The organism is Candidatus Eremiobacterota bacterium, from assembly GCA_031082125.1.
Classification (GTDB): Bacteria; Vulcanimicrobiota; CADAWZ01; order CADAWZ01; family Ess09-12; genus Ess09-12.
On record JAVHLM010000007.1, the window covers coordinates 228,086 to 274,234 of the forward strand.

Genomic DNA, 46,149 nt, shown 5'->3' on the forward strand with positions numbered 1-46,149 from the left:
CCCATGCGTCGAGGCAGACGCCTTCACAGGGGAGCAGCCTCTCGGTGGGGAGCCCCCTCAGCAGGGGAGACCTCGTGGAGACTGACAGTGACAGCACTATAAGAATACTCTATCCTGACGGCGGCGTAGTGACCGTGGGAAAGGGAAAGAGCCACAGGGTGGGCGCAGGTGAGGAGCGCTCGTATACCTTCGGGAAGAGCTTTGTCAACCTCTGCACCCTGCTGGTGGAAAAAATCCAGGGCAGGGGAAAGGCCTCCGACGTCAACGCCATGTCCAGGCCCATGGGTGCCACAAGGGGGGATCCCGCATCGGTGGTGCTCTGGTCCCCCAGGGATTCACGGATCCTTGAGACGGAGCCGTCATTCAGGTGGAGCGGGAGTGACAGCGAGAGCTACACGTTCAGGCTCTGGTCGGCCCAGAGCCAGGAGAAACGCGGCTCCCTTCTCAAGGAAGTGAAGAATGTGAAGGGAAACACCATAGACTATGACGTGGCTACATTTCCCCGTCTTCGCCGCGGCGCCTTCTATATGTGGTCAGTAACGGGAGAGCAGGGGAAAAAACAGCCCCCTCCCGTGTGGTTCTCGCCCGTGGCCTATGATGAAAGGGTCATGATAGACGAGGACATCGAGGGCCTTATGGAGGCTTTCCCCAAGGCAGACAATAAAAAAGCAGGCCAGCCGCCAGGTGACGACGGAGTGCGGCACCTTCTCCTGGGAGTCTATTACGAGAAGAGAGGGCTTTTCAACAATGCCCTGATCGAGTATAAATGGCTCATGGATCACGCGGTGAAAAATGATGCCTACGTGAAAATGTACGGCACTGTTCTCTACAAGATGGGCTTCCCGGAACAGAAGCCGACGGAGTGATTCCTTCAGGCATGGCAAAGAAAAAAGAGAGCAGAATGAGCCTCACCGCCATAGTTCAGATCTCGCCGGGCCATTTCGCGATGGTGCCGACGATGCGGTCTTCCAGGTCTTTGTAGAATCCCTGGGAAAGCTTGTGGTTGTTGGAGATGATTGAGAATACCACGACCTGGCCGTAGGCGGTCCACACGTACCCCGAGAGCGATGAGTTCTCATTGATGGTCCCCGTTTTTGCAAAGACCTTGGACCCGGAGAGCCTGTATTTCATCGTGCCGTCAACGCCGGCCTGGGGCAGGGTGGCGATAAACTTCTTTCCATGGGGATGGAAATACATGTAGTCAAGGACCCCCACGAGCTGCCTGGTAGTGACCCTGTTGAAATTTGAGAGGCCCGAGCCGTCGGCCATCTTGAGCCCTTCCTTGTCAACACCCGCCTTATCCATAAGATCCCTGATGACGTCTTCGGAGTTTTTGAGAGTGCCTTTCCCCTTCACCTCGGCGCCCAGGGTGCGGAAGACCTGCTGGGCCAGGAAATTGTCACTCTCCTTGTTGAGCTGCTTCACTATTTCGAAGAGCTTCGGCGACTCATGCGAGCAGAGGGGAAGGAACCCGCGGTAGGAGTACTTGACTGGCTTTGGCTCTATAAGCTTTACCTTCCCCGAGACATAAATGCCGTGGTCCTTCAGTATCTTCCCGAAGGCCGCCGTCGTGAAGAGGGGCGGGTTGTGCACCGTGATGGTGGCGCCTCCCGGCGCTCCGTACCCCACGGTGCCGGTGATGAGGACCCTGTTGGTGCCGGATTCGCGTTTTACCTCGACTTCAGTGTATCCCCCCGTTGAAGTCTTGTTCACAATCTCTATGGCGGGGCACTCAGGGAAGAGGGTCACCTTGCCGGGCTGCACCAGGACCTCCATGAGATTGGCATTGAGGGAGAGCCCCCCGCATTCGGCGGCGTAGTCATCGAGGATGTACCTTGTCTTCCAGCCCTTGCCGATGAACTCCCTGTCAAAGACAGAGTCATCGCCCACAAGGTCCCCCTCGACTCTTCTCAGGCCCAGGGCGAAGAGGCGCTGGGCAAAATCCTCAAGGACCGCCGTGGGGGTTTCCGTAAAAGGCATGCCGAAGGTGGGATCGCCGCTCCCCACCAGGTAGAGAGAAGTTTCAATTATTCCCCTTGAAGGATCGATGGGTCCGCCATAGAGGGTGGTTTTGTACCGGTAGTCGGGCCCCAGGCAGGCAAAAGCCGCTGCCGAGGTGAGGACCTTGAGGTTTGACGAGGGCACGAGGGGGATATCGGCATTTTTGGCATAGACTATCTCGCCGCTTTTCAGGACCTTGACAAAGACTCCCACCGAGGCTGACTGGCAGCACTGGCTCTCCTTCACGAGCCTTTCAATGGTACGGGAGAGATCCCAGAGGGATTTCTGGGCATGAGCAGGCGAGGGGAGGAGTATGAAGAGCGCAAGGAGAATAAGTATGGAGTTAGGGCGCTTCACGCTTCACCTCAGGTAGTGCGGCACTGTAAACCCTGGACGGGATGACAAGACAATGACATCTGGTAGAAAAATTCTTTTCCTTGCCGAGAAATCCTTTCTCCTTCTCAGGAAAAAAGAGATTCCCCTCCCTGATTTTGAAAGGCTCCTTCCCGGAGGGAGAGAGGTCGCAAGCCTGCTGGTGGACCTCCGCAGTCCCATGCTTATAGCAGATTCCAGGGAACTTGTGAAAGAGGCCCTTTTCACATGGAAAAAGCTTTTCCTTGTCAAGGAGAGCGACGGCCGCCATCAGCGCTGAATCCCATGGAGCCATGGAACACCCTCCACGTGACAACCATAGGCATCACGGCTTACTGCTTTCTCCGGTCCTGGTTCTCTTATCTTACTTCATCAGGCCACAAGGTATCCCTGGCCTGCACCGCCACCGAGTTCATCGCGGAGCTCGAGGCTACAGGCGCTCGTGTGATAAACGTGCCGATGGAGCGGTCAGCCCATCCCCTTAAGGATTTTGTGTCGCTTGGAAACCTATACCGCCTCATGCGGAAGGGCTCCTTTGATTCAGTCCACACGCACACCACCAAGGCAGGCTTCCTGGGGAGGCTTGCCGCCAGGCTTGCCGGCGTGCCCCTTGTGCTCCATACCATCCATGATCTTCCCAGCAACTCAGCAAAGAACCCGATCCTCAGGCACTTTTACAATGGGCTTGAAAGAATAGCCGCCTCCTGGTGCGATCATATAGTGACAGTCTCCTACGCTAACCTTGAAGACATCAGGAAATGGAAGATTGCGCCCCTCCACAAGGTCACCGTGATAAGGGAGGGAATAGAGCTTGAGAACTACCGTATGGCAGTGGACAGGGCGGCCAAGAGAAAAGAGCTGGGAATTCCAGAGGGAGCGGCCATCGTGGGGACCGTTGCGAGGCTCGAAGCAGCCAAGGGCCATCAGTATCTCCTCCAGGCAGTCCCGGAGATCCTGAAGCAGGCGCCTGAAACTTTTTTTGTCCTTGTCGGGCGGGGCCACCTGCGGGAAAAGCTTGAGCGCCAGGCCCAGGAGCTGGGCATTTCTTCAAGGGTCCTCTTTACCGGCTTCCGCGAGGATATGCTCGAGATAATGAGCACTTTTGATCTTTTTATGCTTCCCTCGCTCTGGGAAGGCCTGGGTATTGTCCTTCTCGAGGCAATGGCCTTTAAGATTCCCGTGGTGGCCAGCAGAGTGGGAGGCATCACCGATGTGGTCATCGACGGTGAGACAGGGTTTCTTGTGCCGCCACGTGACGAGCGATCCCTTGCAGAGTCTGCCCTGAGGCTTCTCATGGACCCGGAAAAGGGGAGATTGATGGGTGAAAAAGGATACCTGCGCGTGGCAGAGGAATTTCAGGAGAGAGTGGCCAATGAGAGGATGATGGAACTTTACGCCCGCCTCATGAAAGAGAAAAGAGGCTGATCCGGACGGTTTAAAGGTTACCCCAGGATTTTATATTATCATTATGAGTGGAGGATCTTTTATGGTAACGAACACCGACATGCTTGTGAAAAAAATGGGAGAGAAAAACTTCGCCAAGCTCAAGGCCCTGGAAAATGACCATGCCATTGAATTCGTGGCAAAATACGTTGAGCTCTGCGAGCCTGACGCAGTATTTTTCAACGATGACTCGCCTGAGGATGTGCAGAAACTGAGAGATGACGCCATTGCCCACGGCGAGGAGCGGAAAATAGGGCTTCCCGGCCAGACAGCCCATAATGACGGCTACTATGACCAGGCCCGCGACAAGAACAACACAAAGTATCTTCTTCCCAAAGGCGTTGACCTCGGCCCCCATATCCTTGCCACAGAGCGTGAGGAAGGGCACAGGGAGATCCATGAGATCCTCAGGGGTATCATGAAGGGCGCCACCATGTATGTGCGCTGCCACTCCCTGGGCCCCGTGAACTCGGAGTTCTCCATCAGCGCCCTGCAGATTACCGACTCGGCCTATGTGGCCCACAGCGAGGACATCCTTTACCGTGGCGGCTACGAGCAGTTCAAGAAGCTCCGGGGCTCCAACGAATTCTTCAGGTTTATTCACAGCCAGGGTGAGCTTGCAGGCGCCGTGTGCAAGAACCTGGACAAGCGGAGAATCTACATGGATCTCACCAACAACACGGTTTACAGCACCAACACCCAGTATGGCGGCAACTCAATAGGCCTCAAGAAGCTCGCGATGCGCCTTGCCATCCAGAAGGCCAACAAGAGCGACTGGCTCACCGAGCACATGCTTATTATGGGAGTCCATGGACCTGGAGGCAGGGTGACCTATTTCACCGGCGCTTTCCCCAGCGCCTGCGGGAAGACCTCTACCGCCATGCTTCCCGGCGAGACCATCATCGGCGACGATATCGCCTACATCAGGGCAGCTGATGGCGTGATGAAGACCGTGAACGTCGAGAAGGGCATATTCGGCATCATCCAGGACGTGAACGCCAAGGACGATCCCCTCATATGGAAGGTGCTCACGACGCCAGGTGAGGCTATCTTTGTGAACGTGCTGATAGACGACGAGGGCACGCCCCACTGGCTTGGCAAGGGCACGCCTCCCCCGCAGCACGGCGTGAACCATCACGGTGAATGGACGCCCGGGACCAAGGACAAGGACGGCAAGACCGTGGACATCTCGAACAAGAACGCCCGCTATACCATCCCTCTTGCCAGGCTCGGGAATATCGACAGGATGGCCGACAGCCCCGAGGGAGTCCCCGTGGGGGGAATCATCTACGGCGGCAGGGACTCTGATACGACAGTCCCCGTAGAGCAGACCTTCGACTGGAACCACGGCATCATCACCAAGGGCGCCTCTCTGGAATCAGAGACGACGGCGGCAACGCTGGGCAAGGAGGGCGTCCGCCTCTTCAACCCCATGTCGAACCTGGAGTTCCTCGCCGTGGATCTTGGGACGTACCTGAAAAACAACCTGGACTTCGGCAAGAAGCTCAAAAATCCACCTTTGATTTTCGGGGTGAACTACTTCCTGAAGAACAAGGAAGGCAAGTACCACAATACCATGGATGACAAGAGGATCTGGGTGAAATGGATGGAGCTCCGCGTCCACGGCGATGTCGAGGTCATAAAGACCCCAACGGGCCATATCCCGAAATATGCCGACCTCCAGCGCCTCTTCAAGGAAGTCCTCAAGAGGGAGTACACAGAGGCCGAGTACGAGGAGCAGTTTACTGTTCGGATTCCCGAGCTCCTTGCGAAAATAGACCGCATAGAGAAGGAATACAACAAGGAAAAGAATATCCCGCCGGTGCTCTTCGACGTGCTTGAGGCCCAGAAAAAGCGCCTCCACGAGGCCAGGGAAAAGAAAGGCGACTACATAAAGCCTTCACAGCTATAACCTGAAGCGATATTTGTGAAGTCCAGGGGGGATTCTCCTCTGGACTTCTATTTTTTCCTCCAGCTCTCGATGCCTCCCTCCAGCAGGGATGTCATGAAGAGGGCGTCGTCATACCTGAGCATATAATGATCAGGCGTGAAGTTCCCGATCTCTGCCACAACTTCCTCTCCCCTGGCCATCCTTATCAGCATTCCGGGCGTATCGGCCCCTGCGGCTATGCTGGCGGGAAGTCCCCCTCCCACGCGGGGATTCACCTCGAAGAACCAGGGCACGCCCTCATGCATCAGGCACTGCATGGTGGCAGGCCCCGTGGTGCCGAGATGCGCCGCCAGGCGCATCGCCTCTTCGATGATAACAGGGCTCTTCTCGGTGCGGGAGCGGGTGACCTCGCCGGCGCGGACTTCAAGCCTCTCCCTTGGCACAATGCTTACGACGCGGCCTTTGAAATCGGAGAGCACGTCGATGGTAAACTCCCTCCCCCCGAGGTGCTCCTGCACGATAAGATCAGGATATTTTTGCGTGATGAAGCGGAGTTCCTCGCGGTCCTCAATGGTGAAGGTGTTGACGGAGGCGAAGCCGTAGCGGGGCTTCACGAACACAGGGAATGCAAGCTCCTCCCTCTCGGCGTCGCGCCCCAGGACAGTGCGGGGAGTGGGGATTTTTTTCGAGCTGAGGGACTGGTAGAAACGGTACTTGTCGATGCATGTGTTCACGGCCTCCGGCGGCGAAATGGCGACACGGGCCCCGAGGGAGAGCTCTATCTCCATTCTGAGCTTCGCATAGACAGGAAGCTCAGGATCAATGGTCGGCACGATGAGGCCGATCTGCTCGCTCTCGATGATCCTGAAGAGGGCAGCAGCGAAGCCGCTGTCGTTGACGCGGGGAACGATGTAGCCCCTGTGGGCCGCATACAGCGCCGGGGAAGTGCTTGAGATATCGATTGCGATTACAGAGCCTTCCTCGCGGAGCCTCTCGAGGGACTCGATGAAAGCCCTCACAAGGGCCACCCTCCGCCCTGCCGATGAAATGAGCACGTTCATGGCGCACCTCCCTTGTTTCAATGTTCTGAAAGCCCGGTGCCATATCCTCCCGCCACGGCGCCAGAGAGGAACATTGGAAGAAAAAGAGAAAAAGCTCTTATTACCACCGCAAGGAAAGGGTGCTGCCATGCTCAAAGTCATGAAGTTCGGAGGGTCAAGCCTCGACGACGCAAAAAGCCTGAACGACATAAAGAACATAATCTCAGCCGAGGAAGGGAGCAAGGCAATTGTGCTCTCGGCTCTCAAGGGCATCACAAGAGAGCTCACGGAGGCCCTGGACCGTGTCCTCAAGGATGAGAAAGAGATAGACCCCGTGATAAACAGCATCTCCTCCCGGCATTACACAGTGATACGGGGAGCGGTCACGTCACCAAGGATTCTCTCTGAGACCATGGAAAAAACGTCGTATCTGCTCAGGCACCTGGAGAGGCTCTTCTATGGCATCGCCTACACAAGCGAGCTCACGCCCCGGACACGGGACATGGTCCTGAGCTATGGAGAGCGCTTTTCCGTGAGGATCATGGAGGGCGTGTTCCTCTCAGGCGGCATCCAGGCAAAAGCCCTCGATGCCGACGATCTCGGCATAATCACCGACGGCGAGTATGGGAACGCCACGGCTGATCTCAAAGAAACGGGGAGGCATATCAGAAAAAAGCTTCTCAAGATAATTGACGAGGGAGCCATTCCGCTGGTGACGGGATTCTTCGGCAGAACGCCCCAGGGCCACACGACTCTTTTCGGCTTCGGGGGCAGTGATTACTCGGCGGCCATAGTGGCCCATGCCCTCGATGCCGATGTGATAGAGGTGTGGAAGGACGTGGACGGCTTCATGAGCGCCCAGCCTTCACTTGTGCCGGAAGCCCACCTCATTGACAGGCTCTCCTACGAGGAGGCGGCAGAGCTCGCCTATTTCGGCGCCAAGATTCTTCATCCCAGGATAGTGGGGCCTGCCGAGCTGAAGAACATCCCCATAAGGATCAAGAACACGCTCAAGGCTTCGGAGAAGGAGACGGTCATCTGGAAAGAGGGCTATGAGAGCGGCGACATCATCAAGAGCGTCACCTACAGCCGTGAAATCGGGGTTCTGAGGGTGTGGGGCGGGGGAGTGGGCTACAAGCCCGGCGTGATGAAGGACCTTGTGACGGCCATTGCGTCCATCGGGGTGAACATCAAGTCGGTCATCACGGCACAGACCTGCATCAACATACTGCTGGAGCAGCATGACCTTGATGCCTGCTATCAGGCTCTCAGGGAAGTAAAGAGCACCTCCGTCGAGGATATAGAAAAGGCAAATGATCTCGCCCTTGTGGGCGTCGTAGGCGAGGGACTTGCCACCACCGAGGGGCTTGCCGCAAGGGTCTTCACCTCCGTCGCGAGAAAGGGCATCAATGTGGAGATGATCTCTTTCGGCGCCCGCGTGGCCTTTTATCTCCTCGTGAAGGAGAACCTGCTGGAGGAGACGATCAGGGCCATTCATAACGAGTTTTTCAACAAGCTTATCGCATGAACGTTCTTTTCTATGTCACAGGCCACGGGTACGGTCATGCCTCGAGGGCTTCGGAGCTGATAAGGCGCCTCATCCAAGAGCTCCCCGGCTCCCGGATCTACGTGAGGACCTCCGTGCCTTCATGGTTCTTTGAGCAGACCCTGGGCCATGCGGCACCTGTCACGATAATTCCGGGAGTCATCGATGTGGGCGTCGTGCAGAAAGATGCTCTGAGGCTCTCGAAAAAGAAGACCCTCGAGGCCTTTCACCTTTTCTGGCGGGGCAGAGGGGAGCTGGCCTCGTCCGATGCCCTGAGTTTTGAGAACCGCAGGATAGGCCTTGTCATCTCCGATATCGCTCCTCTTGCCTTCCTGGTGGCCAGGCGCCTCGGCGTACCCTCTGCTGCCGTCACCAACTTTACATGGGACTGGATTTACGGGAGCTATGTGAGAAGTCATCCCGCCTATGGCTTTCTTATCGATGAGCTCCGCGATGCTTATGCAGGAGCTTCGATTGCCCTGAGGCTCCCTTTCGCCGGCGACTTCTCGGCCTTCAGCCATGTCGTTGACATCCCCCTCATCGCCAGAATTCCCAGGCTTCCTCCCTCCCGGGTGAGGGACATGCTCAGGCTTCCCGCGGGGAGGCCCCTGGTCCTGGTGTCTTTCGGAGGCTTCCCCATTGACGCCAGGCTCCTCTCCCGCCCCCGCCTGCGCCGCAGATACCGGTTTATAACCACCTATCCGTCAATGGTAAGGGTGCCGGGCGTGATCCATATCGAGGAAGAGCAGCTTCTTTCCCGGAATATTGCCTATCCGGACCTGGTGAATGCCGTTGATGCCGTCGTAGGAAAGCCAGGATATGGAATCGTCTCGGAGTGCATCGCGTGCCGCACTCCCTTTCTCTTCACTTCACGGGGCGATTTCCGCGAATATCCAGTGATGGTGAGGGCTATGAAGAAAATGATCCCGGCAGAGTATATTTCACAAAGGGATCTCTTTTCCGGCAGCCTTCAAGGCCCCCTTGAAAAGCTTCTCTCCATGGCACTGCCGCCTCCCGTGCCCTGCGATGGCGCCCTCCACGCCGCAAAGCTCCTCGCCTCTCTGCTTGAGAGTGGTGGAGAGACGGCGCCCGGGAGGCTTGGGGGATGACTCAGGCCCGGGGAAACTCAAAGGGGAGGGAAGAAACGATAGCCCCGAACTAAAGGGGATTGCGACATTAACGCAATCTTCACGAGGCACGAGTGTCATTGCATAGAAACGCATGCAAAGACCAGACGCTCTTCAAAGCCTTTCCAGTAAGAGTCCAGGGAACATTCTCCTCTTTCAGCAAACATTTTGGGGATTGTCCCTATGGGTGTATCTATGCACAGACAATCCCTTGTTTGCCGGGAGAATGTCCCTGGACTCTCTATTCTGGTTCTGCGAAGAAATATTCAAATCTTTACATCTGTCTGTCCCCATTTTTCCCTTAAAGAGGAAATTTTTTTCTTTTGTCTAATACATGCAAAAATTTATGTATGGCACTTAAAAGGGGGCATATACCAGTGAAAAACATAATGAGAAACAGGTTCGTGCAGCTTCTGTTACTGCTTGCGCTTGTCACGCCGCTCATGGGTTTTACCGCCTGGACGTCCTACGGCCACAGCGGAGTAATGAATTATAAGTACGGCCAGACATGGGGCGGTGAATTATGGGCCTATCCCCCGGTCAACGGCTACCTCTGCGCCGACTTTCCCTGGCATAACCCGCCGGTCTACGATGTTGCCGACTATTTTGGCCATCCCCGCCATGAATTCGGCTTCGGCGTCCGCATCACCCCTTATTTCTGCCTCGCGCCGATGGACACTTCGCAGGTCTATCTGGCAGTGATACAGTTTGTGCCACCGCTCTCGAAATACAACATCAAGTGGACCGTAAAAGGCGGCGACGTGATAAGGGAATGGGGCGAGCACAACGAATACATCAGGGTGAAGCTCAACGATCCCAAGATGGAAATCTATGCCGAGATTCCTCCCACCAACATGCGCGATATCTACTACCTGAAATATCATCGCCCCTGAGATAGGATATTTCACCGGACATGAAAAATATTAGGGAAGGGCAGCACCTTCCCTTTGTTTTTTATAAAGAATGTCATTTTTCTCACGGAGCCTGAAATGGATGGATTAAGGTCAGGGAGCATCCTTCACGGAGCTTACAGGATAGTCGAGACAGCGAAGAAAAAGAGCTGGTCTTTCCATTACAGGGCCGAATCTCTCTCGGGTGACGAAAAGTATTACCTCAAGGAGTTCCTTGAGCCTCCCTCGGCGGACCCCGATGAGCTCGCCCTGCTCATGGAGAAGTTCGAGGCTTTTATCAGGAGGTTCATCAGCCTGGCCCATCCCCGGATTATGAAGGTTATTGATTATTTCAGGGATTCGGAGCGGTACTACGTGGTTCTCGAAAACGTAGCGGGAATAACGCTCCAGCAAAAAGCCTTTTCATGGGATTCCCTGGGAGAGGAGATTGCCAGGTTCGCATCGGACCTCTGCGATACGCTGCTGTACATTGAGCATCTTCAAAAGTCTCTGGAAATACGATCTCTTTCGCCAGATAATATCCTTATATCCGCTGATCTCTCCTTCAAGCTCATTGACCTGGGCATAGGCTCCTTTTTCCTTCCCTTTGACAGGAAAAAAGTCATTGTGAAGCCCCCCGGCGCTCCTGGATTTGCCGCGCCGGAGGAGTACGGCTCAAGGAAGGTGGACAGGAAGTCCGATATCTACTCATTCGGGGCCATTCTCTATTTCCTTTTCACAAGGCAGAGGCCCCCGGAATCGTCAGATCTCCTTCTTGGAAACGAGGTCCTGGTCCCTCCCACACACCTCAGGAAGAATATCAATCCCGAGATTGAAAAGGTCATAATGAAAGCCATGGCCCTCGACAGAGGCGAGCGATACGAGAGCTTCTCCGACATCCAGAAAGGCCTTAAAAGCGCTTCTCTGGAGACCTGGAGCTCGGCTCACACTCACCCGATGGAGAAGGCAAGGGACCTGAAAAAGCAGGGCCCTGATATTGAGGATCTCCCCGAAATTGAGCCCTATGCCGCAGAAGAGGAATGGATAATCAACAGGTTCAGGAAAGATGACATCGGTATCACCTCGCCCATAGGCATAGATGTGGGAAGTGACAGCATAAAGCTCACCGCTATTGACATGCAGAAGGACGGGAATAATATAGCGCTTGTGGCAAAGGTTCCCACCCCGGCGGGCACCGTTTCAGAGGGCGTCATAGAAAAGCCTGCTGAGCTTGCCCAGTACCTCAGAGACTGGCTCGAGATGAAAGGCCTGCCCCTTGTTCATACCGCCCGCCATGGTTTTTTTGAAAAGCTGGCCGTCTCAACGGGCTTATCTAAAAGATGCTGCGTGGTGATGACGGGCGGAACAAAGCTTTTTGTGCGGGGGATGGAAATGGACACGTCAGATCCCCATGACATAAAATTTCTTGCCCAGCTTCAGATCTCTGACAACCTGCCCATCAAGATTGAGCAGGCCAAATGCGAGACCGTGCTGGTGACCCATGAGAAGAAAAAGAACAGGATCCTTTTTTTCGCCCTCTCCAGGGAGATCCTTGACAAGACCAGGGAATTCGCAAACGCCCTGAATTTCAACCTTGTATCCACCGAGTTTGAGCCCTTTGCCCTGAAAAGGGCGCTCCCCCTTATCCTGGGGAGCGATACGCTCTACAAGACTTTGGCCCTGCTCAATATCGGTGCGGAATACAGCTTCCTTGCATTCTACGGTAAGGGTTCCATCCGCCACAGCAGGATACTTCCTTTCGGAGGAAGGGCGATTACAAGGAAGCTTGCCGAGAGCCTGGAGCTCCCGCCGGAAAAGGCCGAAAATGTAAAAAGGATTTATGCAGCCATAGGTAATGATGGCGCCAGGGATTTCCCCTCGCCTCTCTCGGAATCGCTTTTCACCTTCATTGAGCCGCTCCTGAAGGATCTTGCCAGGGAGCTGAACAAGACTTTCAGCTATTACAGCAGCGTCAATGAGAACCGCAAGGTGGAGCTGCTTATCCTCACGGGCGGCGGTGCCTCTCTTAAAAACCTTGACAGGTACCTCCACCACGAGGTGGGCGTTTCAGTCGTGACCGGCAACGTGTTCCGCAATCTCCTCTGGAGCTCCATACTTGAGGGGAACACCAAGGCCCTGGAAAAGGAATTCACCTCCTTCTCCGTCAGCATGGGGCTCTCATTCGGGGAGTATCACATGTCCTACAGGAAATAAAGGGGTCAGCCAATGGGAAGATACTGCTGGGTCCCTTCCACTGAGGGCAGGGGAGCAGATGAGAGCCTGCCTGAGGTGAGAGACACCGACAGGGCCCTCGATGCCGCGCTCTTTCTAAGGGAAAAGAGGTTCCCCATCGGAGTGGTGCTTGACAACATAAGAAGCGCATACAATGTGGGCTCAATATTCAGGACAGCCGACGCGGCGAGGGTAGAAAAGCTTTACCTCTGCGGCGTCACCGCCTATCCCCCCAATGACAAGCTTGAAAAGACTGCGCTGGGGGCCGTGGATTTTGTCCCCTGGGAATACCACGGCCAAACTCTGGCCCTAGTCAGGCATCTGAAGGATGAAGGGGCTGCCATCGTAAGCCTTGAAACTGCCGCGGGTAGCATATGCCACTTTCAGTACCGGTTCCCGAAGCCGGTCTTCCTCGTGGTAGGGAATGAGGTGGACGGCGTGTCCAGGGAAGTCCTCAGGCTCTCTGACGCCATCGTGGAAGTGCCGGTCTGGGGAATGAAGAATTCCATAAATGTGGCCGCCCTTTTCGGGATTGTGATCTATGAGCTGCTGCGACAGTTCGGGACAGCACCTGACGGGGCTCCCCTCGGGGAGCTCCGCTGACGGGGCTGCTCCCACCGGGAGGTGTAATGCAATGGAGCACCGGGCCTCCAAGAGGCTTCATGAGGCGCTTGAAGCACTTTATGACAGGTTTAACGACCGCTCCTTCATCCACCCCGATCCCCTCGAGCTCCTTTATCAATGGGATGACGGCAGCGACCGCGAGATAGCGGGCCTTATCGCCTCATCACTTGCCTATGGCAGGGTGAAACAGATACTCAGGAGCGCCTCCTCTGTGCTGGAGCGCATGAAGCCTTCTCCCTCCTCCTTTATAAAAGTTGCCGGTGAAGGCTCGCTCATTTCACTTTTCTCTTCTTTCAGGCACCGCTTCACCACGGGAGAGGAGCTTGTTTCGCTCCTGAAGGGGATACAGAGGGTGGTGCTCACCTATGGCTCGCTCCAGGAATGTTTCATGAAGCATCTCAAACGGGGTGATGCCACAGTGGTACCGGCCCTCACCGGCTTCGTGAAGGAGCTCGCAGGATCTTCGGGAGGAAAAAGCTCCCTTCTGCCTTCGCCCGGGCAGGGAAGCGCCTGTAAGAGGCTCTTTCTTTTCCTCAGGTGGATGGTCAGGAAAGATACTGTTGACCCGGGATGCTGGGAAGGATGCGACAGGTCAAAGCTCGTGATTCCCCTTGACACCCATATGCACCGCATCTGTCGCTGCCTGGGCCTTACCGATTCCCGCCATGGTCAGCTTGCCACAGCCTTGAAAATCACCGGGGCATTCAGAGAGCTGGCGCCTGCTGACCCTGTGCGCTATGATTTTTCCCTTACCAGGCTGGGGATAAGGGAAGAGTGCGACCCCGGGGCTTTTTTCAATGCCTGCGGAATACCCTGGGATGGTAAAAAGGGATAAGAAGGCCAGTGAAAGAACTTCTAAGAGACGTTCATATGAGGAGCTCTCATGGAGAAAAGAAACCCCCTGGCGGCAGGAGTGAAGTTCCGCATCACTTCCAGGGAATTTGCGCTGCTTTTTGAAAACGCCATGGACCTGATGTTCATCGTTGACAGGAACGGCGCTTTTCTTGAATGCAACCCCTCTTGTTACCAGAGCTTCGGGTATCAGAAAGACGAGCTGCTGGCGATGACGCTCCACGACATTGTGGCAACCCAGTATAAGCCGCTGATACAAGGGAGAATAAGACGGATTATGCAGAAGGGGCATCTCCTTTTCGAATCTGCCTTCACCAGAAGAGATGGAATCACCATCCCAGTTGAGGTGAACACCACGGCCGTCACCATCAAAAGGCGCAGAGTGATCCTGGGAATAGCCCGTGATGCCACCCTCAGGAAAGAATCAGAGGCGATTCTGCGCCATTCCTATTGTGAGATGGAGAACAAGGTCCAGGAGAGGACCACCGAGCTGAGAAGGCTCAATGAGAGCCTGAAAAAGATGATCTCCCAGACCGAGACGGCCAAAAGCGAGCTGGAGCTTGCCAAGGACCAGGCGGTGAGCGCAAGCAGGTCAAAGAGCCAGTTTATCGCCACCATAAGCCACGAGCTCAGAACACCCCTTAATGCCATCATAGGGTTCTCCCAGATTCTGATGGGACAGTTTTACGGGGCTCTGAACGAGAAACAGGGAGAGTATGTCAACAACATCCTCTATGCGGGAAGGCATCTCACCGGCCTTATCAATAATATCCTGGATCTCTCCAAGATTGAGTCCGGCAGGCTCGGGTTCACCATCACCAGGGTACAGCTCAGGAAATTCCTGGAAAAGCAGATTTCTTCCATCATGGATGAGGCTCGTGAGAATAATATCACCATGAGCCTTGACATCCCTGAAGAGCTGGAGTCCATCACTTTCAGCATTGACGAACAGAAACTGGGGCAGATCATGTTCTACCTCCATTCGAATGCGGTCAAGTTCACGCCCCCGGGAGGGGTAGTGGACACCAGGGTGAGATGCACTGAGAGCACACTCGTGGTGAGCGTGACTGATACGGGTCCCGGCATAAGGAAAGAGGATCAGGTGAGGATCTTTGAGGAGTTTGTCCAGCTTGATCAGTCTCACACCAGGAAGCATGGCGGCACGGGCCTCGGCCTGACTCTCACCAAGAGGCTCGTCGAAATGCTTGGCGGCACCATCTGGGTAAAAAGCGAGGGTCCCGGCAAGGGCAGCACCTTTTCATTCACTGTTCCTTTCGTTGAGCTGAAGCGTCACAGGGGAGGAGATAAATCATGATGCCCAAGGAGAATAAGGATGTATTGAAGGGAAAAAGAATCCTCATCATTGAGGATGAATATACAAGCAGGATTATCGCCAGGGACTTTCTCTCCGTGCTCGGATGCGTTATCAGTGAGGCCGGTGACGGGGAAGAGGGTGTTGCCTGTGCTGCCGACTTCAAGCCGGACCTCATACTCATGGATATACAGATGCCTGTGATGGACGGGATAGAAGCCACAAAGCTTCTGAAAAATGACACCAAGACCTCACATATTCCCATCATTGCCCTCACGGCCTGCGCGATGGCCGACGACGAGGCGAATTCCTTGAGCGCAGGCTGTGACGAATACCTCGCAAAGCCCTTCGATCTTGCCCAGCTCCTGGCAAAGATGAAGAAGCTTCTTGGGAAGTCCAGACAATAAGGGTATCCAATATTTTTCTGCCGGCGACCAGCCTCTTTGTTTCATGGATTGACAACAGGGAAATAAACAGGTATAATAATACCAAAATACCAAAATAGGCAGAATGAAAGGAGCCCTTTGATGAAGACCAGGAGAAAGATCATAAGAATAGATGAAGAAAAGTGCACCGGCTGCGGCATCTGCATTGACGCATGTGCCGAAGGTGCTCTTGCCCTTGTGAACGGCAAGGCAAAGCTGGTGGGCGAAGTGTACTGTGACGGCCTGGGCGCCTGCATAGGGGGATGCCCTTTTGAGGCGCTCACCATCGTGGAAGAGGAATGTGAAGACTTTGACGAGGAAAAAGCAAAAGAAATGCTTGCCCAAAGGCCGAAAAAGCCCTCCATTGAAGGCCAGTGCCAGTGTCCAGGATCGCAGGCTTTTGAAATGCCCCTGAAGGAGGCTGCCAAAAAAGGGGCGCCATCGGAAGCCCTCCGGTCAGAGCTTTCCCACTGGCCTGTCAAGCTCCGGCTCATAAACCCGCAGTCACCTTTCCTCCAGGGAGCTGACCTGCTACTGATGGCCGACTGCGTGGCTGCCTCCCTTCCCGATCTCCACCGCCAGCTGGTTGCCGGAAACAAGATAGCCATAGGATGCCCTAAATTTGACGATCTTGATGAATACCTTGAGCGCCTTACGGGAATACTGGAGGCCGCCCGGCCCAAATCCCTTACTGTAGCCCATATGGAGGTCCCCTGCTGCCGAGGTCTCTCCATGGTCGCCCACCAGGCCCTTCAGAAGGTAAAATCGTCAATACCGCTCACAAAGATTATCATCAGCAGGGATGGCAGGATAATCGAGAGGAGCAGTGCCGCGCCGGCAGTTCAATGATTCGGGATATCAGGCCCCGAGAGGCCCCCTGAGTCCCCAATCTGCTGGAGCCCATTCCCTGGGGCAAAAGCCCCTTACGTGCGGAATATCACATATTTTCCCTGCTCTTTCTGCTATAGTGATTATAGAAAGAAAGGGGGAAGGTGAAAAAAATGTTCAGCAGAAAAGGGGAACGGGGACTCGCAGTGGCAATCACTCTCATGGTGCTCACCATCATATGCATCATAGCTTTCGCTCTGAGCACCAACGGGGTAAGGGCCCTCAACTTCACGAACGAGGATAAATATCACAAGCAGGCTTTCTATGCTGCCGAGAGCGGCATTCAGAAGATACTTCTCAAATACAGGAACAACGAATCAGGATGGGCCAGCGGCATCGCTTCTTCACCCATGCCGTCTCCCTGCTCGACGGGCATGGGCACGAAGTTCTACGTGGGCGTCTACCAGTCAGGGCAGATGCCTCCTGTTCCCTGTGCTTCGCCGGTGCCCACGGGAATGCTCTACTTCCTCTCGACGGGCCTTGCCCACAACGACAGAAGCGTGCAGAAGATCGGCGTCATGATAAAAGATACAAGAAACCAGGGATTCAGGTACGCCCTTGCCACCGCAGGCTCCATCAATTTCAAGAACACCTCAATCCAGGGGAGCGTCAAGTGCAACGGCAATATGACCTTCGTGAGCCAGCTTGATACTTATCCTGACTATACCAGCCGTGAGGGAAAGGTTTTCTGCTGCGCCCAGATCCAGAATGGCTCCAAGCAGATCACCATGTACACGACACCGACCATGACGCCGCCTGGTGTTGCCGCCCCCACACCTACGCCCACTGTCACAATACCTCTCAAGGCAAGGAATGGAATCACCGGGTACCCGTCCAAGGTCACCAACCCATACGGCGACGTGACGCCCTGTGACAGCTCTGATGACACCCTGCCCTTCAACTGCGAGGGGTACACGGAGCCTACGGAAGTGCCGGGATACGACCAGTGCCTTCCCAATCCCGATATGACACAGCTTCTCAACGGAGCGGTGACGAACAACACCTCGAATTTCAATGGCACCGTGAATCTTGGGAGCAACGGCAAGGTGTGGTTTCCTTACTCCTCAGGTGATCCGATAAGCGGCGGAGGTGTGAAGATAACGGGTGTGACAGGATCAGGCACGATCATTGTGGGATCTTTCGGCAACCCTGGAAAGATGGCATGGAAAATCACCAATGCAACTCCAAACGTGAATATTGTGGTAGTCGATGGCGGAACGGCAGCGGGCTGGGTGAACAACGGGACTCTCGGGACGGCAAAGCTCAGCTTTGATGCAAACGCAAGCATCAACGGCCTGGTATATTGCCATGGTCCGGAAATCACCCAGGGGCAGACAACCTTTACCGGCTCAGTGATAAGTTATGGAACGGGGGCAAGCGGCTTCATAGAAGGTGCCCAGACAAACTTCTACTACAACACCCCGTCATGTGACGGCTTCACCCAGTGGTTCGGCTCCGCATCGGGCAAGAACACAGTGACAAGCGTGTCCTGGGAACGCTATTAAGGACCTTTTTTCTTGACACACCGGGGATAATGTGACATAATGAAAATGTTGTCCGAAGAGTCGCTTTTCAAGTCTTGCGAGGGGGTGCTGCGCGGTGAACAAGGATATTCTCGACACTATCAACAAGGGAGTGAATATTGCCTCGAAAATGGTCACCAAGGGTGTCGGTGAAGTTTCAAAGACCTTGAAGCCCACTACAGAGACCGCAAAGATAACCCTCCAGACAGGTCTCTATTACAGCAGGAGAGAGAGGTGCCCCGGGAAGCTCATCCCCTCAGTAGGTTTCTTCGAGCCCCAGATGAACAGCAAGATGATAGTGAGCGTCTTCAAGAACCTCACGCTGCCCCAGGGCGAGAGAGCCTTTATCCAGGGCTGCCAGAGCCTCATGATAGGCAGGGAGAAGGAGGCCATTGAAAGACTTAACGAGTCGGCGTCGAAGGATCCCCAGCTCACTGACAGCTATTTCCTCCTTGGATGCCTTTACCTGGCAAGGGGAGAGTACAAGCTTTCCTATGAGAATTATAAAAAGGCCATCCTGCTCCAGCAGACCCTGAACAAGACCATCAGGAAATACCTCCCGAGCTTCAACATGACCCTGGCAGTCACAGGGAACTCGTGCTTTACCTTTTTTGCCGATCTCATAGGGGTGAACACCCTTCTCACCCTTGCCCTGAGAGGCGACGGCCTGCGCCGTGACGCCATTGAGGTCCTGGAGCAGATGCTCGGCGTGATGCCTTTACAGCCCGTATTGCTTTTCTATATCGGTGCTCTCCTCTACGAGGCAGGCGCTTATGACTACGTGGTGGAGCGCCTGAAAAACGCCGTGCCTGACGGCAACATAGGATACCTGAACTGGCTGATCCTTGGAAGAGCCATCATTTCCCGCGGCGATCCCGAGACAGCAAGGGAGATTTTCAAAAAAGGGCTGAACAAGGAGGAGATGGACCCCGAGATATACCTTGATTACCGTTACAGCCTCGGCCTCTGCGACGCTGGCACAGGAGGCGCCTATGGAGGCAGCGAGACCGGCAAGGTATATGATGCCAAGTCTGACTACAGGGATATTTTTGAAAGGCTGGGCCTCGTGACAGGGAGTTCCCAGGCTTCACCCGTGCTTCCTCCCTCGGTCATTGAGCGGATCTCGGCAGCTGCGACGCCTCCCCAGCAGGCACCGCCCCAGCAGGCACCGCCCCAGTATGCCCCGCCGCAGGCTCCACCCGCCCTGGCGCCCCAGGAACAGCCTTCCACCCCGTCAGGAAAGCTCACCATAAAGGCTTCCCAGGGGCCGCCCAGCCTTGTATGCGAGGCTCAGAATCTCACAGTGTCCCTGGACAGGGATTCCTTCGTCGTGGGGAGGGAGACAGGCGACCTGGTCATGGCATGGGATGTGAATGCCTCAAAAGCCCATGCCCGCTTCACAAGGGAAGGAAACAGCTACTTCGTCGAGGATATAGGCTCCACCAACGGCACATGGGTCAACCAGTTCCGCATTTCAAAGAAGGTGAGCCTGAACAGGGGCGATCAGATTACAATAGGACAGACCGTGTTCCGCTTTACCTAACCATGGATGACAGGAGAATCTGGCTCTCCCTCGCGCAGGCACAGGGTGTGGGACCCTCCAGGATACTGGCCCTTGTCAGTCATTTCGGGTCGCCCGGTAAGCTCCGCGGCGCCTCCTTGAACGAGATAAAGCAGGTAAGGGGGATCGGAAGCCACACTGCGGAGATTATTGCAAGGGCGATTGACGGGAGTGATTGCAGCGCCTCGGCGGGGAGGCTGCTTAACGACCTGGAGCGCCTCGGGATAGGCCTTGTCACCTACGAGGATGACATTTACCCTCCGCTTCTGCGCACAATCAATGACCCGCCCCTGGTTCTCTATATGAAAGGCACCCTGAAGGAAGAGGATACAAGGTCTCTTGCCGTCGTGGGGGCCAGAAAGGCCTCTGACTATGGGAAGAAGGCGGCAGCCATCATTGCTGGCGATCTTGCCTGCAATGATTTCACCGTCGTGAGCGGACTGGCACGCGGAATTGATTCCTGCGCGCACCGCGGCGCCCTTGACCGCGGCGGCCGCACCATCGGGGTACTGGGCTGCGGTCCTGATATCTTCTATCCCCCGGAAAATGCAAGGCTCCAGAGGGAGATGGAATCCCATGGCGCCGTGTTATCGGAGTTTCCCCCGGGAACAAAGCCTGAGAAAGGTAATTTCCCTCTCCGCAACAGGATAATTGCCGGAATGACCATGGGAACTCTTGTCGTAGAAGCCGATCTGAGGAGCGGCTCCCTTATTACTGCAGGGCTCGCCCTCTCAATGGGCCGGGAAGTATTTGCCGTGCCGGGAAGCATCCTGAGCGCCCTCTCCAGGGGCACCCACGGCCTCATAAGGGAAGGTGCCAAGCTTGTCGAAAGGGTAGGCGACATACTGGAGGAATTCAATATCACCCCGAAAGAGGAGGAGCTCCAGGGTGTCCTGCTGACCGGCGAGGAGAAGCATGTCTTGAAGCTCATAGGAGACGGGGGAAAGACTGCCAATGAGCTCATGGAACTCCTGGACGAAGAGCCCCAGCAACTCCTGGCCCGCCTCACCGTCATGGAGGTCCGGGGCATAATCAGGAAAACCTGTGGCACCACCTACATGAGAAAAAAATAAACTTTCTGCAGGAGAATGGCATTTTTTAAAGTATTAGAGAGGACATGCCCAAGGCCCCTTCAATGGCGTCATTCACGCCGATGAAGAGAGAGAAAATCATAAAGGATATGGAGAACAAAGTGGCTGATAAAGGTTTTATCATAGTAGAATCGCCTGCAAAGGCAAGAACCCTTCAGAAGTATGTAGGCAAGGAATTTACCGTCAAAGCCTCGATGGGTCATGTCATCGACCTTCCCAAGAGCAGGATCGGCGTTGATATCGAGAAGAATTTCACTCCGCGCTATGTGACCATCAAGGGCAAGGAGAAAATCATCAAGGAGCTCAGGAAGGAGGCCCATGGCGCAAGGGAGGTGTACCTTGCGACTGATCCCGACCGGGAAGGCGAGGCCATCGCCTGGCACCTCTCGAAAGCCCTCGATCTGTCTGGCATCTCGAGGATAGCCCTTCATGAAATCACCCCTGATGCCCTCGCAACAGCCCTGAAAAGCCCGGGGAAAATTGACATCGACAAGGTGAATGCCCAGCAGGCAAGAAGGATACTGGACAGGCTGGTGGGCTACAAGCTCTCCCCCCTCCTGTGGAAGAAGGTGACAAGCGGCCTCTCGGCAGGAAGAGTGCAGTCTGTGGCTGTGCGCCTTATCGTGGACAGGCAGCGCGAGATAGATGCCTTCATAAAGGAAGAGTACTGGACCATTGCCGCTGAGCTCGGGAAAAAGGGAGAGAAGACCCCATTCGTTGCGGGTCTCTCCAAGGAGGCCGGGAAAAAAATTGAAATCCCCAATGAGGAGAGGGCCATGGAGATAAAGGGTCTCCTTGAGGGGGGTACCTTTGTGGTGGCTGCCGATCCCGAGAAGAAGAAGCAGAAAAAGGAGCCGCCGCCTCCCTATATCACCAGCACGCTGCAGCAGGACGCCTCCAGGAGGCTCAACTTCAAAGTGGTGAAGACCATGAAGGTAGCCCAGCAGCTCTTCGAGGGCCTCGATATCGGCGATGAAGGCACCGTGGGCCTTATCACCTATATGAGGACCGATTCCACGAGGATCGCCGAATCGGCCCGCGAGGAGGCCGCCGAGTATATCCGCAGCACTTTCGGTGAGCACTATATCGGCCCCAGGAGAACCTACAAGAAGAGCAAGGGCGCCCAGGAAGCCCACGAATGCATCAGGCCCACCAATATCGCCCGCGACATGAGCACTCTCAGCAGGCATCTCACCCCGGAACAGTTCCGCCTGTACAAGCTCATTTGCGACCGCTTTCTCGCGAGCCTCATGGCGTCATGCGAGCTTGAGGTAAAGACCGTCGATATAGCGAACGGCCCCTTCCTCCTGAGGGCCCAGGGAAGCGCCGTGACTTTTCCCGGCTTTACAAGGATTTACAGCGAGCTCAAGGATGAGAGGGAGCAGGAAGATGAGCCGACGCTTATCCCGGAGCTTTCCAAAGGTGAAGAGCTCTCAATGCACCAGGTAATTCCCAAGCAGCATTTTACCCAGCCTCCTCCATTCTACACCGAGGCGTCACTTGTAAAAGCCCTGGAGAAAAACGGCATCGGCAGGCCCAGCACCTACGCGCCCATCGTGGAGACCATCCAGAAGCGTGAATACGTGAAGCTCCAGGACAAGAAATTTACTCCCACCAATCTTGGCGTGGTAGTCACCGATCTGCTGGTGAAATACTTTCCTGACATCGTTGACGTCAAGTTCACCGCCAACATCGAGGAGGAGCTCGACAAGATCGAGGAAGGAAATGCCGACTGGGTGAAGGTCCTCAAGGCATTTTACGATCCTTTCCATACGACGCTTGTCTCCGTGGAAAAACTGATTGAAAAGGTGGAGAATGTCTTCGAGGAGACCGGTGAGACCTGTGACAAGTGCGGGAGCCCCATGGTGATAAAAAGGGGGCCGTATGGCAAATTCCTTGCCTGCTCGGGGTACCCGAACTGCAAGAATACCAAACCCTTCGTCGAGAAAATCGGCATTGCCTGCCCCAATGAAGGCTGCGGCGGCTCGATAATTGCCCGGAAGACGCGGAAGGGCACTTTCTATGGGTGCGATAAGTACCCGCAATGCGATTTTACCTCATGGTATAAGCCTACCGACAGAAAATGCCCCCACTGCAGCTCCATAATGGTGCTCAAGTTCAGCAAGGGCGGAAAGGCTTATACCCAGTGCATCAAGGACTGCAGGAAGCAAAAAGGGGAAAAGCAGGAAAAGGAAATTGCCGCACCGCCCGCACAGGCATAAGCTGTTCCCGCCCCGGGTTCTATTTCATGGAGGCCACACTGGAGAATCAGCCCTCAGTCACTGTAATCGGAGGAGGCCTTGCAGGCTGTGAAGCCGCATGGCAGGCAGCGAGAAGGGGAGTAAAGGTCCATCTGCTGGAGATGCGTCCCCTTGTCATGACCCCTGTCCACAGGACACCACACCTGGCAGAGCTTGTATGCAGCAATTCCCTGGGCTCAATGAGCCAGGGGTCGGCGCCGGGACTTCTCAAGGAGGAGCTCAGGCTCCTTGATTCCCTTGTCATGGAGGCGGCGGACCATTCCCGGGTCCCCGCAGGGCAGGCCCTGGCCGTGGACAGGGATGTCTTCAGCTCTTCCGTGGAAAAAGCCCTGCTTTCCCGTCCAGAGGTAACCCTCACCAGGAAAGAAGAATGTCTCATCCCCGCAGGTTCGATTACCGTCCTTGCCACGGGACCGATGACATCGGAAGCGATGGTTCAGTCCCTGCAAGCCGTCACGGGAAGCGACTACCTCTATTTTTACGATGCCGTCTCGCCGGTGGTGAGCCTGGAGAGCCTCGACAGCACCCGGATGTTCCGGGCATCGCGGTATGGGAAGGGTGAAGGGGAATACCTGAACTGCCCTCTCTCCGAGGAAGAATACGGAGCCTTCCACAGGGAGCTCACAGGCGCCGGGGAGGTGGAGGCACATCAGCATGAGCAGAAGTTTTTCGAGGGATGCCTTCCCGTCGAGGAGATAGCGAAAAGGGGCAGGGATACCCTCAGGTTCGGCCCCATGAAGCCCGTTGGGCTCAACGATCCCGCGACAGGCCAGACTCCTTATGCCGTAGTCCAGCTTCGCCAGGAAAACAGGGAAGGCACCCTTTACAACCTGGTGGGATTTCAGACGAGGCTCACGTGGAGCGAGCAGAGGCGGGTATTCAGGATGATCCCGGCCCTGAGAGAAGCTGAGTTCGTAAGGCTTGGAGTGATGCACCGGAATATTTTCATCAATGCTCCCCGCCATCTTGAGCCATACGGGAGCATGAGAGGCAGTGAGGGGCTCTTCATAGCGGGCCAGCTGTCAGGCGTCGAAGGCTACATGGAATCAACGGCGTCGGGCCTGCTGTGCGGTATCAACGCAGCATTGAAAGCCAGGGGTGAGCCCATGGTAAGGCTTCCCGCAACGACGGCCCTGGGTGCGCTCATGGAGCATATCACCACGGCGCGGCCCGAGGATTTTCAGCCTATGGGCATCAATTTCGGACTCATTACTGCCCTGGAGAAAAGGATTAAAAAAAAGGCAGAGAGAAATAAGGTGATAAGGGAAAGAGCCCTCAGAGACCTGGGGGAATTCATAGAAAAAGAGGGGCTCTTGCGGAGGAGAGAATAGTGGAATCCACGACGATTTTAGCCGTATCCCATAAGGGTGAGGTAGCCCTGGGCGGTGACGGGCAGGTCACCTTTGACAAGACCATCATGAAGCACCGGGCGAGGAAGATCAGGAGAATGCTGGACGGGAAGATACTCTCGGGCTTTGCAGGCTCCGCCGCTGACGGGCTCACGCTATATGAAAAGTTTGAAGGCAAGCTTGAGGAATACCGCGGCAACCTCCTCAGGGCTGCGGTGGAACTCGCCAAGGAATGGCGCCTGGACAAGGTGCTCAGAAAGCTCGAAGCACTGATGATTGTGGCCGACAGGGAGCACCTGCTCCTCCTGTCAGGCACGGGAGACGTGATAGAGCCCGATGACAATGCCATTGCCATCGGATCGGGCGCGCCCTACGCTCTGGCCGCCGCAAAGGCGATGATAAAGTATTCGGAGCTCGGAGCGGCCGAAATAGTGAGAGAGTCTCTTCTCATCGCTTCAGAAATCTGCATCTATACCAACAGTGAAATCACCGTAGAGGTTCTCTGATGAGTCCCGAACGCTCCCTTTTAAAAAGGATAAGGCTTGCCCTTCTCGCAGGGGGGTTTGCTGTGCTTGTCATCTTTGGCGCAGTCCTTGCCGCCCTTCCCCCGCCCCTGCAGAACTCCCTTATCTGGCTTGTGGTCCCTGTGGTCCTCATTATGGCCTTTCTGGGATTTCTCGCCCACAAGGTGCTCAGCCACTTTGTCGAGCTTTACACCTTAAGGGAGGGCCAGGTGGGCGCCATCACGGCCTCAATCTCCGACGGTTACCTTCTCCTCGATCACGACCTGAAGATTGTGCATTTCAACGAGGCTGCCGAGGAGATAACGGGATGGAAGAAGGAGCATGTCCTCAACAAGCCCTGTTATGAAGTTTTCCAGGGATTGAGCCACGAGGGGAAATGCTCCTGCAGCGTCGAGCACTGCGACGTCCTGAGGTGCTACAGGACAGGAAGCCATCCCGGGGATTATGAGCTCATAGTTCCCCTCAGGGACGGCGTAACCAAGTGCCTGCACTTCTTTCCCCATATCCATATGGAGGGCGGGGAGCGCAGGACCCTGCTGATCTTCAGGGACCTCACCAGGTCCAGAGAGTTTGAGCTGCTGCGCCAGGATTTCATGGACTCCATGTCCCATGAGCTCAGGACCCCTATCACGACTATCAAGGCATACGTGGCGACCATGCGCCATCCCAAGGCGCAGTTCGACAAGGAGTCCATGGACAGCTTTCTTGAGATTATCGACAATGAAGCCAACAGGCTCTCCAGGATAATAGACAACATTCTTGAAGGGGCGAAGATCTCAAAGAACAGGCTCGAGCTGAACACCAAAATCGTGAAGCTTGCACCGCTTCTTGAGGAGACCCTCAAGAAGATCACCATCCTCACCCCCAGGCATATCATTGAGAGGAATTTCAATGCCGAGCCCATGACTTTTGCCGATCCCGTGCAGATAGGCTATGTCCTGAACCACCTCCTTACCAATGCCGTCAAGTTTTCTCCCGATGGTGGACGCATAGTGATAAACCTGGAAGATGATCAGAAAGACGTCGTGGCAGTGAGTGTCGAGGACGAAGGCATCGGTATCCCCTTCACCCAGCAGAAAAAGATCTTTGAGACCTTTCACAAGATTGACGTGGGGACCACCAAGAAGATCTACAGCGTCGGCATGGGCCTTTATATCGTAAAGAAGATAGTCGAGGCTCATGGCGGTATCATATGGGTTGAAAGCACCCCCGGCAAGGGCTCGAAATTCACCTTTACCCTTCCCCGCGCCCATGAATCTCCTCTTAACTGAGGTCAAGTATGACACCAATGCTCTCACAGTATTTCAAGACCAAGGATGAGTATCCCGGCTGCGTGCTCCTCTTCAGGGTCGGCGATTTTTACGAGGCCTACGGTGAAGATGCTGAGCTTATCTCAAAAGATCTCGAGATTGTCCTCACCTCCAAGGACGCGGGAGAGGGGAGGAAGGTGGCGATGGCCGGCGTCCCTCACTTCGCCCTGGACACTTACCTCCATATGCTGGTGGGTAAGGGGCATAAGGTGGCCATCTCGGAGCAGGTAGAGGATCCGAAGAAGGTAAAAGGGATCGTGAAGAGGGAGGTCATGCGCGTCGTAAGCTCAGGCACCATCCTTGATCCCCAGATGCTTGACGGTAAAAAGAACAATTACCTGGCGTCACTGCTTGAGCAGGACGGCATCATCGGCCTTTCACTCGCCGACATCTCAACGGGCGATTTCGAGGCGACGCAGTACCGTATAGACATAAGCGAGTCCATCAGCGAGGAGCTGGACCGCTGGCGTCCTTCGGAGCTTATCATTTCCCCGGCTCTTGCCTCCCACGCCTCTCTCTCAGCCTATCTGGCCTCTGAGAGGATACCCTGCACCGTAATCAACGAACTGCCTGACGGCGCCGAGAGCGAGGCAATACTGAGGGAGCACTTCGGCCCCTCCCTGAGATCAGGTCCCGAGCTTTATCAGCATGAGAGCGCCCTCCGCGCCACGGCGACGCTGCTTCGGTATCTCAGGGATACGCAGAAAAGCACCTCGCTCTCGCTGAGGTTCCCGCGCTTCTTTTCAAGAAGCGAGTTCGTCACTATTGACGCGACAAGCAAAAGAAACCTGGAGCTCCTGGAAACCATCATGGCGAGGGAGAGAAAAGGGACGCTCCTCTGGGCTCTCGATGACACCTGCACGGCAATGGGGGGGCGCCTGCTGAGGGCATGGGTGGTAAAGCCCCTTGTCAACCATGAGGAGATAGAGAGGCGGCTTGATGCGGTCCAGGAGCTCATGGCTTCATGGGACGCCACAAAAAAGCTGAGAGCTCTTCTCTCAAAGATACAGGACGTTGAGCGCCTTCTCTCCAAGTGCATCTTCGGGACGGCCACCGGGAGGGACCTGCTGGCCCTTCTTGAATCGGCGAACCAGATCCCCTCTCTGAAACAGCTGCTGGCGCCTTTCAAGAGCCCTCTGCTGGTGAGGCTTGGAAGGACTGACACGCTTGACGGCCTCAGAAAGCTCCTTGAGGACTCGCTCCATGAATCGCCGCCCGCCACGCTGAGAGAAGGCAATCTGATAAGGGATGGCTACCACAGCGACCTTGATGAGCTGAGAGAGATAAGGAGGTCGGCGAAAGACTGGATTGCCAGGATGGAGGAGAGAGAGCGGGAGAGGACGGGGATAAAATCTCTCAAGATAGGCTTCAACCAGGTCTTTGGCTACTATATCGAGATCACCAGGACCAATCTCAAGATGGTGCCTGAGGACTATATAAGAAAGCAGACCATTGCGAATGGCGAGCGGTTTTTCAGCCCGGAGCTCAAGGAATACGAGACAAAGGTGCTCTCCGCTGACGAGAGGATAAAGAACCTGGAGTTTGAGATATTCAGCGGTATCCGGGAGGTCGCGGCCCGTCACTCGCAGGAGCTCCAGGAGCTCTCCGCTGCCGTTGCCACCCTGGACGTGCTGGCAAGCTTTTCAGTCATCGCTGCGGAGCACGGCTATTGCAGGCCGCAGATCAAGGAGGACAGGTCGCTTATCATCACTGAAGGCCGTCATCCCGTTGTGGAAAGGATACTGGGGGAGCCTTTCGTGAAGAATGACGTGGAATTCAATGAAAACGAGAGGATGATCATCATCACGGGGCCCAATATGTCGGGGAAATCGACGTACCTTCGCCAGACGGCCCTTATCGTGATAATGGCACAGATTGGATCCTTCGTGCCGGCCCAGGCGGCATCAATCGGCATAGTGGACAGGATCTTCACGAGGGTGGGAGCCACCGATGACCTTCACCTGGGGCAGAGCACCTTCATGGTGGAGATGCTTGAGACCTCAAATATCATCAATAATGCCACGGAGCGGTCACTGGTGATCCTGGATGAGATAGGCAGGGGAACGGGCACTTTCGACGGGCTCTCCATTGCCTGGGCCGTCGCCGAGTTCCTGAATGAGCGCACCAGGTGCAAGGCTCTTTTTGCCACCCACTTCCTGGAGCTTACCATGCTCGCAAAAGCCTTTCCCGGCATCAGGAACAGGCGTGTGGCCGTCAAGGAGACAAGGGACGAGATCATATTTTTGCACAAGATTCTCCCCGGCTCTTCAGACAAGAGCTACGGGATCTATGTGGCAAAACTCGCAGGATTTCCTCAAGAAATTCTGCAAAGGGCGCAGGAGATTCTGGAAGAAATGGAAAATGAAAAGAAGTTGCATGAGAAGATACCTCACCGCGATGAAAAATATAAGCAGGGTCCGCTGCAGCTGACCTTTTTTGAGGATTCTCCTCATCCTGTCATCGACGAGATAAGAAGAATCAATATTATGGAAATGACGCCTCTCCAGGCGCTCAACAGGATCTACCGGTGGCAGAGGAGTATTGACAGGTTCAGGAACGAGGGCCAGGGAAATCCCGGGAGTGACTCTCCCGGCAAGACTACACGGAAGGAGAGAAGTCTTGAAAAAAATAGTTGACACTTTCTCCAAATGGAGCATCATGTGGCGGTTAATCGCCTTCATCGTGGCTGCTCTTTACATATACTACCAGGCGGGGAGTGCCGCGGGCACCTCTAAATTGAACCCCCTGATTCTCTCAGGGGCGCTGATAGCTTATGGCGTGCTCTCAGCTATTTTTGAGCAGTTCGCCAGGAAGATGCCGGCAAGAAACTTCATCCTTATCGTGCTGGATATCCTTGTCGCTTTCGCGCTTCTTTATCTCAGCCCCAGCAATATGCTCTGCCTCGTTTTTTCGCTTCCCATACTCAATGGCTTCAGGAACAGCAGGATTTCCGGGTATTACCTGCTGCTTTTTGCCATTGTCTTTTACACCTTCGGAGGTATAATCTTCTCGATTATGAACAAATCAGCGGCGCAATTCCTGAACCCGCCCCTTCTTCTCTTTTCATACAGTGTCCTCTTTCTCTCCTTCATCGCGGGGAATCTTTACTGCAGCCTTCAGGGCAACGAGGAAAAGACCGACGCCCTCATCGCGCTTGTGCAGGTGGGCCAGGAGCTCGGTACCACCTCCTCGCTTCAGCAGGTGCTCTCAAAGGGGATCAACATCGCGAAGACCCTGTTTCCCTGCCACAGCTGCGTAATCTACATGAAGAGCCAGGACGAGAAAGACGACCCCGTGCTGAGAGTGAAGGCCTACTCGGCCAAGATCCCTGAGCTGTTCGTCGATTTCAACGTGGAGATAACGCCGTCGATTATCGGCAAGACCATCAAGGAGAAGGTGGAGCAGCGCATCGACAATTACTCTGCCGATCCCCGCGAAGACGTGATCCCCAAGGACAAGGGGCTCAGGGCAATGATGATAGCTCCTCTCATGATGGATGACAGGGTAATGGGCATCATACTGATTGCCCACACGCTTCCCGGCTTTTACGGCGAGGAGGACCTGAAGCTCTTCTCTATGCTGGCGAACCAGATTGCCCTGGCAGTGAGGAATATCCAGATACAGGAGACCATGGGAGCGATGGCGATTACCGATTCACTGTCGGGGCTTTTCACCCATGGCTTTTTCCAGGAGAACCTCGCCAAGGAGCTTACCAAGGCCAAGTATGAGAACAAGCCCCTCTCCTTCATGATCATAGACGTTGATTTCTTCAAGAAGATAAATGACACTTACGGTCATCCGCAGGGCGACGCGCTTCTCAAACAACTGGGCGGTGTCTTCAGGTCCCTGGCGAGGAAGGGGGATGTCCTGTGCCGGTATGGCGGCGACGAGTTCACCGTCACCATGCTCAACACCAACAGGATAAGCGCCGTCATTCTCGCGGAAAAGATAAGGACCGCCGTTGAGGAGTACGAGTTTGTACTGAAGGGCCAGGTGGTCCACATCACGATAAGCGGCGGCGTGGGGAGCTTCCCCGAGGACGCGCAGACCAAGAAAGAGCTGATAGACTGTGCCGACAAGGCCATGTATCAATCCAAGCAGGGCGGGAGAAACAAGATAAGCTTCGGCGCCTCCAAGAAATGAAAGATCCTTCACCCCAAACCCCTGGAATCCATGAGCTTCAGAGGATCACGGAGCCGCCTGGCTCCCGCACTATGCAGAAAGTGAGACCCCATGGCACAGATAAGGATTCTTGACAGGGATACCAGGGAGAAGATTGCCGCCGGGGAAGTCATCGAGAGACCTCTCTCCGTCGTCAAGGAGCTCGTGGAAAACTCCATTGACGCGGGGAGCACCTCCATCACCGTCGAGCTCCAGGATGGCGGCGTCAGGGAGATGAAAATCACCGACAATGGCTGCGGGATGGCCCCGGGTGACATGGGCCTCGCAGTGCAGCGATTTGCCACCAGCAAGATAGCGGATTTTGACGACCTTGAGAAGCTTGCCACGCTGGGTTTCAGGGGTGAAGCCCTACCCAGCATTGCAGCCGTGTCAAGGATGGAGATCACCTCGAGGCCGGAGGGGGAGGAATGCGCCTTCAGGCTCGTGATAGAAGGCGGTGAGGCTGGTGAGATCAGGGAGGCCCCCGGCGACAGGGGGACCCATATTTCGGTGACAAAACTCTTCTTCAATACGCCAGCCCGGAAAAAATTCCTCAAGAACCCCGTGCAGGAGACAGCACAGATCTCCCACCTCCTCTCCAAGATTGCCCTCTCAAGGAGAGACATACACTTCAGGCTGAAGTCGAACGGAAAGAATGTTTTCAGCTTCCCCGCCGCCATGGGCGTAAGGGACTGCCTGGCCACCCTCTGGACTGTCGAAGACCAGGACGATATAAGGGAAATGACCTGTCAGGAGGGTTCCTTAAGCATCAGGGGGTACCTCTGCCATCCCCGTATCGTGAGGGGAAACCGCCAGGAGGAGACCGTATTTGTCAACGGCAGGCTCATAAAGAGCTCCCTGATCCTTCAGGCCCTGCAGGACGGCTATCATCCCCTTGTCCCTCCCCGGCGCTACCCGCTGGCACTCCTTTTCCTCACCCTGCCGGGTGGCGAGCTGGACGTGAATGTCCATCCCACGAAGACTGAGATCCGCTTTGAAAAGGCAAACTCTATATTCAGGATGGTGAGGGATGCCGTGGCGGCCGCCACAAGGCAGTTCAGGATCCCTTCCTATGAGGCGCTTGTCACGGAAGTGAAGGAGCAAGGGAGGGAGCGTTCCTTCCAGATAGGACTGCCGTACGATTCCGTCACCGGCGAGGTCATCGATGAGGCAGGGGAAAGCGGCGGCCCCTGGAACCCGCCTGAAGCCCCCCGGGAATTGAAATCCCCTTCCCCATGGAAAGCCCCCCCCGCCCCGGAGAAAGCCTCGGGCTTTCTTCCTCTTGCCCAGCTCTACGGTACCTATATCGTAGGGGAAAAGAACGGGGCCCTTGTGATTATCGACCAGCACGCAGGCCACGAGAGGATTGTCTATGAAGAGCTTGACGGGAAGGAATCAGCGACCCATTCCATGGCACAGGGTATGCTCTTCTCGCCGGTATACGAATTTTCCCCTTCGGAAAGCCTTTTTCTCAGTGAGCACCTTGATGAGTTAAGCAGGATGGGCCTTTCTATGGAGCATTTCGGGGGAACATCCTTCAGGGTTCTCTCTATGCCTCCCTTCATCAAGGAAAGAGAGGTGGAGCCCTTTGTGCGCACAGTGCTCTCAGAGCTTATGGAAGGCAGAAAATCACAGGATTCCGATATCCCCGAGCGCCTGAGGAAAATCATGGCCTGCAGGGGCTCCGTGCAGGCCGGCGACCGCCTCACCCCCGAGGAGATGTCGGCCCTGGAGAAGAACCTCATGGAAACCTGCGATCCTTTTCACTGCCCCCACGGGAGGCCTACGATGATAAGACTTGAAAGGGACGATCTGGAAAAGCTATTTAAGAGAAAATAAGAGGAGATTGGCTCTTTCATCTTTAAGTATAACGGGAGAGAAAAAACCTTCCCCTTCAGGCATTGTCATTTTTTTACAGAGAGAAAGGAGTTTTACCTATGCAGCTCAATCTTCAGGATGCCTACCTTGCGCAGTGCAAAAAAGAGAACCAGGGTGTGATAATTTACCTGGTCAACGGCTTCCAGCTCAAAGGCAATATTAAAGGATTCGATAATTTCACCATTTTTATCGAAAATGGCGAGGGGAAACTCCAGATGATCTACAAGCACGCGGTCACCACCATTAACGCAGTCAAGAATATCAACACGGTATTCCTTGGCGATGCCTTCAAGGAGGCACTCGGGACGGGGGAGAAGAAAGAAAAAGTAGGAGTATTGTCAGAGAAGTAATGCTATGCACTTCGTCAAGATGCATGGACTCGGAAATGATTTCATAATCGCTGACGGCCGTGAGCTTGGAGGCATCCCGCCTGAGCGTATGGCCCTCTCCCTCTGCGAGAGAAGGCGCGGGATAGGTGCCGATGGCCTGCTCCTTTATTACCATTCCACAACAGACAGCGCTGAATTTGAGATGCGGCTCTACAACCCTGACGGCTCCCAGGCGGAAATGTGCGGGAACGGGATCCGGTGCCTTGCAAAGCTCCTTTATGACAAAAACCTCGTGAGAAGAAGAGAGTTCTCCATCGCCACAAAGGCCGGCCTGAAAGGGGTTTCTGTGTTCGAGGAGAATGAAAGCATATGGCTTGTCGAGGTGAATATGGGCATTCCGAGGCTCCGCTGCAGGGAGATACCTGTTATCTGTGACGGCGACGGCGACAGCCAGTTTTTCATGAGGATGATCCAGGCAGGGGGCAGGAACTACGAAGCGACCTGCGTGAATATGGGCAACCCTCACTGCGTGATTTTCGTGGAGGGCTTCAGCGGAATCAGGCTTCACGACGAAGGGAAAGCCCTGGAATATCACCCTCTTTTCCCTGAGAGAACCAATGTGGAGTTTGTGAAGGTCCGCGCAGCGGATCATCTTGAAGTGAAAGTATGGGAGCGCGGCGCCGGGGAGACACAGGCCTGCGGCACGGGGGCCTGCGCATCACTTGTGGCAGCCTTTCTCGCAGGGAAAACAGGCAGGACTGCAAAGGTCGATCTCCCCGGCGGCACATTACAGGTTACCTGGAAAGAATCAGGCGAGGTATTCATGAAAGGCCCCGCCATTGAGGTTTTTGCGGGCGAGATACCCCTGGATATATGAGAGGCGCCGAAAAAAGGATATAGATATGATTCCAGAAGGATTCTCCGTTTTTATCTTTACCGGCGGACTGGGATCGGGCAAAACGGAGATAGCCGCCAATTTTTCTCTAAAGCTTGCCGGAAGAGGCGGGAACGGGCCTGTCCATCTTGTTGATCTTGATATTGTCAAGCCTTACTTCAGGAGCCGCCACCTGGCGGCAGAGCTTGAAGCCACAGCAGTTAAGCTCGTGGCACCACCGGCGCCCTATCTCCATGCCGATCTTCCTCTTGTTCCTCCGGAAGTGAGGGCGATCCTCGCTTCCGGGACCTCAAAGGTAGTGCTCGACGTGGGAGGAGATGACGTAGGCGCGAGAGTCCTGGGCTGTTTCCAGGATGAGCTATCCCGGAGGGCTCACCGCCTTTATTACGTGGTGAACATATCAAGGCCCCTTGCAAAGGAGCGCGCCGAGATTCTCTCGATGATGAGGGATATAGAGGGCTCGAGCGGCCTCAGGATCACGGGAATCGTCAATAATACCCACCTCATGGGGGAGACGACGCCGGAGATCGTCCTTGAGGGCGCCCGGACCGCCAGAGCCCTGGCAGCGGAGATCGGAGTTCCGCTTGCCTTTCACTGCATCAAGGAGGACATGGTGGAGCCTCCGCTGGAAGAGCCCGTCTTCAAGCTGAGACTCTATTTTCACCAGTATTTTGAATCAAGACAGGGAGGGAAGCGCTATGCCATTAATAGAGGTGGATGTTGAGAGGTGCAAGGGCTGCATGCTGTGCGCCCATTTCTGCCCGAAGAAGATTATCGATGCCTCGGAGCACCTCAACACCAAGGGTTATTACCCTGCGAGGCAGAAAGACCAGGAGAAGTGCGTCGGGTGCGCCACCTGCGGGCGCATGTGCCCTGACGTGGCAATCACGGTCTACAAGTAAAGGCATCCATGTGCCGCGGGCAGGCGGATAAGAGAAATAATCAGGAAAGGTGTGGCTTGTATGGGGAAAAAAGTATTGATGAAAGGTAATGAAGCCATTGGCGAGGCGGCTATCACGGCGGGGTGCCGGCATTTCTTCGGCTATCCCATCACCCCGCAGAGCGAGCTGCCTGCCTATCTGGCAAAGAGAATGCCCCAGGAGGGAGGCGTCTTTCTCCAGGGCGAAAGCGAGGTGGCCTCGGTAAACATGGTGTACGGGGCGTCCTCGGCAGGAGTAAGGGTGATGACGTCATCGTCAAGCCCCGGCGTGAGCCTCAAGCAGGAAGGTATCTCCTACATGGTGGGCGCCGAGCTTCCCGCGCTTGTCTGCAACGTGCAGCGGGCAGGACCGGGCCTGGGCACCATCCAGCCGGCCCAGTCCGATTATTTCCAGGCCACCAAGGGAGGGGGCCATGGTGATTACAATATAATAGTCCTCTCCCCGTCATCGGTGCAGGAGATCGTGGATATGGTGAGAATGGCCTTTGACCTGGCCGACACCTACCGGAACCCCTGCATGCTCCTCACCGACGGGATGCTGGGCCAGCTCATGGAGCCCGTGGATTTCGGCGATTACAAGCCCATGGTCTTTGAAAAGCCATGGGCACTCACCGGCTGCAAGGGGCGGCCGAAGAACACCGTCACCTCAATTTACATCCAGCCTGAGAGGATGGAAGAGCACAACCTGAAGCTCCAGAAGAAATTCGCCGCAATACGGGAGAAAGAGCAGCGCTGGGAGGAGCTGAGCCTCAGCGATGACACGGAAATTCTTGTCGTCGCCCACGGCACGATGGCGCGCATCGTGAAATCGGCGATGAAGGAGGCCCAGGAGCAGGGAGTGAAAGTGGGCGTCATACGCCCCATCACCGTATGGCCCTTCCCCGAAAAGGCCTTCAGAAACCTCAGGAACATCCAGACGGTGCTTGTCGTGGAGATGAGCGCGGGCCAGATGCTGGAGGATGTCAAGCTCTCCATAAACGGGAGGCTCCCCGTCCATTTCTTCGGGAGAATGGGCGGGATGGTCCCCACCGTCGAGCAGATTCTATCCCAGATAATGAGCCTCAGGAAGAGTCCCGCGAAGCTCTGAGAGGCTTTTTCATTTTCTCACCGGAAGGAGGATTCACATGGAGAAGGTATTTGAAAAACCAGTATCAATTGACGAAAAGCATTTCAGCTACTGCGCCGGGTGCACTCACGGCATCATCCACCGCCTCATCGCCGAATCGATTGATGAGCTGGGGATCCGCGAGAGGACCGTGGGAGTGTCTCCCGTCGGATGCGCCGTTTTTGCCTACGAATTTTTCAATTTTGACTGCGTGGGCGCCGCCCACGGGAGGGCTCCTGCAGTGGCCACGGGTATCAAGCGGTCAAGGCCTGACTGCATTGTCTTCACTTACCAGGGCGACGGCGATCTTGCCGCAATCGGGACCGCCGAGATCGTCCACGCTGCCACGAGGGGCGAAAAGATAACGGTCATATTCGTCAACAACGCCATCTACGGGATGACCGGCGGCCAGATGGCGCCCACCACCCTTATCGGCCAATACTCGGAGACCACGCCCTACGGCAGGAAGGCTGAGCTCCATGGCTTTCCGATAAAGGTCTCGGAAATGCTCTCGACCCTCGAGGGCGCGCAATTCATCCAGCGGGTCACCGTCATGAACCCCGCCTCGGTCATCAAGGCAAAGCAGGCCATCAAGAAGGCTTTCAAGAACCAGGTGGACGGCAAGGGCTTCAACCTGGTGGAAATACTCTCCACGTGCCCTTCATGCTGGGGAATGGCGCCCCTCAAGGCGCTTGACTGGCTCAAAGAGAACATGATCCCCGTGTTCCCCCTTGGTGTTTACAAGGACAGGGATGCCGGGGAGGCCGCCGGAGCAAAGGCGGAAGAATGAAAAGCCCATTGAAAGGGAGGTGCTTACCATGCACGAAGAACTGATTATTGCCGGATTCGGCGGCCAGGGCGTGATGCTCATAGGCCAGCTTCTCACTTATTCAGGAATGAGCGAAGGAAAGAACGTGCTCTGGATGCCTGCATACGGCCCCGAGACGAGAGGAGGCTTCGCCAACTGCACCGTCATCATCTCAGAGCAGGAGATTTACGCGCCCATCATCTCCAAGCCTCTCTCGCTCATCATCATGAACCTTCCCTCCCTGGACAAATTTGAGGATTCCCTCAAGAGCGGCGGCCTCATCGTGGTAAACAAGTCGCTTGTCAACAGGGAAGTGAAGAGGAGCGACGTGGAAACCGTCATGATCCCCGCCACTGAGATTGCCACTGAGATGGGCAACGTGAGGGCTGCCAACATGGTGGCCCTGGGCGCCTATATCGAAAAGCGGGGCTCCGTCTCCTTTGAGAGTGTCATGGAAGCACTTCCCAAGATGTTTCCCGGCAAGGAGAAGATAATTCCTCTCAACAGGGAAGCCCTGAAAAAGGGAGCAGAATTCGTGAAAGTAAGCGCATAGCCCCGCCGGGGTGAGGGTCCGTGACAGAATCACTGCATATGGAATCTCTTGAAAAGCTTCTAGCCCCCTGCACCCGCCCGGCTCGCTACTTCGGCACGGAGCTGAACGCTTCGCACAAGGAATGGGATGAGGCCCGCCTCAGGGTTGCCCTTGTATTCCCCGACACCTACGAGATCGGCCAGTCGGGCCTGGGCCTCAAGATCCTTTACGGCATCATCGCGGGAGACCCCGATACTCTCGTTGAGAGGGCTTTCGCTCCCTGGGTCGATGCCGAGGAAAGGCTCAGGGAGGCCTCCCGGCCCCTCTTCTCCCTTGAATCGGCACGGCCCCTCGCGGACTTTGACCTCCTGGGATTCACCCTGCCTTACGAGATGACTTATTCCAACGTCCTCAATATCCTGGACCTGGCCCATATCCCCCTGAGGGCCGGGGACCGGGGCGATGGCTTCCCCCTCATTGCGGGCGGCGGTTCCTGCGTGTTCAATGCCGAGCCCCTGGCGGACTTTTTTGACTTTTTTGTCCTGGGGGAAGGGGAAGAGGTCATTGTGGAGATTCTCTCCCTGCTGAAGGAATGGAAGAGGGAGTCAGGCAAAAAGGCCGAGCTCCTCCCAAGGCTTGCCGGGATCCGCGGCGTCTATGTGCCCGGCTTCTATGAGGCGACCTACGATGAGCAAGGCAATTTTGCCGGCCTGACGGCCACTCATCAGTCTGCACCTCTCATGATTGAGAGGAGGGCCGTGAGCTCCCTCGAGGAGGCATACTATCCCACGAACCCCGTGGTCCCCTTCGTGGAGACAGTGCATGACAGGATAATGCTGGAGATATTCAGGGGCTGCACAAGGGGGTGCCGCTTCTGCCAGGCGGGAATGATATACCGGCCTGTAAGGGAGAGGTCTCTACAGAGGCTTCTGGATCTTGCGAGGGAGTCCATAAGGAGGACTGGATACGAGGAAATCTCCCTTGTGTCCCTTTCCTGCTCTGATTACAGCGCCATCAGGGAGCTTGTGGCACTTCTCCAGAAAGAATATGCTGACCGCTACATAGAGATAAGCCTTCCCAGCCTGAGGATTGACGCCTTTTCGCTGGGTCTTGCCAAGGTGGTGCAGCGCTACCGCCGCAGCTCCCTCACCTTCGCCCCCGAGGTGGGAACGGAAAAGATGCGGCGCCTCATCAACAAGGGCGGCTCCGAGGAAGACGTGCTTCAGACAATGAGGCATGCGAAAGACGAGGGCTGGAAGTCACTGAAGCTCTATTTCATGGTGGGCCTTCCCGGCGAGGAAGACGATGATATAGTGGGCATCACCAGGCTTGTCTGGAAAATCCTCCAGGAAACAGGGCTCCGCCTCACCGTCTCGGTATCATCGTTTGTACCCAAGCCCTGGACCACTTTCCAGCGCGACAGATTTCTGCCCCCCGCCGCGCTCAGGGAGAAGCATGCCGTCATCAAGAGGCTTCTGCGCCATGGGAAGATTACCATTGGCTTTCACAACCCTGAGCTCTCCTTTCTTGAAGCGGTCTTTTCCCGCGGTGACCGTAGGCTTGGGAGGGTTCTCCTCGAGGCCTGCAAGCTTGGCTGCAAGTTTGACGGCTGGAATGACCGTTTTGATTTCGGAAAATGGATGAAGGCCTTTGAAAACGCCTCTGTGGACCCAGGCCATTTCACCAGAGAGAGAGCCCCTGGCGAGGCCCTCCCATGGGACCATCTCGGCAGTGACGCTCAGAGAGCCTTCCTGCAGAGAGACAGGGAAAAGGCTGCGGCCGGCGAAGCTCTTGCCGACTGCAGGCAGGGAAGCTGCACGGGCTGCAGTTTATGCAGCGGTGATATTCCGGAGAGGAGAGAGAGCCATGACGGCGATGAGCCAATGCTTGAAGAACTGCCGCCCCTGGCCTGCGCCACCAGGCCTGTGCAGAGACTCAGGATCGGCCATACCAAGGAGGCGCCCGTAAGGCTCATTTCCCACCTGGACCTGCTGAGAACTTTTCAAAGGGCGGTGAGAAGGGCCAATCTCCCCGTGGCATACACTGAAGGCTTTCATCCCAGGATGCGCCTCTCACCCGGTCCGGCCCTTTCGCTTGGTTACACGAGCAAGGCCGAATGGATCGATATTGATCTCAGAGAGGCCCTCGATCCCGCCGAGGGGAAGAGAAGGCTTCAGGAAAGCCTTCCCCGCGGCATCAGCATCTTTGAGCTGAAAGAGTTCCCTCTCGGCGGGGAGCCACTTTCTGAGAGTATTCACATGGCCTCTTATCGCATGACATTGCTGTGCCGTGATGTCACCTCTGCCTGCTCTGTTCCCGCGGTGGTCGCCGATCTCATGGGGAGCCCGGAAATTATGGCGGCACGAAAGGGTAAGGAACTGGACGTAAGGCCTCTGGTAGCATCACTCGAGGTGCTCTCCACCGAGGGAGAGATAGTGGTGCTTGAGGCCCGGCTGAAAATAACGGGTACCGCGTCGGCAAAGCCCCAGGACATTCTTGATTTTTTTGAAAAAAGGGGCCTGGCATATCTTGAGTGCCAGGTCGAGAGGACAGGGCTTTACGTGAAGAAGGGGAGCCTCTGGGATGCCCCTTAGAGGTATTCTCACCCTTATTTTCACTCTTTCGAAAGGTATTTTCCCCTTGGAGATTGAATAAGGAGAGATACTTGCCAGTAGAAGCACATAATTAGCATTAATTAATTAATATACAAGAATCCGGAGAACTTTGTGGAATTTTTTGAGCTTGCCAAGAAGCGAGTTTCTGTATTTATTTGGTTTCTTCTGCTGCTTATGGCCTATTTTGCCTGGTCCACCCCCGATGCCAGGCTGAGATGGCCCGTCATCGCAGGAATACTTGGCGCTTTTGCCCTTCTTAACCTCATTCTGGTCATTCCCACAAGGCGGGCGAAAGTGGATTCGATCCTTTTCTTTCTCATTCTCACCGGTTTTACGTTCCTTATCACCTTCTATATTGTTGAGCTCGGCCCCAAGGCCAACCTTACCATTCTTTCTCTGCTCTATCTTTTTCCCCTCATTGCCGTGAGCCTCACCTTTGAAATCTACGAGGCCCTCCTCATGGTCCTTATCATCGCCGTGCTGGAAGTCGCGGCGGCTTTTCTGAAAACCCTCTCTTTCCAGAATCTCCTCAGCCCTGAGACTTTCGGGAGAATTGCCTATTATGTCATAATAGCCGTCGTGGTAAATTATTTCCTTGCCGAGAACAGGAAGGATCTGAAACGCCGGGACAAGGAGGTCATGGAGCTCAGGAAGAGCATCTCTACCCTGGATACGTCCCACCACAAGCTTGAAGGCGAAAAGGCAGAGATAGAGCAGGTGCGGCAGATGCTCGACCGTGAGATCCGCCACAGTGATACGATTTTAAAGATTTCAAAGACCTTCACCCAGACTCTCGAGCTCCAGGAGATCCTCTCCCATATCCTGGGTACCATCAAGGAGTTTCTTGGTTTCCAGACCGCCGGCATCTTTATTGACGACAAGCAGAAAAAGGAGATTTACTGCGCCACCGCTGACGGCCACTACAAGGAGGCCATGGAGAAACAGGCCGAAGATGCCTCGACGTGCATGCCGGGAATTGCCATCAGGCGCAACGAGGCCATTATAGTGAATGACATATCGCAGGATCCCCGCTTTTCAAGCATAGCGGCCTCTACGCAGACACGGTCGGCGCTCTATATGCCTATTGCCGTTGAGAACGAGGTATACGGGAGCATATGCCTCTGGAGCGCTGAAGCAGACGCCTATACCGAGAAGAGCCTCACCTTTCTTACCGCTATCATTCACGAAGCCGCAAGAGCCATAAAGAATGCGGAGCTCTACAAGACCCTCGATATAAGGCTCAATTTCATCGTAGCCCTCTGGAACACTTCCAAGAACCTTGCCTCTGTAGTCGATCTCTCCAGTAAAGACAAACGCTCGGTCCTTCAGAATGTATTTGAGACAGTGAAGGTCCTCTTTGAGGTTGACGGCGTGATCTTCTACCTTTACCACAGAGAGACGGGGAGCCTTGTCCCTTCAATCTTCAGCGGGATTTTTCTGGATGTGGACATTACCGACACCTTTCAGGAGAACGTCCAGATCCTTGCCGAGTCTTCGCCCGGCAGGTTCCAGGAAGTGGAGCTGAAGGACCTTATATTCCCGCAGCAAAAAGTGGGCGAGCACAAGCTCCTTGAGTCATCATTCCAGATCGGAAACCTTGCGATGAGCTCCCAGAAAAAGCTTTTCGGCCCCTTTCTCGATGCGGGGAGCGTGATGTCCCTTTACTGGGCACCGCTGCTTGGGAAAGAGCGGACAATCGGCGCCGTCGTCTTTCTCTCAAAGAAAGTCAAAGAGTGGACCAGGGAAGAATCACAGTGGATTGATATTTTCAGGAATATGATCTCCCTCAATATCGAGAGCATCAATCTTCTTGAAGATATCTTCAGCGAGAAGAACCAGCTTGAAGTGCTTTTCGACAGCATGCCCGAGGGAGTTTACACTACCGACAAGGATAGAAAGGTTCTCACGTGGAACAAGGGTGCCTTCAAGATTACCGGCTGGGCCGCCTCGGAGACCATAGGAAAAGAATGCTCCCTCTTCATAAAGTGCCAGAACGTTGACTATGAGAAGTGCGAAAAGGAATGCTATATCCGCATGTGCGCGGTGAAAGGGGAAAAGAAGGAGTCTGACATTGAGAACGTATTCATAATGTCGAAAAATGGCGAGAGGGTCCCTGCCTACATTACGGCGGCCCCTGTCTATGGGAAAGGGAAGCAGGTGAGCGGCAGCCTCGTCGTTTTCAGGGATATCACGAGAGAGAAAGAGATCGAGAAGATGAAAGAGGAGTTTCTTGCCACGATAACCCACGATCTCAAGAGCCCCCTTGCTTCCATCATGGGCTACTCGGAGCTGCTCACCAATCCCAAGCTTGGCGAGCTGAACAAGAAGCAGAAGGATTTCGCCGAGGCGATAATGAGAGGCGGCAAGACCCTCCAGATTCTTATCAGTAATATCCTCTCAAGCTCCCGCCTGGAAAGCGGGCAGATGCAGTATAGCATGTACGATTTCAGCGTGAATGAGCTTTTTGATGAGCTCCACGAGATGTTTCTCCCAATTACCTCCCATAAGAAGATCAACCTGGCCACTCAGATTGATCACCAGTACGTGGCTCATGGCGACAAGGAAAAGATCAAGGAAGTGATTACCAACCTCATCAGCAACGCCGTAAAATTTACCCCCGAGAAGGGGACTATCACCCTCATAGGCGAATGGGACCAGGATAAAGTGCGGATCTCTATCGATGATACGGGCAAAGGCATCCCCGAGGAAGAGATCCCCCGACTGTTTCTGAAATTTGCCCAGCTCAAGGGCGAGAAGCAGGGAACAGGCCTGGGGCTTTTCATCATCAAGAAGATCATGGAGGCCCACGGCCAGGAGATATCGGTGAAGAGCACCGTGGGGAAGGGGAGCACCTTCATGTTCCACCTTGAGGGGAGAGCGTTGAAAAAGGAAACCCAGGAGGCCAATGTTTAAAGAGATCCTGATAAGTATCGATGACCTTGAGACCAGGGTGGCCATCCTGGAAGACGGCCAGCTCATGGAGATCTCTTTTGCCCGGGAAGAACGCCTCATAGGCAGCATCTACAAGGGCAAGGTGGCCAATATCCTTCCCGGAATGCAGGCAGCCTTCGTGGACATTGGCCTTGAGCGAAACGCCTTCCTTTGCATGGATGACGCATCGGCAATCCTTGGTGAAGACGAGTCCATTGATGTCCGCCATCTCTCCATCAAGGACATTCTGAAGGTGAACCAGGAGACGCTTGTGCAGATCATCAAGGAGTCCATAGGCACGAAGGGCGCCCGCGTCACCACCCATATAACCCTCCCCGGCAGATACCTGGTGCTGCTCCCGACGGCGCAATACATAGGTGTCTCCAGGAGGATAGAAGATGAAAAGGAGAGGGAGCGCCTCAAGAAGATGGCGGAATCCATAAGGACCAGCGAGTTCGGCCTTATAGTGAGGACCGCCGCCGAGGGAAGGGATCAGGAGGATCTTGAGAAGGACTTTCAGTTTCTTGTCAAGCTCTGGGAAAAAATACAGAACACCTCCAAAAAGAACAGGGCACCAGCCCTCATTCACCAGGAGCTTACCCTTGTATACAAGATAATAAGGGATATCTTCACGCCTGAGGTGGACAGGCTCATCATTGATTCAAAAAGCGAGTATGAAAAAGTTTCGGAACTCATTGACATCATCTCCCCGCGTCTCAAGTCGCGGATGCATCTTTTCAACGACAGGCGCTCCCTTTTTGAGGCATACGGCCTGGAGGCAGAGATTGAAAAGGCTCTCCGCAGGAAGGTATGGCTCGATTCAGGAGGATATCTCATCATCGACAAGACAGAAGCCCTCACGGTCATTGACATCAACACCGGCAAATTCATAGGCAAGACAAGCCTTGCAGATACCATCCTGAAGACCAACCTTGAGGCGGTGCCGGAAATAGCGCGGCAGCTGAGATTGCGCGACCTGGGAGGAATCATCATCATAGATTTCATCGATATGGAGCGTGCTGAAGACAGGCAGCGAGTTCTCGCCGAGCTTGCCGAGCACCTCAAGCTCGACAGGACCAAGACTCACCTCGTCGGAATCACCGAACTGGGCCTTGTGCAGCTCACCAGGAAGAGGATGAACAGGGACATCGATGAGTATCTCAGGGAGCCATGCCCTTACTGTGCAGGCAGGGGCAGGGTGAACTCACTGAAGACGATGAGAATCCAGTGCGAGCGGGAGATCAGGAAACTGGCCTTTCAGACTCCCTGCGAGAGCATCCTTGTGGAAGTGAGCCCGAAGCTTGCCACTGAGCTTCTCGGCTGGGAAGGGGAGGACCTTGACCGGCTCGAAAAGGCAACGGAAAAGACGATCCACCTCTGTGCCCTTGTGGATGGCCATATTGAGAAGGTGAAAATTGAGGAGATCCAGGGTAAAAAGGCCGAAGTGCCTCTCGTGAAGATTGCTGCCGGTGATGAGATGGAAGTGACAATTCTGGATATTTTCGGGAATAATTTTCAGAACGGCCTCGCCGTGTTCAGGCAGAAGGTCATGGAAATTGCCATGGGCGGCAACAGGATCGGTGAAACCCTCAGCGTGGCGGTGACGGCCGTCCATCGCCACTATATGCAGGCCCAGATAAGAGAATAGGGGAGAGGCAATTTATTCTTCTATCTGCGGCTCCAGGGGCTTTTTGGTGAGCTCGTCGTGGATGTCCAGGGGACCCTCGGATTCTTCAAGCCTCATGTCAAGGAGCTTCGGCTCGCCCAGTTTCTTCACTTTCGTCATATCGGACTTGGTCTTTTCTCCCTTTATCTGCTCGCGCACAATGGCTTCCGCCGCCCTGAGTGATTCCTCGGACATCGGGGGGCCTTCTTTAAGGATTTCTGCAGGCTGACGGTCACTCTTCTGCTCTCCTGCGGGACCAACGGGCGATGGAGCCCTGTCAGGCCCTTTTTTTAAAGCGGGCGCTTTGTCTTCTTTCGAGATGCCCGGTGCCTGGCGGCCCTGGCTCAGCTCAACTTTCTCCTGGGGGTCGGCCGAGGTTTTGTGGCGCTCCTCATCAGCTTTCCCTGAGGTGGCGGCGCCGAAGAGGCTTGCCGCCGTTTTCCCCCCTTCCTGCTGGATCCTGTTCAAATGTGCCTGAATGTTCGATGACTGAAGGTTGTCCATCAGCGCCATCTCCTTTTATATAAAGATCTCTGCTTTGATCATAACGCCATGACAGGCCTCAGTAAAGGGGCAGCAGCATTTCTCCTGTAACAAAAATGTTACATTATGGCTACTTCCTGGGGTGGCACTCCTTATAGACTTCTCTCATGCGCTTCATTGATATGTTGGTATATATCTGCGTGGTGGAGAGATTTTCGTGTCCAAGGAGCTCCTTGATGGTCATCAGGTCTGATCCGCCCTCAAGGAGGTGAGTCGCAAAGGAATGGCGGAGCGTGTGGGGTGAGGCCACCTTGTTGATGCCGGACTTTCTAAGGTGTTTCGAAAACATATATTGCACGGCTCGGACCGTGAGTCGAACATTTTTTCTACTCACCATGACCGCATTCGAACGTATTTTTGGGCGAATCAGCAGGTAGGCCTTCAGCGCTGCGATAGCGGATTGGTTCATCAGGACAAGGCGCTGCTTGTTGCCTTTGCCGGTGACACGGATCATCATGTTGTCAAAATCGATGTCTTCAAGATTGAGGCCGGTGAGCTCGCTGATCCGCATCCCCGTCGCGTAAAAAAGCTCCATAATGGCATGGTTTCGAAAAAATATGAATTTGTCCTCGGGTGTCTGTGGCGTGGAAGCCTTTTCCTGAAGGGGCTCGTCTTCGGTGGCGTCGAGCAGTATTTCAACTTCTTTTTCATTGAGAACGCGGGGAAGATGCTTTTCAAGCTTCGCGCACTTGATCTCGGCAACAGGAGAGGTTTCGATGTAGCCCTCCTTTTTAAGGAAGCGGAAATAGGATTTCAGTGTTGCCAGCTTCCTGTTGAGGGCCTTTGAGGAATAACGGAGCTTTACTTTCAGGTAAGTGAGAAATTCCCTTATGGTCCGCTCATCGATGGTGGCAAGGGTAAGTTCCTGCTCGAAGTGCGGAGCGAAGAATTTGAAGAAGATCGAGAGGTCATGCTGATATTCCTTAAGGGTCCGGGGAGAGAGGTTTCTTTCCACGGAGAGGTAGTTTATGAAGTCATCCCGGTAATAGTATCTCAGTGCCTCTATTTTTTTCCCCTGCTCCACGAAGTGCCGCGCTCCTTCCAGGCTCGTCTGCGGCAGCAGGCCTGCCGTGATAGATAGTATTTCATGAAAAGGGGGAATCTCCTGCTTTTTCCATGGCGGCGGGGCAATGGCTGAAATGGCTTATTCGCGAGGTTTTTCTTTTATCTGTTTTGGCATGGTGTTTCGTCAAATGTATGTTTGACGACATTGCCTGCTGGATTCTTTTACTCGGTGTCGGGCAACGTCGTCAAACATAAGGGGCGTTGCTACCTGGTTCACAGCGGGGTTTTAGCACTTGGTTTGGCATACGAGGCGTTGCTACCTGCTTCACAGCGGGGTTTTAGCACTTGGTTTGGCATACGAGGCGTTGCTACCTGGTTCACAGTGGGGTTTTAGCACTTGGTTTGGCATACGAGGCGTTGCTACCTGTGTATTCCAGCCAATTCGATCACTCATTCCAGACGATCCCGATCAGGGATTC

At 54.9% G+C, this 46,149-nt stretch carries 37 protein-coding genes (1 of these 37 running past the window's edge); 33 read left to right on the forward strand and 4 right to left on the reverse strand.

All coding sequences use genetic code 11. The annotated features are described in order from the left end of the window. Window positions 1-866 carry the 3' portion of a hypothetical protein gene (locus RDV48_10525; protein MDQ7823218.1) on the forward strand. The gene continues 118 nt to the left of window position 1, outside the view, so only the last 866 of its 984 coding nucleotides appear in the window; the start codon falls outside the window, past its left edge; the stop codon is at window positions 864-866. A 55-nt stretch (window positions 867-921) separates the two neighbouring features. Here the strand turns inward: RDV48_10525 and dacB are convergent, their stop codons facing one another. Then, a complete protein-coding gene (gene dacB / locus RDV48_10530) occupies window positions 922-2,358 on the reverse strand; it encodes a D-alanyl-D-alanine carboxypeptidase/D-alanyl-D-alanine-endopeptidase (protein MDQ7823219.1) in 1,437 nt (478 codons plus the stop codon). 52 nt (window positions 2,359-2,410) lie between these two features. Here dacB and RDV48_10535 point away from each other — a divergent pair, with 52 nt between their 5' ends. The 3 genes from RDV48_10535 (at window position 2,411) to RDV48_10545 (ending at window position 5,728) form a co-directional block, all read left to right on the forward strand. Next, window positions 2,411-2,653, forward strand: coding sequence for a hypothetical protein (locus tag RDV48_10535; GenBank protein MDQ7823220.1), 243 nt, complete (start codon window positions 2,411-2,413; stop codon window positions 2,651-2,653). A 5-nt stretch (window positions 2,654-2,658) separates the two neighbouring features. Next, window positions 2,659-3,798: a glycosyltransferase family 4 protein gene (locus RDV48_10540; protein ID MDQ7823221.1), complete on the forward strand. Its 1,140-nt coding sequence runs from the start codon at window positions 2,659-2,661 to the stop codon at window positions 3,796-3,798. A 61-nt stretch (window positions 3,799-3,859) separates the two neighbouring features. Next, on the forward strand, window positions 3,860-5,728 hold the full coding sequence (locus RDV48_10545; GenBank protein ID MDQ7823222.1) for a phosphoenolpyruvate carboxykinase (GTP): 1,869 nt from the start codon (window positions 3,860-3,862) through the stop codon (window positions 5,726-5,728). A gap of 47 nt (window positions 5,729-5,775) precedes the next feature. On the opposite strand, the gene RDV48_10550 is transcribed toward RDV48_10545, so the two are convergent. Continuing rightward, window positions 5,776-6,768: an ATP-grasp domain-containing protein gene (locus RDV48_10550; protein ID MDQ7823223.1), complete on the reverse strand. Its 993-nt coding sequence runs from the start codon at window positions 6,766-6,768 to the stop codon at window positions 5,776-5,778. A 127-nt stretch (window positions 6,769-6,895) separates the two neighbouring features. Here RDV48_10550 and RDV48_10555 point away from each other — a divergent pair, with 127 nt between their 5' ends. The 29 genes from RDV48_10555 to RDV48_10695 all read left to right on the forward strand — a co-directional run bounded on the left by RDV48_10555 (window position 6,896) and on the right by RDV48_10695 (window position 44,104). Continuing rightward, window positions 6,896-8,275, forward strand: coding sequence for an aspartate kinase (locus RDV48_10555; GenBank protein MDQ7823224.1), 1,380 nt, complete (start codon window positions 6,896-6,898; stop codon window positions 8,273-8,275). Further along, window positions 8,272-9,402, forward strand: a complete 1,131-nt coding sequence (locus RDV48_10560) for a hypothetical protein (GenBank protein ID MDQ7823225.1) — start codon at window positions 8,272-8,274, stop codon at window positions 9,400-9,402. The genes RDV48_10555 and RDV48_10560 overlap by 4 nt, the downstream gene beginning before the upstream one ends. 395 nt (window positions 9,403-9,797) lie before the next feature. Beyond that, window positions 9,798-10,313 carry a hypothetical protein gene (locus RDV48_10565; GenBank protein ID MDQ7823226.1) on the forward strand — a complete coding sequence of 172 codons (516 nt, stop codon included), beginning with the start codon at window positions 9,798-9,800 and terminating at the stop codon, window positions 10,311-10,313. Window positions 10,314-10,409: 96 nt separating this feature from the next. Continuing rightward, the gene (gene pilM / locus RDV48_10570) at window positions 10,410-12,524 is read left to right on the forward strand and encodes a pilus assembly protein PilM (protein MDQ7823227.1); all 2,115 of its coding nucleotides are present in this window, start codon (window positions 10,410-10,412) and stop codon (window positions 12,522-12,524) included. A 12-nt stretch (window positions 12,525-12,536) separates the two neighbouring features. After that, entirely contained in the window at window positions 12,537-13,145 is a 609-nt protein-coding gene (locus RDV48_10575; GenBank protein MDQ7823228.1) for an RNA methyltransferase, read from the forward strand. Window positions 13,146-13,176: 31 nt separating this feature from the next. Then, complete coding sequence (locus RDV48_10580) at window positions 13,177-14,001, forward strand: TIGR02757 family protein (protein MDQ7823229.1); 825 nt, start codon at window positions 13,177-13,179, stop codon at window positions 13,999-14,001. A 48-nt stretch (window positions 14,002-14,049) separates the two neighbouring features. Then, window positions 14,050-15,333, forward strand: coding sequence for an ATP-binding protein (locus RDV48_10585; protein MDQ7823230.1), 1,284 nt, complete (start codon window positions 14,050-14,052; stop codon window positions 15,331-15,333). Beyond that, a complete protein-coding gene (locus RDV48_10590) occupies window positions 15,330-15,737 on the forward strand; it encodes a response regulator (protein MDQ7823231.1) in 408 nt (135 codons plus the stop codon). The genes RDV48_10585 and RDV48_10590 overlap by 4 nt, the downstream gene beginning before the upstream one ends. Before the next feature lie 120 nt (window positions 15,738-15,857). Then, complete coding sequence (locus RDV48_10595) at window positions 15,858-16,604, forward strand: 4Fe-4S binding protein (GenBank protein ID MDQ7823232.1); 747 nt, start codon at window positions 15,858-15,860, stop codon at window positions 16,602-16,604. Window positions 16,605-16,756: 152 nt separating this feature from the next. Next, window positions 16,757-18,148, forward strand: coding sequence for a pilus assembly PilX N-terminal domain-containing protein (locus RDV48_10600; protein ID MDQ7823233.1), 1,392 nt, complete (start codon window positions 16,757-16,759; stop codon window positions 18,146-18,148). A gap of 94 nt (window positions 18,149-18,242) precedes the next feature. Then, complete coding sequence (locus RDV48_10605; protein ID MDQ7823234.1) at window positions 18,243-19,709, forward strand: FHA domain-containing protein; 1,467 nt, start codon at window positions 18,243-18,245, stop codon at window positions 19,707-19,709. 2 nt (window positions 19,710-19,711) lie between these two features. Then, window positions 19,712-20,800, forward strand: coding sequence for a DNA-processing protein DprA (gene dprA, locus RDV48_10610; GenBank protein ID MDQ7823235.1), 1,089 nt, complete (start codon window positions 19,712-19,714; stop codon window positions 20,798-20,800). Window positions 20,801-20,919: 119 nt separating this feature from the next. Next, complete coding sequence (topA, locus tag RDV48_10615) at window positions 20,920-23,040, forward strand: type I DNA topoisomerase (GenBank protein MDQ7823236.1); 2,121 nt, start codon at window positions 20,920-20,922, stop codon at window positions 23,038-23,040. Window positions 23,041-23,066: 26 nt separating this feature from the next. After that, window positions 23,067-24,410: a methylenetetrahydrofolate--tRNA-(uracil(54)-C(5))-methyltransferase (FADH(2)-oxidizing) TrmFO gene (gene trmFO / locus RDV48_10620; GenBank protein MDQ7823237.1), complete on the forward strand. Its 1,344-nt coding sequence runs from the start codon at window positions 23,067-23,069 to the stop codon at window positions 24,408-24,410. Continuing rightward, window positions 24,407-24,934 (forward strand): ATP-dependent protease subunit HslV, encoded by a 528-nt coding sequence (gene hslV / locus RDV48_10625; GenBank protein ID MDQ7823238.1) that lies wholly within the window; start codon window positions 24,407-24,409, stop codon window positions 24,932-24,934. The genes trmFO and hslV overlap by 4 nt, the downstream gene beginning before the upstream one ends. Beyond that, window positions 24,934-26,223: an ATP-binding protein gene (locus tag RDV48_10630; protein ID MDQ7823239.1), complete on the forward strand. Its 1,290-nt coding sequence runs from the start codon at window positions 24,934-24,936 to the stop codon at window positions 26,221-26,223. Before hslV ends, RDV48_10630 begins: the two co-directional genes overlap by 1 nt. Window positions 26,224-26,231: 8 nt before the next feature. Beyond that, the gene (gene mutS / locus RDV48_10635; protein ID MDQ7823240.1) at window positions 26,232-28,898 is read left to right on the forward strand and encodes a DNA mismatch repair protein MutS; all 2,667 of its coding nucleotides are present in this window, start codon (window positions 26,232-26,234) and stop codon (window positions 28,896-28,898) included. Beyond that, entirely contained in the window at window positions 28,882-30,405 is a 1,524-nt protein-coding gene (locus tag RDV48_10640) for a sensor domain-containing diguanylate cyclase (protein ID MDQ7823241.1), read from the forward strand. Before mutS ends, RDV48_10640 begins: the two co-directional genes overlap by 17 nt. Before the next feature lie 90 nt (window positions 30,406-30,495). Beyond that, the gene (gene mutL, locus RDV48_10645; GenBank protein MDQ7823242.1) at window positions 30,496-32,262 is read left to right on the forward strand and encodes a DNA mismatch repair endonuclease MutL; all 1,767 of its coding nucleotides are present in this window, start codon (window positions 30,496-30,498) and stop codon (window positions 32,260-32,262) included. Between the two features lie 98 nt (window positions 32,263-32,360). Then, a complete protein-coding gene (hfq, locus tag RDV48_10650; protein ID MDQ7823243.1) occupies window positions 32,361-32,651 on the forward strand; it encodes an RNA chaperone Hfq in 291 nt (96 codons plus the stop codon). A 4-nt stretch (window positions 32,652-32,655) separates the two neighbouring features. Next, window positions 32,656-33,507 carry a diaminopimelate epimerase gene (dapF, locus tag RDV48_10655; protein MDQ7823244.1) on the forward strand — a complete coding sequence of 284 codons (852 nt, stop codon included), beginning with the start codon at window positions 32,656-32,658 and terminating at the stop codon, window positions 33,505-33,507. Between the two features lie 25 nt (window positions 33,508-33,532). Continuing rightward, window positions 33,533-34,249, forward strand: a complete 717-nt coding sequence (locus tag RDV48_10660) for a hypothetical protein (protein MDQ7823245.1) — start codon at window positions 33,533-33,535, stop codon at window positions 34,247-34,249. Next, window positions 34,224-34,427, forward strand: coding sequence for a 4Fe-4S binding protein (locus RDV48_10665; GenBank protein ID MDQ7823246.1), 204 nt, complete (start codon window positions 34,224-34,226; stop codon window positions 34,425-34,427). Before RDV48_10660 ends, RDV48_10665 begins: the two co-directional genes overlap by 26 nt. A gap of 60 nt (window positions 34,428-34,487) precedes the next feature. Further along, window positions 34,488-35,552: a 3-methyl-2-oxobutanoate dehydrogenase subunit VorB gene (locus RDV48_10670; protein ID MDQ7823247.1), complete on the forward strand. Its 1,065-nt coding sequence runs from the start codon at window positions 34,488-34,490 to the stop codon at window positions 35,550-35,552. A gap of 37 nt (window positions 35,553-35,589) precedes the next feature. Beyond that, window positions 35,590-36,360 carry a thiamine pyrophosphate-dependent enzyme gene (locus RDV48_10675; protein MDQ7823248.1) on the forward strand — a complete coding sequence of 257 codons (771 nt, stop codon included), beginning with the start codon at window positions 35,590-35,592 and terminating at the stop codon, window positions 36,358-36,360. Between the two features lie 28 nt (window positions 36,361-36,388). Further along, entirely contained in the window at window positions 36,389-36,931 is a 543-nt protein-coding gene (locus RDV48_10680; GenBank protein ID MDQ7823249.1) for a 2-oxoacid:acceptor oxidoreductase family protein, read from the forward strand. 20 nt (window positions 36,932-36,951) lie between these two features. Continuing rightward, window positions 36,952-39,504 carry a TIGR03960 family B12-binding radical SAM protein gene (locus RDV48_10685; GenBank protein ID MDQ7823250.1) on the forward strand — a complete coding sequence of 851 codons (2,553 nt, stop codon included), beginning with the start codon at window positions 36,952-36,954 and terminating at the stop codon, window positions 39,502-39,504. A 132-nt stretch (window positions 39,505-39,636) separates the two neighbouring features. Further along, window positions 39,637-42,438: an ATP-binding protein gene (locus RDV48_10690; GenBank protein MDQ7823251.1), complete on the forward strand. Its 2,802-nt coding sequence runs from the start codon at window positions 39,637-39,639 to the stop codon at window positions 42,436-42,438. Continuing rightward, a complete protein-coding gene (locus tag RDV48_10695) occupies window positions 42,431-44,104 on the forward strand; it encodes an Rne/Rng family ribonuclease (GenBank protein ID MDQ7823252.1) in 1,674 nt (557 codons plus the stop codon). The genes RDV48_10690 and RDV48_10695 overlap by 8 nt, the downstream gene beginning before the upstream one ends. 12 nt (window positions 44,105-44,116) lie before the next feature. Here the strand turns inward: RDV48_10695 and RDV48_10700 are convergent, their stop codons facing one another. Together RDV48_10700 and RDV48_10705 are read right to left on the reverse strand one after the other, a co-directional pair. Beyond that, complete coding sequence (locus tag RDV48_10700) at window positions 44,117-44,626, reverse strand: hypothetical protein (GenBank protein ID MDQ7823253.1); 510 nt, start codon at window positions 44,624-44,626, stop codon at window positions 44,117-44,119. A gap of 109 nt (window positions 44,627-44,735) precedes the next feature. After that, window positions 44,736-45,689 carry a tyrosine recombinase XerC gene (locus RDV48_10705; protein ID MDQ7823254.1) on the reverse strand — a complete coding sequence of 318 codons (954 nt, stop codon included), beginning with the start codon at window positions 45,687-45,689 and terminating at the stop codon, window positions 44,736-44,738. Window positions 45,690-46,149 lie beyond the last annotated feature (460 nt).

Coding starts and splice junctions, on each gene's coding strand:
- RDV48_10535 (MDQ7823220.1), top strand. CDS start 2,411: ATGACATCTGGTAGAAAAATTCTTTTCCTTGCCGAGAAATCCTTTCTC.
- RDV48_10540 (MDQ7823221.1), top strand. CDS start 2,659: ATGGAGCCATGGAACACCCTCCACGTGACAACCATAGGCATCACGGCT.
- RDV48_10545 (MDQ7823222.1), top strand. CDS start 3,860: ATGGTAACGAACACCGACATGCTTGTGAAAAAAATGGGAGAGAAAAAC.
- RDV48_10550 (MDQ7823223.1), bottom strand. CDS start 6,768: ATGAACGTGCTCATTTCATCGGCAGGGCGGAGGGTGGCCCTTGTGAGG.
- RDV48_10555 (MDQ7823224.1), top strand. CDS start 6,896: ATGCTCAAAGTCATGAAGTTCGGAGGGTCAAGCCTCGACGACGCAAAA.
- RDV48_10560 (MDQ7823225.1), top strand. CDS start 8,272: ATGAACGTTCTTTTCTATGTCACAGGCCACGGGTACGGTCATGCCTCG.
- pilM (MDQ7823227.1), top strand. CDS start 10,410: ATGGATGGATTAAGGTCAGGGAGCATCCTTCACGGAGCTTACAGGATA.
- RDV48_10575 (MDQ7823228.1), top strand. CDS start 12,537: ATGGGAAGATACTGCTGGGTCCCTTCCACTGAGGGCAGGGGAGCAGAT.
- RDV48_10580 (MDQ7823229.1), top strand. CDS start 13,177: ATGGAGCACCGGGCCTCCAAGAGGCTTCATGAGGCGCTTGAAGCACTT.
- RDV48_10585 (MDQ7823230.1), top strand. CDS start 14,050: ATGGAGAAAAGAAACCCCCTGGCGGCAGGAGTGAAGTTCCGCATCACT.
- RDV48_10590 (MDQ7823231.1), top strand. CDS start 15,330: ATGATGCCCAAGGAGAATAAGGATGTATTGAAGGGAAAAAGAATCCTC.
- RDV48_10595 (MDQ7823232.1), top strand. CDS start 15,858: ATGAAGACCAGGAGAAAGATCATAAGAATAGATGAAGAAAAGTGCACC.
- RDV48_10600 (MDQ7823233.1), top strand. CDS start 16,757: ATGTTCAGCAGAAAAGGGGAACGGGGACTCGCAGTGGCAATCACTCTC.
- dprA (MDQ7823235.1), top strand. CDS start 19,712: ATGGATGACAGGAGAATCTGGCTCTCCCTCGCGCAGGCACAGGGTGTG.
- trmFO (MDQ7823237.1), top strand. CDS start 23,067: ATGGAGGCCACACTGGAGAATCAGCCCTCAGTCACTGTAATCGGAGGA.
- RDV48_10630 (MDQ7823239.1), top strand. CDS start 24,934: ATGAGTCCCGAACGCTCCCTTTTAAAAAGGATAAGGCTTGCCCTTCTC.
- mutS (MDQ7823240.1), top strand. CDS start 26,232: ATGACACCAATGCTCTCACAGTATTTCAAGACCAAGGATGAGTATCCC.
- mutL (MDQ7823242.1), top strand. CDS start 30,496: ATGGCACAGATAAGGATTCTTGACAGGGATACCAGGGAGAAGATTGCC.
- hfq (MDQ7823243.1), top strand. CDS start 32,361: ATGCAGCTCAATCTTCAGGATGCCTACCTTGCGCAGTGCAAAAAAGAG.
- dapF (MDQ7823244.1), top strand. CDS start 32,656: ATGCACTTCGTCAAGATGCATGGACTCGGAAATGATTTCATAATCGCT.
- RDV48_10660 (MDQ7823245.1), top strand. CDS start 33,533: ATGATTCCAGAAGGATTCTCCGTTTTTATCTTTACCGGCGGACTGGGA.
- RDV48_10665 (MDQ7823246.1), top strand. CDS start 34,224: ATGCCATTAATAGAGGTGGATGTTGAGAGGTGCAAGGGCTGCATGCTG.
- RDV48_10670 (MDQ7823247.1), top strand. CDS start 34,488: ATGGGGAAAAAAGTATTGATGAAAGGTAATGAAGCCATTGGCGAGGCG.
- RDV48_10675 (MDQ7823248.1), top strand. CDS start 35,590: ATGGAGAAGGTATTTGAAAAACCAGTATCAATTGACGAAAAGCATTTC.
- RDV48_10680 (MDQ7823249.1), top strand. CDS start 36,389: ATGCACGAAGAACTGATTATTGCCGGATTCGGCGGCCAGGGCGTGATG.
- RDV48_10695 (MDQ7823252.1), top strand. CDS start 42,431: ATGTTTAAAGAGATCCTGATAAGTATCGATGACCTTGAGACCAGGGTG.
- RDV48_10700 (MDQ7823253.1), bottom strand. CDS start 44,626: ATGGACAACCTTCAGTCATCGAACATTCAGGCACATTTGAACAGGATC.